The sequence below is a fragment of the Streptomyces sp. CA-111067 genome (assembly GCF_050956065.1).
GTDB lineage: Bacteria > Actinomycetota > Actinomycetes > Streptomycetales > Streptomycetaceae > Actinacidiphila.
The window spans coordinates 5,381,236-5,436,998 of sequence record NZ_CP192103.1; the positions used below are offsets into that span (position 1 = coordinate 5,381,236).

Genomic DNA, 55,763 nt, shown 5'->3' on the forward strand with positions numbered 1-55,763 from the left:
CTCGCGCCAGTGATCACTGCGGTGCGGGTGCTCATGTGGTGCTGCCTTCCGTGACCGTCGGACGGTTCGTGTCGCTGGTTCGTGCTTCTGCTTCGGGCTTCTGCTTCGCGCCGGCGTCTTTTTGGCGCTTCTGCCGTGCAGCAGCAGCATAGGCGGCGCGGCCGGGGCCGGTTCAGGCGGCGGCCAGCGCCCGCAGCATCACCCGCTGGTCGAAGGCCAGCAGGCCGACGGTGGCGCCGCACATCACGACGGCGAACGCGAGGTGCGCGGGCGCCGAGGTGGCCTGCGCGCCGACCGCGCCGAGCGCGAGGTGCACGCCGAGCCGCAGCGCGATCAGGCCGACCGCGATCTTCCTGGTCCTGCGGCCCTTGAGGAGCGCCTTGGCCATCTTCAGCCGGCCGCGCAGCACCGTCCTGGCCAGCACGATGTTCACCACGACCGCGGCGGCGAGGAACATCCAGGCGTCCGGGGAGGACTTGACGACGTCGTAGCTCGCGCCGATCAGCCCCTCGAAGGCGAAGAACCAGACGGGGACGGCCTTGTACTCGCCGGTGTTCTTCGTCGTGACGGTGTCGGTGCCGCTCGTCCTGGAGGCGCTGCTCGTCCTGGCGGTGCCGCTCGTCCTGGCGGTGGCGGTGCGGGTCGCGGTGACTGCCTCGGGTGCCTCGGTGATTGCCATGGCATGAGCATCGCGGCCGGCGGGGGTGCGGCGGCAGAGCCGTCCGTCCGGAGAGCGGCATGACAGATGTCATGGGCACGGGCGGGCGGGTGTCACGAGGGGGTCGGCGCCCCCTCGTGACGCGTTCACCCGTCACCCGTTGCCGAACGGGTGGCCGGCGGTGCGCGCCGCGGCCCGTACGGTGTGGCTCAGCAGCAGCGCCGTGGTGATCGGGCCGACCCCGCCCGGCACCGGGGACAGCGCCGACGCGCGGCCGGCCGCCGAGGGCGCGTCCACGTCCCCGGTCAGCGTGCCGTCCGGCAGCACGTTGGTGCCGACGTCCACCACGACCGCGCCGGGCTTCAGGTGCTCGGCGGTGATCAGGCCCGCGCGGCCGACGGCGGCCACCACGATGTCCGCGCCGCGGGTCACCGCCGCGAGGTCCGCGGTGCGCGAATGGCAGACGGTGACGGTCGCGTCCCGGTCGAGCAGCAGGTGCGCCAGCGGCTTGCCGACCACCGTGGACCGGCCGACCACCGCGGCGGTGCGCCCGGCGAGGTCGATCTTGTGCGCGTCCAGCAGGCTGACGACGGCCTCGGCGGTCGCCGGCGCGAAGGCCGGCAGGCCCGCGGCGAGGCGCCCCAGGCTCAACGGGTTCGCGCCGTCCACGTCCTTGCCGGGCGCGATGTCCGCGGCCAGTTCTGCGGCGACGGCGCCGGGCGGCAGCGGCGTCTGCAGGATGATCCCGTGCACCCCGTCGTCGGCGCTCAGCTGCGCCAACTTCGCCCGGATCAGGCCGGGTTCGGCGTCCGGTGGCAGCGTGACGAGGTCGCACGCGATACCGGCCCGGTCCGCGGCGCGCGCGATGGACCGTACGTACCAGCCCGTCGACTCGTCCTCCGTGGCCACCACGACCGCCAGCCGCACCGCACTGCCCGCCGCGGCCAACTCACCGGCGACCAGGGCGGCTTCCCCCCGCAATTGCTTGGCCCGCTCCGCGCCGGTCAGGCTGACGACGGCATCGCCCGGCACCTGCGGCGCGGAGCCGCCCGGTGTCACCGGCTGAGCAAGTCCCCTTGTGGGGTCGGGCGTTGCGCCCGGCGATCCGTCCGTGGCCGTGCTGCGAGTGCCGGCCGTTGCTGTGCGGGGCGTTTCGGGCCGCGCCCCGTCCGGTGCCGGGCCGGCCGTGGCGGCCGTCTGCGTGCCGGGCATGGCGGCCGGCGTCCCGCCCGTTGCCGCTTCCGGCGTCCCGCCCGTCCCGCCGCTCATCGGGAGATCACCTCGCGGACCGCGTCCGTGACCGCCGACGCTCGGGCGGCGATCGTGTCCACCGCCTCCGTTGCCGCGGTCAGTTCCGCGCGGGCTGCCGCGTCCGCGGGTAGGCCGGTCAGGTTGATCTCGACGTTCACGCGGGCCGTCGTGGCCGCGGCCCGGGCCGCCTCCGCCGCCGCTGCCACGTCCGTGACCACGTTGGGGTTGCCGACCGGGAGCAGTTCCTCGGCGAGCGTGACGATCCGGTCGGCGACCGTGATCACCGCCGCCGGCGGGGCGGCCGCGCCGGCGAGGGCCGTCGCGATGGCGGCCGAGCGGGCCGCCTTCTGGTCCGCGTCGGCCTTCGGCAGCCGGTAGGCGTCGGTCACGGCGGTGAAGGCCGCGGCGTCGGCCGCCGCCAGTTCCAGTGCCCTGAACCGGAGTTCGTCGCTCTCGATGGTGATCCGCGTCACCTGATCCGCGTGCGCCGCGTACTTCTCGCCGCTGGTGTACCGGGCCACCATGCCCAGCAGGGCCGCGCCCTGCGCCGCGTGCAGCGCCGCCGCCGCCCCGCCGCCGGGGGCGGGTTCGCGGGCGGCGAGCCGCTCCAGATAGCCGCCGATCGTCTGGTCCTGCACCTGGGCCGCCTTCCGCGTCATGCCGAGCTCCGCGTCACCAGCCGACCCTATCGGCGCGACCTGTGGAGCCGGCGCACAGCTCGCCGCGGCCGGCCCTCGCGGGGAGGGCGCGCGAGGCCCGCAGGGCGGGCGCGCGAGGCGCGCGGGCTGAACTCCGGGGCGCCGCTCGGTTGCAAAGCACCCGGCCCGGCGTGACATCCTGGTGAACCGATGGGCTATGCACCTGCCGGTCTGGATCCCGTCACACCTTTACCTTAGGCTGACGCTTTCTTGAGCGCGTCCGGATCGCGGGGCCGAGCGACCGCGCTCCACACGGATGAGGACGGCACATGAGGCATGCGGGGGGCTCTGCGGCTGACGACTGGCCGCAGAACCACGTCAGTCCCGGCGGCAACGGATCCCTCCGGGTCCCCGAGAGGCTGGCGATCGGCGCCACCACCGCGCCGCCGCAGGCGCAGCCGGGAGCCCAGGCCACCACCACCGTGCCTCCGGTGCAGCCGCAGCCGACGACCCCGGGCCCGATCCCGCCGGTGACCCCGGCCCCCGCGCCGGTCCCGGTCGCCCGCCGCCGCCCGCGGCTGTACATCATCGACGCCACCCGGCTGTTCGCCGCCATCTTCGTCGCCCTGCACCACTACGCGGGCACCCTGCGGGTCAACGAGGCGCACAACCCGATCTGGGGCCGGCCGGTCTCGCACATCATGCCGAGCATCTTCCGGGTCTCGGCATACGGCTGGATCGGCGTGGAGATCTTCTTCGTCATCAGCGGCTTCGTGATCTGCATGTCCTGCTGGGACCGCCGCCCGCGGGACTTCTTCGTCTCCCGGGTGATCCGGCTCTACCCGGCGTACTGGTTCGGTGTGCTCTTCACCACCGGTGTGCTCACCCTCTGGCCCAAGGTGTGGAAGCCGCTGCCGGCCCGGGACGTGATCTACAACCTGTCGATGCTCCAGGAGGGCACCCACCACGCCGACGTGGACGGCGTCTACTGGACGCTGTACTCGGAGCTGCGCTTCTACCTGCTCTTCCTGATCGTCGTCGCGACCGGCCTGACCTACCGCAAGGTGGTCATCTTCTGCTGCGTGTGGGCGGTGGTGGCGGCCTTCGCGCCGGCCGCCAACCTGCCGGTGGTGACGCTGATCGCGAACTCCAACGGCGTCTGGTACTTCATCGCCGGCCTGACGCTCTACCTGATGCACCGGTTCGGGCCTGATCTGCTGCTCTGGGGCATGCTGGGCTTCACCTGGGTGATGTCACAGGACGAGATCTCCTCGCGGATCACGCACGTGGAGCACGTCTCCAGCTGGCGCGGGGCGCTGACGATCTACACGGTCTTCCTGCTGTTCATGGTCGCGGTCGCGCTCGGCAAGACCGACCGGCTCCAGTGGAAGTGGCTGGCCACCGCGGGCTCGCTGACGTACCCGTTCTACCTGCTGCACTACGCGGCCGGTACGACGGCGATCTACTACCTGCGCGACCGGATGGACGCCCGGGTGCTGGTGGCCGGTCTGATCGCGGTCTTCCTGCTCGCCAGCTACGGGGTGCACCGGCTGGTGGAGCGCCCGCTGTCGAAGATCATCAAGCGCGGTCTGAACAACGCCTTCGACAACCTGGGCAAGCACTCCCACAGTTGACGCGGCGGTCGGCGCGGCGGCGGGGGGCGCGGTGGTCGGCGGCCGGGTCCGCCGGCCCTCCGGGGCCGCGGCTGATTCCCGGCGGGATGGCCGAAAACGGGTCACTGGCGTGTACCGGCCGTTGCGATGATCCGCCAGAATCCGGGGGACCGGAAGCCCGGGAAATCCGGCCGAAATTACGCTGGATTCCGTGGGTTCCGGAAAATCAGGGCCACACCAGGCAATACAGCTGATGTCCCGACTCTTCGCAGCGGCGGGCGAAATCCTGCCACTCGTGCAGCATTTGATAGATCACGAACGCGTCCCGCGGGCCGCGCCGGTCGGGAACCGTGGACCAGATGAAGGCGGCGGCGCCGAGCGAGGCCTCGTCGGCGGTGCGCAGCGGCTCGACCACCGAGGCCGGCAGCCGGACCACCGCGTAGTCCGGGTGCAGCACCACCAGTTCGAGCGGCGGCACCTTCGCCGGGGGTATGCCCTCGATGCCGGTGAGCACCATCGCGGCCATCGTCTCCGGCTTGACCTTGGTGTACATGCCGTGGCCGAGTTCGTCGCCGCCCAGTTCCTCGGGGCGCATGGAGATCGGGACACGGGCCGCGGTGGCACCGTCGGGCGCGCCGAAGTACTTGTACGTCACCCCCACTCGGCCACCCCTGCTCCTGCCTTCCGCGGTCGATCGTTGCTCCGGCTGTCCTGCTGGACGGTCGTCGCGCCGTTCTGGTTGCCCCGAGGCGCGATCGGCGGGACGGCGTCGCCTACCGGTGGGGCGGACATGCTCAGGCTCGTGCTCGCCCGGTTCTTCACCCGCTTCGCCACCGCGCTGCTGCATTCCACTACCCGACCATTCGCTGACCCAACCATGCAACCCGATCATCGTGTCAGATGCAGGGTTGAGACGTTGTCGCGCAACGCCCGGCGTTTGAGAGCATGTGCGTGTGAGCTATCCGTTCGAAGCACCAGTGTCCCAGGAACTCTTCGACCGCGCGGCGGCCGTGACGCCCGGCGGCGTGAACTCCCCGGTGCGGGCCTTCCGCGCCGTGGGCGGTACGCCCCGGTTCATGGTGTCCGGCAGCGGTCCGTACCTCACCGACGCCGACGGCCGGGAGTACGTCGACCTCGTCTGCTCGTGGGGTCCGATGATCCTCGGCCACGCGCACCCCGAGGTGATCGCGGCCGTCCAGGCGGCGGCCGCCCACGGCACGTCGTTCGGCACGCCCAGCGAGGGCGAGGTCGCGCTGGCCGAGGAGATGGTGGCCAGGATCGAACCGCTGGACCAGGTGCGGCTGGTGTCGTCCGGCACCGAGGCCACCATGTCGGCGATCCGGCTGGCCCGCGGCTTCACCGGGCGCAGCAAGGTCGTCAAGTTCGCCGGCTGCTACCACGGGCATGTGGACGCCCTCCTGGTGGCCGCCGGATCCGGGGTCGCCACGTTCGGGTTGCCCGACACCCCGGGGGTGACGGGCGCGCAGGCCGGCGACACCCTCGTGCTGCCCTACAACGACATCGAGGCGGTCCGGGCGGCCTTCGCCGCGCACCCCGGCGAGATCGCCTGCGTCATCACCGAGGCGTCCCCGGGCAACATGGGCGTCGTCCCGCCGCGGGACGGCTTCAACGCCGCGCTCAAGCAGCTGTGCGCCGACGACGGCGCGCTCTACGTCTCCGACGAGGTGATGACCGGCTTCCGGGTCAGCCGCTCCGGCTGGTACGGGCTCGACGGCGTCGCCCCCGACCTGATGACCTTCGGCAAGGTGATGGGCGGCGGCTTCCCCGCGGCGGCCTTCGGCGGCCGGCGCGACGTGATGGCCCACCTCGCCCCCTCGGGCCCGGTCTACCAGGCCGGCACGCTGTCCGGTAACCCGGTGGCCACCGCGGCGGGCCTGGCGCAGCTGCGGCTGCTCGACGACGCGGCCTACGCGGCGGTGGACGCCGCCTCCGCCGAGATCCAGCAGCTGGTGACCGCGGCGCTCACCAAGGAGGGGGTCGCGCACCGGCTCCAGACCGCCGGCAGCATGTTCTCGGTCTTCTTCACCGAGGAAGAGGTCCACGACTTCGAAGCCGCCAGGCGCCAGGAGGCGTTCCGGTTCACCGGCTTCTTCCACTCGATGCTGGCGCAGGGCGTGTACCTGCCGCCGTCGGCCTTCGAGTCCTGGTTCGTATCCACCACGCACGACGAACGGGCCGTGGAGCGGATCGCCGCGGCGCTGCCCGCGGCGGCGCGAGCGGCAGCGGAGGCGCAGGCATGAGCGAGAATCCCGTTTCCGAGGCCGGCGGGGCCGCCGGCCCGCAGGACGACGAACTCACCGTCGTACACGTGATGCGGCACGGCGAGGTGCACAACCCGGACGGCATCCTCTACGGCCGGGCGCCCGGCTTCCACCTGTCCGAACTCGGCCGCAAGATGGCCGACCGGGTCGCCGAGCACCTCGCCGACCGCGACATCACCCACGTCGTGGCGTCCCCGCTGGAACGCGCCCAGGAGACGGCCGCGCCGATCGCCGCGGCGCACGGCCTGGAGATCGCGACGGACGCGCGGCTGATCGAGGCGGCGAACGTCTTCGCGGGGAAGACGTTCGGGGTCGGCGACGGGGCGCTGCGCAAGCCGGCGAACTGGAAGTACCTCACCAACCCGTTCCGCCCCAGCTGGGGCGAGCCCTACGTGGAGCAGGCGGTGCGGATGATGGCCGCGCTCGGCGCGGCCCGGGAGGCCGCGCACGGCCACGAGGCGGTCTGCGTCAGCCACCAGTTGCCGATCTGGGTGGCCCGGAGCTTCGCGGAGGGCCGCAGGTTGTGGCACGACCCGCGCCGCCGCCAGTGCACCCTCGCGAGCGTGACGAGCTTCACGTATCGGGGCGACCGGATCGTCTCGGTCGGCTACAGCGAGCCGGCGCTCGATCTCGTCCCCGAGCGCCTGCGCGCCGGAGCGAAGGGCCGCGGCCTGAAGTAGCCCCGACCCGGGGGCACGCGGGGGAGGCGGCGGCCCGGACGGGCCGCCGCCCGCCGCGGCGCGCTCACCGTAATACACGGGCTGGGCCCAACCTGCTAGTAAAACATGGTATTTCGCTCTTTCTGGGTAATGGAGGTCCTTGCTCGCGTATGGCGTGAGCCGGGCGGACATGCATCAGCACGTGGGGGCGGCCCGGTCGAGGGAGCCCGGCTGAGCGAGAGGTGACGAAGTCATGCGTGCAGAGGCCACCCAGCGGGTCGCGCTGGTCTTTTCGCTGCTCGACGCGAACGGGAACGGCGTCTTGGAGGCTGTGGACTTCAGCCTGATGAGCGACCGGGTGATCGCCGCGGCGCCGCTGTCCGGCCACGCGGCCCAGGACGCGATGCGGGCGGCCTTCGACCGGTACTGGACCACCCTGCTCACCGAGCTGGACGCGAACGGCGACGGGGAGATCAGCTTCGAGGAGTACACCGCCTGCGTGCTGTCGCCGGAGCGCTTCGAGGCGACGATCGCCACGTTCGCCGAGGCCCTCGCCGCGCTGGGCGACCCTGACGGTGACGGATTCGTCGAACGGCCGCTCTTCGTGGACCTGATGACCGCGATCGGCTTCGCGCGGCCCAACATCGACGCGCTCTTCGACGCCTTCCGCCCCACCGCGGACGACCGCGTCCCGGTGCGGACCTGGGTCGAGGGGATCAAGGACTACTACGCCCCCGACAAGAGCGGCATCCCCGGAGACCACCTGGTCAGCGGAGCCGGAGCCGGGTCCGTCGCCTGACCCGGGGCCGGGACGCACGAGAGGAAAGGGGGGTCGCCATGGGCACAGCGGACGCGGGACACGTCGTCGGCCTGGCAGTCGGGAGGGGTACGGGGGCGGAGGTCGCGGCCGTCTTCGAGCGGGTCCTGAACCGGTTCGCCCGGTTGTACGGCAGGACCGTCACGGTGGAGCGCGGGCCGCGGACGTACCACTCGTACGTCTCCTTGAAGAACGAGGCCGGCATCGGCGCGGGCGGTATCAGCGGGGCCGGCATCGGCGGGGGCCGCGCCGGCCAGGGGGGCGACGACGGCGCCGTCGAGGAGATCCGCCGGCTGACGCGGCTGGACGCCGACCACTACGAGCGGTTCGTCCGGGCCCGGGCCGCCGCGGGCACCCGGGTGATCTTCCGGACGGCGATCAACGCCCAGACCCTGTATCTGGTCCGGCAGCGGCTGCAAGCGGTGAAGGTGGACACCCTCGATGCCGCGGGCGCCCGGCTGCTGCTCGTCCGGGACCAGGCGCAGGGCTTCTACACCGGGGACAACGAGCACCTGCCCGGCCGGGTCCGCCGGGTCACCGAGTTCAGCCGGGAGATCACCGAGAAGGTGCTGCGGCACGCGCTGGACCGGGCCTGGCAGGAGTGGCCGGACGAGGGGCCAGCCCGGATCGTCATGGCGTACAAGTTCCACCTGCTGGACGGCGCTCTCGACGCATGGGTCGCCGCGTTCGCCCGGCGGCACGGCCTGGACGTCCAGGTCTTCCAGCCGGACACGGTCAACCGGAACCTGATCACGCACGGCCCGGCCGACCGTACGGTCCTGGTCGCGGGCAACGAGTGGGCGGACATCATGCACGTCGTCCTGCTCGACCGCTTCGGCGCCGGACGCCAGGAGGAGCACTGCACGCGCAACGTCCATCTGCACGGGGACGTCGCCGGCCTCGTCGAGTACCAGACGGTGCACGGCTCCGCCGACGACCTGGAGGGGCGTGACCTGGTCAATCCGGTGGCCACCGTACGGGCCTCCGCGGCGGTCGCCGAGCAGTACGCCGGCTGCGACGGCGCGGTGGCCGCGGCGGAGCGGGCGCTCGACCGGGTCCGCGAGGCGGGCGTCCGCACGCCGGACCTCGGCGGCCGGCACTCCACCACGGCGGTGGTGGACGCGGTCCTCGCGGCGCTGGAACCGGCCGCCGGGAAACTGCCGCCGGCCCGGGCTGAGCCTGAACCTGAGCCTGAGCCGTCCACCGTCATCGCACCGGCCGCCGGGCCATGACGGCGTCCCGGTCCCGCGCGGGCACGGCCCTGGTCGTCGTCGACCTGCAGAACGACTTCTGCGCCGGGCCGCTCGCGGCCGCGCGCTACCCCGGCGATCCGGCGGCGCTCGACACCGTCGTGGCGAACACCGCCCGCGCGGTCACCGCGGCCCGCGCCCGCGGCACCCCCGTGGTGCACGTGCGCTTCGTCGGAGACCCGGTCCACCAGGGAGCGGGCTGGCGGCGCCGGGACGCGGCAAGGGGCCGGCCGCCCAAGTGCCTGGAGGGCACCTGGGGCGCCGAGTTCGCGGCCGCGCTGGGTGAACCGGGCCCCGGCGAGCGGGTGTTCACCAAACGGGCCTGCTTCGACGCCTTCCTCTCCGACGGGTTCGAGCAGCACCTCGACCGGCTGGGCGCCGGGCACCTCGCCTTCGCCGGGCTCTTCACCGACGTCTGTGTGGACAGCACCGCCCGCACCGCGTTCCAGAAGGGCTTCCACATCACCGTCCTCAGCGACTGCACGGTCGCCCTGCACACACCCGACGAGCAGATCCTGCGGTTCATGCGCCGCCTCTACGGGGCCCGCGTCACCACCCACGACCACCCCGCCCTGTGGGCACGGCACCCGGAAGAGGAGGAGGCATGCCCGGCACCGCCCCGCAGGCCGCCGGCGCGCACGGAGGCGTCGGGCTGACCGCCCTCATGGTCGCCGCCGCCCGCGCCATCGAGACCCACCGCCCTGACCCGCTGGCCCGGGACGAATACGCCGAGCACTTCGTCCGCGCGACCGGGCCCTGCGCGGACTGGCCGGTGCACCCCGACGACGTGCCGGACGGCGACGCCGACCCCCTCTGGGGCAGGCTGGGCCGCTACTTCGGGCTGCGCACCCGGGTCTTCGACGACCACCTGCTGCGGCAGGCCGCGGCCGGCGCCCGCCAGGTGGTCCTGCTCGGCGCCGGCCTCGACAGCCGTGCGTACCGGTTGCCCTGGCCGGCCGGCCGCACGGTCTTCGAGATCGACCACGAGGACGTGCTCGCCTTCAAGCAGCACACCCTGGACGGGCTCGGCGCCCGGCCACGGGCCTCACGGATCACCGTCGCCGCGGACCTCCGGCTGGACTGGACCCCCGCGCTGCGCGCGGCCGGCTTCGACCCGGCGGCGCCGACCGCGTGGCTCGCCGAGGGCCTGCTGCTCTACCTGGCCTCGGCGGCGGAGCGCCGCCTCACGGCGGCCATCGACGGGCACAGCGCGCCCGGCAGCTCGCTCGCCTTCGAGACGAAGCCCGGTGCGGAGTCCGCGGCGGTCCGGGCGTCCCCCATCTACACGGCCGCGCGCGAGCGGATCGGCGTCGACCTGCTCACCCTCTTCGACGCGGACCCGCGCCCCGATTCCGCCGCCGATCTCACGGCCCGCGGCTGGCAGGCGACCGTCCGCACGCCCTTCGACTTCACCCCCCGTTTCGCCCGGGGCCCGCGACCGGAGCCGGGGGACGCGCTGGCGACCAACCGCTGGACGTTCGCTTTCCGCCGCCGGCGGGATCACCGCCAAGCCGAGAGCGGTCGTCCCCCGGATGGGCCCGAGGTCACGGCGAACCGGTGATACGGATCAGCCGTTAGGGGGGCGTCCGGGCCGAAACGCCGTCTGGGGCGTAACCCGGAGGAACGAATCCCGTCAGGGTGGGTGACCACTTGTCTGCCCCTGCCCTTCTCAGCCGTACGGCCGGGACGCCGAGAGACGGGATCGCACATGACCGCCATGAGCCGCAGGAAACTACTGGGCACCACCGCTGGAGCCGCCGCCGCCCTGACCGTCGGGGGGTGCGCCGCGGGGGGCGGGGAGAAGTCGGGTGCGCCGGGTGCCGCCCAGGCGGGCGCCGCGCCTGCCGGGGCCGGGGCCGGGAAGAAGGCGCCGGCCAGGGCCGTCACGCTGATCGGCGACGGCTCCACCGCGCGGACCGGCCTCCAGCCGAACCAGCCGAAGATCGACCGGCTGGAGCCGGGCCAGACCCCGCCGCAGTTCGTGATCTTCTCCTGGGACGGCGCCGGCGAGGTCGGCAACGGCCTCTTCCCCCGTTTCCGCAAGCTCGCGGCGGACCACGGCGCCACGATGACGTTCTTCCTCTCCGGCCTGTACCTGCTGCCGGAGGCGAAGAAGATGCAGTACGCGCCGCCGAACAGCCCGCAGGGCGCGTCCGACATCGGGTACCTCAAGGACGAGCACCTGCGGATGACGCTGGACAACGTCCGGCAGGCCTGGATGGCCGGCCATGAGATCGGCACCCACTTCAACGGCCACTTCTGCGCCGGCAGCGGCAGCGTGGGCCGCTGGACCCCGGCGGACTGGAAGAGCGAGATCGACCAGGCGAAGCGATTCGTCACCACCTGGAAGACACAGACCGGCTGGCACGAGGAGGAGCCGCTGCCGTTCGACTACGAGCACGAGCTGACCGGCGGCCGCACCCCGTGCCTGCTCGGCCAGGACAACCTGCTGCCGACGGCGAAGGCACTCGGATGGCGGTACGACGCGAGCTCGCCGGGCGGCAACCAGGTGTGGCCGTCCAAGCGCGACGGCATCTGGGACCTGCCGCTGCAGCTGATCCCGTTCCCCGGGCACTCCTTCGAGGTGCTGTCCATGGACTACAACATGCTGGCCAACCAGTCGCACGCGGCCACCAAGTCCGACCCGGCCAACTACCCGGGCTGGCGCAAGCAGGCCACCGCCTCGTACATCGCGGGCTTCCAGCGGGCCTACGAGACCAACCGGGCGCCGTTCTACATCGGCAACCACTTCGAGCAGTGGAACGGCGGCATCTACATGGACGCCGTCGAGGAGGCGCTCAAGCACATCGCCTCCACCGGTCAGGACGACGTGCGGATGGTGTCGTTCCGGCAGTTCGTGGACTGGCTGGACGCGCAGGACCCGGCGGTGCTCGACAAGCTGCGCGAGCTGGAGGTCGGCCAGCGGCCGGCCGAGGGCTGGAAGCAGTTCCTGGCGCCGCCCGCCCCGCCGGCCCCGGTCACCCCGACCGCGCCGAGCAGCGTCCCCGGCAGCGCGCCCGGAGATGTCCCCGGCAACGTCCCGAGTAACGTCCCCGCCGGGTCCGCCACCACCTGACCTGCGCCGACCGATCCACCGACACCTTCCGCTTACTTGGGGCAATTGCCGCTTTTGGTGTTGGCGTCGGGGGGGTCGAAGGCCGCCGAAAGCCTCATGCGAAACTTTTCACATGAGTCCTACGCGTGTCCCCCGGCGCAGCACGCTCCGCGGTGCCGCCGCCCTGGCCGCGGCGGCCGCGGCGGCGCTGGTGCTCGCCGCCTGTACGTCGAGTTCGTCCTCCGGTGGCGGCGGCAACTCGAACTACGTCAGCGGCACCGGCGAGGTCAACGTCGTCAAGGCCGCCGACCGCCACAAGGCCCCCGACCTGTCGGGCAAGACGGTGACCGGCGGCAAGGACAGCCTGGCCGCGTACAAGGGCAAGGTCGTGGTGATCAACATCTGGGGCTCCTGGTGCGCGCCGTGCCGGGCGGAGGCCCCGGGCCTGGCGAAGGTGGCCAAGGAGGAGGCGCCCAAGGGCGTACAGTTCCTCGGCATCAACACCCGCGATCTGGACGCCTCCAACGCCGCACGCTTCGACAAGACGTACGACATCACGTACCCGAGTCTGTTCGACCCGTACGGCAAGCTGATCCTGCGCTTCCCCAGGGGCAGCCTCAACCCGCAGAGCCTGCCGGCCACCCTGATCATCGACCGGCAGGGCCGGGTCGCCGCCCGGGCGCTGAAGGCGCTCAACGAGGACGACCTGCACAAGATCATCGATCCCGTCGCCGCGGAGAAGTGACGTGGCCGGCACCGTCACGCTGACCGCGCTCGCGGCCGCGCCCAAGGTCACCGCGCTCGCGGCCGACCAGAGCCAGACCGTGCTCACGGGGGCGCTGCTCGCCGCCATCCCGATCGCCGTCTTCGCCGGCCTCGTCTCGTTCTTCTCGCCCTGCGTCCTGCCGCTGGTGCCCGGCTACCTGTCGTACGTCACCGGCGTCACCGGCACCGACCTCGCCGAGGCCCGGCGCGGCCGGATGGTGGCCGCGGCCTCGCTGTTCGTGCTCGGCTTCAGCGCCGTGTTCGTCTCCTCCGGCGCGCTGTTCGGGAACTTCGGCGCGACGCTGCTGGAGCACCGGCAGACCCTCGACAAGATCTTCGGCGCCGTCACCATCGTGCTCGGCCTGGCCTTCATGGGCATGATCGGCGGCATCACCCAGCGCGAGGTGCGCTTCCACTACAAGCCGGCGATGGGCCTGGCCGGCGCGCCGCTGCTCGGCGTGCTGTTCAGCCTGGGCTGGGCGCCCTGCGTCGGACCGACGCTCGGCGCGCTCAACGCGCTGGCCTTCGACAACGCCAGCGCGGGGCGCGGCGCGCTGCTGATGGCGTTCTACTGCTTCGGCCTGGGCCTGCCGTTCATCGTGGCCGCGGTCGCCTTCCGCCGTACGCTCGGTGCCTTCACGTGGGTCAAGCGGCACTACGCGTGGGTGGTGCGGATCGGCGGCGGCATGCTCGTGGCGATCGGCGTGCTGCTCGTCACCGGCATCTGGGACCACGTCACCTACCAGATGCAGATCTGGTCATCCGGCTTCACCACAGGGGTCTGACCATGAGCGTCACGCAAGACGGCAGCGTCACGCAGGACGACGTCGTCGCACAGGACGGCCGCACGGAGCCCGCCGCCGACGGCGAGTCCCTCGGCGTCGCCGGCGCGCAGCTCAGCACCGCCCCCAACGACACCTGGGCCAGCGGCCCGGCGCTCGGCGTGGTCGGCTGGCTGCGCTGGATGTGGCGGCAGCTCACCTCGATGCGGATCGCGCTGATCCTGCTCTTCCTGCTGTCGCTGGCGGCGATCCCCGGCTCGCTGATCCCGCAGCACTCCGACCAGCTGAAGGTCGACGCGTTCAAGAAGTCGCACCCCGACATCAGCCCGCTGTACGAGAAGCTGGGGATGTTCCACGTCTTCAGCTCGCCGTGGTTCTCGGCGATCTACATCCTGCTGTTCGTCTCGCTGCTCGGCTGCATCGTGCCGCGCACCTGGCAGTTCGTCGGCCAGCTGCGCTCCCGGCCGCCGGCCGCGCCGCGGCACCTGACCCGGCTGCCCGCGTACAGCACCTGGACCACCGACGCGAGCCCGGAGGAGGTCACCGAGGCGGCCCGCGGCGTGCTGCGCGGGCGCCGGTTCCGTACCAGCGTCACCGGTACGTCGGTGGCCGGCGAGAAGGGCTACCTGCGTGAGACCGGCAACCTGCTGTTCCACATCGCGCTGTTCGGCCTGCTGACCGGCTTCGCGCTGACCTCGCTGGAGAGCGCGCAGGGCGGCAAGCTGATCGTCGAGGGCGACGGCTTCACCAACAACCTCACCCAGTACGACGACTTCTCCGGCGGCACCCTCTACGGGGCGGACGACCTCAAGCCGTTCGGCTTCACGCTGGACAGCTTCACCTCGAAGTACGCCACCTCCGGGTCCGACAAGGGCTCGGCGCTGATGTTCAAGGCGAACATCCACTACTGGAACGGCGCCGACGGCAAGCCGACCAAGGGCTCCATCGCGATCAACCACCCGCTGAACATCGGCGGCGAGAAGGTCTACCTGATCTCGCACGGCTACGCGCCGGTCGTCACCGTCAAGGACTCCACCGGCGCCGTGGCCTACTCCGGCCCCGTGCCGTTCCTGCCGCAGGACAGCAGCCTGACGTCCACCGGTGTGGTCAAGGTCCCGGACGCGGTCGGCAAGGACGCCAAGCCAGCCACGAAGACCAGCCCCGAGGTCCTTGACCAGCTCGGCTTCCAGGGCACGTTCAGCCCGACCTTCACGCTGGACAGCATGGGCCCGCACTCGGTCTTCCCCGAACTCGCCAACCCGGTACTGGCCGTCAACGCGTACCACGGCGACCTCGGCATGCGCGACGGAGTGGGGCAGAACGTCTACCAGCTGGACGCCGACCACCTCACGCAGTTCAAGGACGCCAAGGGCGACATCCTCAAGGACCTGCTCAAGCCCGGCTCCACCATGACACTGCCGAACGGGCAGGGCTCGATCACCTTCGACGGCGTCAAGACCTGGGCGAGCTTCAACGTCGCCCACCAGTCGGGCAACATGCTGGCGCTGGTCAGCGGCGTCTGCGCGATCCTCGGCCTGATGGGGTCGCTGTTCATCCAGCGCCGCCGGATCTGGGTGCGGGCCGTGCGCGGTGCCGACGGCGCCACCCTGGTGGAGCTGGGCGGCCTGGGCCGCAGCGAGTCGGCGCGGATCGCCGACGAACTCGGCGACGTCGCCGTACAGATCCTCCCGGACGCGCCCCCGAAGCCGGACGACCCGAAGCCGGACGCGACCACGGAACCGGACGCGACCACGGAACCGGACGCAGCCGCGAAGCCGGACGACCCCGACACATCCACGCACCAGACAGACGACGAAGGAGCCCGCGCGTGAACCTCGCTGCCGCGGTCAACGAGAACTTCGCGAACTACAGCAACTACCTCATCCGTTCGGCGATGTTCGTCTACGCGCTCGCCTTCCTGGCGCACCTGGCCGAGTGGGTCTTCGGGAGCCGCAGCAAGGTCGCGGTGCAGTCGGCCGCCCTGATCGCCGAGACCGCGGCGGCGGAGGAGGCGGCGGCGGAGAAGCCGGTCACCGTCACCGTCGCCCGGCGCGACGGCGGCACCACGACCATCGAACGTCCCAAGGTCGTCACCCGCGCCTCGGTCAGCGACCGCGGCGCGCAGGACGGGCCCGGCGCGGCCGGCGGCACCGAGAAGGGCGACCTCTACGGCCGGATCGCGGTGTCCTTCACCGTGCTGGCCTGGCTGCTGCACGCCGGCGGCGTCGGCTTCCGGGCCGCCTCCGTACAGCGCGCCCCGTGGGCCAACATGTACGAGTTCTCCACCACCTTCGGCGCGGTCGCCGTCGGCGCGTACCTGCTGCTGCTCGCGCTGAAGAAGGACGTCCGCTGGATCGGGCTGTTCCTCACCACGTCGGTGCTGCTGGACCTCGGCCTGGCCCTGTCGGTGCTCTACACCTCCAGCGACCAGCTGGTGCCGGCCCTGCACTCGTACTGGCTGTGGATCCACGTCTCCTGCGCGATCATCTGCGGTGCGATCTTCTACCTGGCGGCGCTGGGCACCCTGCTCTACCTGTTCCGCGACCACTACGAGGTGGCGATGGCCGCCGGGCGCGCGCAGGGCGGGCGCTGGGGCGACATCATGCGCCGGATGCCGGCCGCCGCGACCCTGGACAAGTTCGCCTACCGGATGAACGCCCTGGTCTTCCCGCTGTGGACGTTCACCATCATCGCGGGCGCGATCTGGGCGCAGGCCGCCTGGGGCCACTACTGGGAGTGGGACCCCAAGGAGACCTGGTCGTTCATCACCTGGGTCATCTACGCCTGCTACCTGCACGCCCGGGCGACGGCCGGCTGGAAGGGCCGCAAGGCCGCCTACCTGGCGCTGGTCGCCTTCGCCTGCTTCCTGTTCAACTACTACGGCGTGAACATCTTCGTCACCGGAAAGCACTCGTACGCGGGGGTCTGAGGCGCCGCCGCACGGCGGACCCGGCCGGGATGGAAGACTGCGCCCATGGCTTACGACGATCTCCGCTCGTTCCTGCGGGCCCTGGAGAAGGACGGCGACCTCCGGCGGATCAGGGCGGAGGTCGATCCGCACCTGGAGGTCGGCGAGATCACCGACCGGGTGAACAAGGCCGGCGGGCCCGCGCTGCTCTTCGAGAACGTGCGCGGCTCGTCGGCGCCGCTGGCGATGAACGTCTACGGCACCGACCGCCGGCTGCTCAAGGCGCTCGGCCTGGCCTCGTACGCCGACATCAGCGACAAGATCGGCGGGCTGCTCAAGCCGGAGCTGCCGCACGGCTTCGTCGGGGTGCGGGAGGCGTTCGGCAAGCTGGCCGGGATGACCCACGTGCCGCCGAAGAAGGTCAAGGACGGCCCCGTGCAGGAGGTCGTGCTGAACGGCGACGAGGTGGACCTGAACGCGCTGCCCGCGCTGTTCACCTGGCCGCAGGACGGCGGGTCGTTCTTCAACCTCGGGCTGACCCACACCAAGGACCCCGACACCGGCGTCCGCAACCTGGGCCTGTACCGGTTGCAGCGGCACGACCGCAACACCATCGGCATGCACTGGCAGATCCACAAGGACAGCCGCAACCACTACCAGGTGGCGCAGCGGCGCGGCGAACGCCTCCCGGTCGCCATCGCCTTCGGCTGCCCGCCGGCCGTCACCTACGCCTCCACCGCGCCGCTGCCCGGCGACATCGACGAGTACCTGTTCGCCGGGTTCGTGCAGGGCAAGCGGGTGGAGATGGTCGACTGCAAGACGGTGCCGCTACAGGTGCCCGCCCGCGCCGAAGTGGTGCTCGAAGGCTGGCTGGAGCCCGGGAAGACGCTTCCCGAGGGGCCGTTCGGCGACCACACCGGCTTCTACACCCCGCAGGAACCGTTCCCCGCACTGACCATCGACTGCGTGACGATGCGCAAGCGGCCGCTGTTCCAGTCGATCGTGGTGGGCCGGCCGCCGACCGAGGACGGGCCGCTGGGGCGGGCCACCGAGCGGTTCTTCCTGCCGCTGCTGAAGGTCATCGTGCCGGACATCGTGGACTACCACCTGCCCGAGGCGGGCGGCTTCCACAACTGCGCGATCGTCTCGATCGACAAGAAGTACCCCAAGCACGCACAGAAGACGATGCACGCGGTGTGGGGCGCCCACATGATGTCGCTCACCAAGCTGGTGATCGTGGTGGACGCCGACTGCGACGTGCACGACCTGCACGAAGTCGCCTGGCGGGCGCTGGGCAACACCGACTACTCCCGCGACCTCACGGTGGTCGAGGGACCGGTCGACCACCTGGACCACTCCTCCTACCAGCAGTTCTGGGGTGGCAAGGCGGGCATCGACGCGACCCGTAAGCTGCCCGAAGAGGGGTACACGCGAGACGGCGGGTGGCCCGAGATGGTGCTCTCGGATCCGGACACGGCGGACCTGGTGACCAAGCGGTGGAGGGAGTACGGCCTGTGAGTGCGACGACGCCGGACCTTTTCGAGTCCGAGCCCCGGCCCGACAGCAAAGTTCGGGCCTTCCTGCGGCTGGTGATGATCGAGCACTCGGTCTTCGCGCTGCCCTTCGCCTACATCGCGGCGCTGACCGCGATGTTCCGCAAGGACGGCAGCGTGCACTGGGGCAAGCTGCTGCTCGTCACCGTCGCCATGGTGGGACTGCGGACCTTCGCGATGGCCTGCAACCGGATCATCGACCGGGAGATCGACGCCCGCAACCCGCGCACCGCCAAACGCGAACTGGTCACCGGCGCGCTGTCGGTGCGCTCGGCGTGGACCGGCGCTCTGGTCGCCGTGGTGGTCTTCCTGGGCGCCGCCGCGCTGCTCAACCCGCTGTGCCTGGCGCTCGCGCCGGTCGCGGTGGTGCCGATGGTGGTCTACCCGTACGGGAAGCGGTTCACCGACTTCCCGCACGCGATCCTGGGGCTCGCGCAGGCGATGGGGCCGATCGGCGCGTGGATCGCGGTGACCGGCTCCTGGGCCTGGCAGCCGGTGATCCTCGGCCTCGCGGTGGGGGTGTGGATCGGCGGCTTCGACCTGATCTTCGGCAGCCAGGACGTGGCCGCCGACCGGGCGCACGGCGTGAAGTCGGTGCCGGCCCGCTTCGGGGTGCCGGCCGCGCTCTACGGGGCCAGGGCCTGCCACCTGGTCACCACGGCGCTGCTCGCCTGGTACGGGGCCGCCACCCACGCCGGGGCCTTCTGGTGGGTGGGCCTGGCGATCGTGGGCTGCGCTTTCCTCTACGAGCACTCGATCGTCAAGCCGCACGACCTGAGCCGGCTGAACCGGGCGTTCTTCACGGTGAACGGCGTGATCGGCATCACGCTGTTCTTCTTCGCGCTGTTCGACCTGATGGCGCGCGGCCTCGGCGTCTGAGGCCGGGCCGCGCGCGGCGGTCAGCCGGTCAGCTGCCGACGACGTTCGTGTCGCCGCTGATCGCGTTGGCCGCGTCGTCCGACGAGCTGAACAGCGAGCCCAGGTCAGGCATCGAGGTGCCGGAGCCGCTGCTGGTGTCGCTGCCGGAGTCGTTGAACATGCCCGACATCGCCAGGCCGACCAGGTCCTGCGGGTTGAGCTGCTTGGCGCCGGACGGGGCCGACACCGGGTCGGCGTCGCTGTCGAAGGACAGCACCAGCGGCACCTTGACCCCCTTGGAGCCGGTGTCGAGCTGCGAGACGTCGAAGCTGATCGCCGACAGCTTGCCGCCCTTGAGCGCCAGGTCGATCGAGACGTTGCGGTTGGGGATGTCCTGGTACGTCTTGGGGTCGGTCAGGCTCTTCACCTTGTCGCCCCCGCCGCCGGGCAGGTCCTTGACCAGCGGGGTGATGCTGCCGAGTACGTCCTTGGTCAGCTGGCGGGCCGGCGCGGTGACGGTGAGGTGGTCGGCGCCGCCGTGGTTGCCGGTGTCGGTCACCTTGGCGTCGCGCTGCAGCGCCTTCTCCAGCGCGGTGATCACCTGGCGCTGGGTCGCCGGGTCGATCGCCTTGGGGTCGGTCAGGTCGGGGATCGAGTCCGTGCCCGTACCGGTGCCGCCCGCCTTGTCCAGGTTCTTCAGCATGCTGCTGGCGAAGTCGCCGAACGCCTTGGGGTCGATGCTCACCCACTGGCCCTTGAGCGCGGCCTTCACCGAGGCGAGCGAGGACGGCAGCTGGTCGACCTTGGCGAGGAGCTGGTTGAGGTCGGCGACGTCGGAGCTGTGGGAGTCACCGGTGTCGAACGACGTGGTCAGCGCCTTGAGGTCGGCGCGCACGTAGAGCTTCTGGTCCACCGAGCGGACCTCGATCAGGTCCTGCTTGCCGTCGCTCCCGCCGTCGATCCGCAGGCCGACCGACGTGCCCTTGTCGTCACCCTTGATGTTCGCGAACGCCTTGTCGGAGCTGGCCGACAGGGACACCTTCAGCGACGCGAGCAGCTTGGCGTCGGCCAGGGTGAAGTCGTCGTCGCCGCCCCCCGACGCCGTGTAGATCTGCTGCCCGGTGGCGTCGATGTGCAGGCCGAGGGTGAGCGACTTCTGGTCGCTGAGCTTGTCGAAGGCGCTCTTGACCTTGCCCTCGGGGGTCGTCGGCGTGTTCGTTCCGCAGGCGGCGGAACCGGCGGCTATCACGGCCACCACTCCGGCGGCGGCGAGGCCCTTGCGCATGGTGTTGATGACGAACTCCTTGGACGCGGGACGCTTGGTCGCTGCGAAGAGAAAGAGAAGGTGACCGGCTCAGAGAAGCCGCCGCTAACAGGGACAGGGATCCAGGGTAGTTGGTTGCTGTGACAGACCTGTGGGCCCGATCACGTCCGGGCACGGGCACCGCCGGTCGGCAGCGCTAGCCGGCGGCGACCGAGCGCTCGCGGAACAGGAACGCCGCCGCGACCCCGCCGATCAGCCCGAACAGGTGGCCCTGCCAGGACACCCCGGTCGCGTTCGGCAGCACGCCCCACAGGATCGAGCCGTACAGCGCGCCGACCACCAGGCCGATGACGACGTCCAGCGCCCGCCGGTCCACGAAGCCGCGCACCAGCAGATAGCCGAACAGCCCGAAGATCAGCCCGGAGGCGCCCGCGGTGTTGGTGTGCGCGGGGGCGACCAGCCACACCCCGAGGCCGCCGATCACGATGATGGTGAACGCCACGGCCAGGTAGCGGCCTATCCCGCGCAGCGCGGCTATGAAGCCGAGCACGAGCAGCGGCAGCGTGTTGGAGGCCACGTGCCCGAACCCGAAGTGGGTGAACGCGGACGGCACGATGTCGAGCAGCTCGGCGGGCTTGCGCGGGACGATGCCGAACGTGTCGAGCGCGTGGCCGGACAGCGAGTCCACCGCTTCGAGCAGCCACAGCAGCGCCACCCAGCCGATCATCAGCACGGCCGCGGCGATCACCCGGCTGCCCCCGCGCAGCGGCGCCAGCGCCCGGTCGACCACGCCCGCGCGCGGGCGCCCGGTGCGGCCCTGCGGCCGTCCCGTCCTCGTCCCGTCAGTCATCGGTCCGTACGTCATCGAAGCCCCCTAGCCCCCGGCCTCCACCGCATCCCTCCTGCAGTGTCCTCCGACCAGCACAACGCCCGCCAGACCCCGCCCGGTTCCCGGCCGCCGCCGACCACCTCGAATGGAGCAACGGCCGCCGGTTAGGCTCGACGGCATGGAGGACAGCAGGCGGGTGCCGTGGGTCGTGGGCGTGTCCGGGGCGTCCGGCACACCGTTCGCGGCGGCGGTCCTGCGCGCCCTGCTGGACGCCGGCGAGGCCGTGGACCTGGTGGTCAGCCGGGCCGCCCGGCTCACCCTGCTGGACGAGACCGGCGCGCCTTTCCGTGACGCGCACTGGCGGGACGACCTGGCCCGCTGGCTGGCCCGCGGCGCCGACGGCAAACCGGACACGTTCAGCGCCGAGGCCCACCCCTCCGCCGCCCACCCCCCTGCCGCCCAGCCCTCCGCCGCCCGAGCCGGGGCCGCCGGCCTGTCCGCCGTCCGGTACTGGCCGGCCGGCGACCTGGCCGCCGGGCCGTCCTCGGGCTCGTACCCGGTCAAGGGCATGCTGATCGTGCCCGCGAGCACCGCGTGCGTGGCCGGCGTGGCGCTCGGCCTGTCCAAGGACCTGCTGCAACGCGCCGCGAGCGTCACCCTCAAGGAGCGCCGCCCGCTGGTGGTCGCCGTCCGGGAGACCCCGCTCAGTGGTCAGACGCTGCGGCACCTGGTGACCCTCGACGACGCCGGCGCCGTCGTCCTGCCCGCGTCGCCCGCCTTCTACGCGGGCGCCACGCACATCCAGGACCTGGTGGACTTCGTGGCCGGCCGGGTCCTGGACGCCGCCGGCGTCCCGCACGGCCTGTACCACCGCTGGTCGGGGCGGCTCGGCGCGCTCGCGGACGGCGTTCCGGCGGCCGAAGAGCAGCCCGAAGTCCAGTCCGAAGTCCAGCCCGAAGCGCACCCGGAAGACTAGATGCGCAGGGCACGGCCCGGTCAATGCCTTAGATTCTTGTCCTGACAGCGCAGTCGCGGCACGAACGGGAGGGTCCATTCTGATGGACGCGGTGGACAGGCAGCTCATCCAGGCATTGCGCGAGAACGGCCGGGCGTCCTATGCGGAGCTTGGCCGGCTGGTCGGCCTGTCAGGACCGAGCGTCACCGACCGCATCAACCGCCTCGAACAGGCCGGCGTGATCACCGGCTACCGCGCCACCGTCGCGCCCGCTGCCCTCGGCCTCGGCGTCACCGCACTGGTCGGCCTCCAGTTGTCGGACGCCGCCGACCACGAGGAGGTGGCCAGGCGGCTGCGCGACCTGGAGGAGATCGAGGACTGCTGGTTCATCGCCGGCGACGACTCGTACATGCTCAAGGTCAGGGTCGAGAACGTGGACGGCCTCGAACACACCATCCGCCGGCTGTCCGGCACCAAGGGCGTGGCCCGCACCCGTACCACGATCGTGCTGTCGACCAAGTGGGAGAACCGGGTCGGCGTCCTGCCCGAGGAGTGACGGCGTACTGTCGAACCGATCGACCTGTCATGAGGAGGACGCATGGACGCTGGGCTCAAGCGCGAGCTGGAGGAGAAGGTCTACGCCGGTGAGCGGCTGACCCGTGAGGACGGCGTCGCCCTCTACGAGTCGGACGACCTGGCCTGGCTGGGCGGCCTCGCCCACCACGTGCGGACCCGGATGAACGGCGACGTCGTCCACTTCAACGTCAACCGGCACCTCAACATGACGAACGTGTGCACCGCGTCGTGCGCCTACTGCTCGTTCCAGCGCAAGCCGGGCGAGAAGGACGCGTACACGATGCGGATCGAGGAGGCCGTGCGGCTGGCCAAGGCGATGGAGGCCGACAGCCTCACCGAGCTGCACATCGTCAACGGCCTGCACCCGACGCTGCCGTGGCGCTACTACCCGCGCTCGCTGAAGGCGCTCAAGGAAGCGCTGCCGGAGGTCTCGCTGAAGGCGTTCACCGCCACCGAGATCCACCACTTCGAGACCATCTCCGGCCTGTCGGCGTCGGAGATCCTGGACGAGCTGATCGACGCGGGCCTGGAGTCGCTGACCGGCGGCGGCGCGGAGATCTTCGACTGGGAGGTCAGGCAGCACATCGTGGACCACCGCACGCACTGGGAGGACTGGTCCAGGATCCACCGGCTGGCGCACGAGAAGGGCCTCAAGACGCCCTGCACGATGCTCTACGGCCACATCGAGGAGCCCCGGCACCGGGTGGACCACGTCCTGCGGCTGCGCGAGCTCCAGGACGAGACCGGCGGCTTCCAGGTCTTCATCCCGCTGCGCTACCAGCACGACTTCGTGGACATGAAGGACGGCAAGATCCGCAACACCCTCCAGGCGCGGACGACGATGGCGTCCGGCGCGGAGGCGCTGAAGACCTTCGCGGTGTCCCGGCTGTTGTTCGACAACGTGCCGCACGTCAAGGTGTTCTGGGTGATGCACGGCCTGTCCACCGCGCAGCTGGCGCTCAACCACGGCGCCGACGACATGGACGGCTCGGTGGTCGAGTACAAGATCACCCACGACGCGGACGACTACGGCACGCCCAACAAGCTGACCAGGGACGACATCCTGGATCTGATCCGCGACGCGGGCTTCCGCCCGGTGGAGCGGAACACGCGGTACGAGATCATCCGGGAGTACCCGGGGCCGGACGGTGAGCGGCGGGAGTCGCCGCAGCCGATGCGGATCTGAGTTCTTCTCGTCCCGGCCGCCGCCGGTGTGAGGACGGACACTGCGGGCTCGTCATCGTAATGGCTAGTCTTGGCCTATGGCTCTTACCTGTCAGCTGGACCCGGCGATCGACGAAGCGCTCACGGAAGGCATCCTCGCGCTCTGGACGGACGTCTCCAACGCGGGCGGGGCCGTCGGCTTCGTGCCGCCGGTCGGCCCGGCCGACGTCCGGCCCGACCTGGACCACGCGCTCAGCGAGCTCGCCGCCGGACGGCGGCGGTTGCTGGTCGGCTACGACGAGGACGGGCGGGTCGCCGCCACCGCCTTCCTGGCGTACAACAGCCACCGGCTGATGACCCACTGGGTCTGGCTGTACACGCTCATGGTGCACCCGGACCACCAGGGCAAGGGGTACGGCCGCTCCCTGATGGCCGCCGTCGAGCAGGCCGCCCGCGGCTTCCACGGCGTCGAGGCGATCCGGCTGACCTGCCGGGGCGGCACCGGCGTCGACGTCTTCTACGGTGCCTGCGGGTACAAGGAGGTCGGGCGGGTGCCGGACGCGATCCGGGTGGCGCCCGGTGACGACCGGGACGACATCATGATGCTGCTCACGCTCTGAGCGCGGCCCCAGGCCGGTGGCCCGGGTTCGCCGGGGGCGCCCTGATGATCCAGATCTGGGCGTGCTTCACTGGATCCATGTTCCGTTACACCGCAATGCGCTTCGGCCTCATCGTCGTGAGCTTCGGCGTGATCTGGGGCCTGGTCGAGCTGCACATCCTGCCGGCCGGGCTGGGCCGGTCGAACTACCTGTGGGTCGGGCTGCTCGCGCTGATCGTGTCCGCCCCGCTGAGCTGGGTGCTGCTGCGCGGCGTCCGCGAGAAGGCCGCGCTCACCGTGTCCGAGCGGGTGGAGCGGACCCGCCGCAACATGGTCGCCGCGGCGGGCAACGAGGACGAGGCGGACGACGCGGCGCGCGCCGTGGCCGCGCGCGAGGCCTCCACCCGGGACGCGTCCACGCGTGAGGGCGAGCCGCACACCGCCTGAGCGAACGGGCCCCCGGCCCGTACCCTTACCTACGGGTAACGCGTCCGCGCGCTGCCCGCGAGTGGTTCGAGGGGACGGGGTGAGGTCGATGGGGGTCCAGGGCAAGCGGGTGCCGCGCGCGGTACGGGAGCAGCAGATGCTGGACGCGGCAGTGGCGATCTTCGCGCGGCGCGGCTACCGGGCCGCCTCGATGGACGAGATCGCGGTGGCCGCGGGCGTCAGCAAACCCCTCGTGTACCTCTACCTCAACTCCAAGGACGACCTGTTCACCGCGTGCATCCGGCGCGAGGCGGATGCGCTCAAGGCGGCGGTGCGGGCGTCGGTCGAGCGGGGCGCGCCCGCGGACCGGCAGCTGTGGAGCGGGCTGCTCGGCTTCTTCGAGCACACCGCGGCCCACCCCGACGGCTGGACGGTCCTGTACAGCCAGGCCCGTACGGTCGGCGAGCCGTTCGCCGACGAGGTGGCGGCGATGCGCGCGGAGATCGTCGCCTTCGTCACCGAACTGATCGGCGCGGCGGCGCTTGCCGCCCGGGCGGACTGCCCGGCCGAGCTGGCCGAGCGCGAAGTGGCCGCGCTGGCGCACGCGTTGGTGGGCGCGGCGGAGTCGCTGGCGGGGTGGGGGTCGCGCGGCGCGGCCGACGGCCGGCAGTCGGGCAAGGAACTCGCGGCGACACTGATGAACTTCGCCTGGGCGGGCCTGGACAACCTGATGAACGGCCGCCGGTGGGAGCGGCATCCGGCGTGACGCCGTGAGGCGTGGGTGCGACGCGGTGAGGTGTCGGTGCGACGCGCGGGGCCCCCGATCGACGGTGCCGGGCCCGTCCGCGCGAGGATGGGCCGGGTGACCACACACGTGACGACATCGGACGACACCGCGAGGGCCGCCACCCACCACGCCCTGTCCACCGCGCTGGCCCTGTACAGCGACCGCGACCTGCGCGCGATGATCGACGCCGCGCCCGCGTTCGCGCCGAGCATCGGCGGCAAGACGGCGGTGCTCGACATCGACGGGTCGCCGGTCTTCGTCAAGACGGTCCCGCTCAGCGATCCGGAACGGGAGCCCGCCAACTCCCGTTCCACGGCGAACGTGTTCGGGCTGCCGACCTACTGCCAGTACGGCCTGGCGCCGAGCCCCGGCGCCGTGGCCTGGCGGGAGCTGGCCGTGCACACCATGACGACGGACTGGGTGCTCGCGGGGGCCTACGGCGGGTTCCCGCTGACCCACCACTGGCGGGTGCTGCCCGAGACCGACCTCGTGGTGCCCGACGAACTCGCCGACGTGGACAAGGTCGTCGCCTTCTGGGGCGGCGACACGCACGGCCCGCAGGTGCGGCGGCGGATCGAGGCGCGGGCGACGGCCACCGCCGGGATCACGCTGTTCCTCGAGTACCTGCCGCAGAACCTGCACCAGTGGCTGAGCGCCCAGTTGGCGCTCGGCGAGGAGGCCGCCGAGGCGGCCCTGACCATGGTGGAACGGGAGTTGGCGGCCGGGATCGCGTTCATGAACGGCCACGGGCTGCTGCACTTCGACGCGCACCTGCAGAACATCATGACCGACGGCCACCGGCTGTTCTTCGCCGACTACGGCCTCGCGATCTCCGACCGCTTCGAACTGGCCCCGGACGAGGTCGAGTTCTTCCGCAGGCACGAGAGCTACGACCGGATGTACACGGCCTGGTTCCTGGTGATCTGGCTGGTCACCGAGCTGTACGGGCACACCGGCGCGGACCGCACGGCGTTCATCCGGGCCGTCGCCGAGGGCGAGCGCCCCACCGGGATCCCGCCGACGGCCGCGGCGATCCTGACCAGGAACGCGGGGTACGCGGTGGTGATGGGGGAGTTCGCCGACGCCATCCACTCGGGCGCGGTCCGCACCCCGTACCCGTTCTAACGCTGCTCGGGGATCCGGCCGCAGAGCAGGTTGCCGGGTTCTGCCGGGTTGTCGCTGATCCAGAACTGCCGCCACAGCAGGGTGAACTCGTCCCGGCTGAGGTGCCCGTCGCCGTTCAGGTCGAGCAGTTCGAAGACGCCCGCCATGTCCACGGGCTGCCCGTTCCAGGTCTCGACGAGCCTGCGGTGCTCCTCCCGGTCGATCCGGCCGTCCCCGTTGGAGTCCACGGCGTCGAAGATGGTGCCGGCGGTCGCGCTGACCTCGGCGACCATGGCGGGCAACTGGTCGACGAGCACGAGCAGTTCGTCCAGATCGACGGCCCCGTCCCCGTCCGCGTCCCCCGCGTCCAGGATGGCCGCCCACCACCCCATCATCAACGCCTCGACCCGCGCCCGCAGCTCCGTCCCGGCCTCGACCCCCGGCAGCCGCCCCCACCGCGCGACGGCCGCGGTGAAGTCCTCCTCCCGCAGATACCCGTCCCCGTCCCCGTCGAAGGCGTCGAACATCCCCTTGAGCTTCCCGACCTGAAACGCACTGGCCACAACCGCCCCCTCATCCCCGACCCGTACCACCCGCCGCCGCGACGTGACCGCGCTACGAAGCAGTAACCAGACACCAAGTAACTGTAGGCGCCCCCCACCTCCCTCCTCCACGAGCACACCTGCCCGAACCGTCACCCGTCCGGCGGGCGCCTTCACTCCTCCTGAGAGCCGAGTTCGGACGGGGGGAGGGTGGCCAGGGTGTGGAGGGCGGTGAGGAAGGCGGCGCGCTGGGGGGCCGGGAGGTGGCGGGTGAGGAGGTGGTTCTCGCGGGACTGGATCGCGGTCTGGGTGGCGTCGCGGGTGCGGCGGCCCTCGGGGGTCAGGGAGAGGAGGCGGACGCGGCGGTCGGCGGGGTCGGGGCGGCGGAGGAGGAGGCCGCGGGCTTCGAGGTCGTTCAGGACGTCGATGATCCGGGTCTTGTCCGCGCCGATCGACTCCGCGAGGGCGGCCTGCGAGCGGACCGGGTCCTCGTCGAGGCGCAGCAGGACGGCGTACGCCCACATGGTCAGGCCGTGCGCGCGCAGGATCGGCAGCTCCGCCGCCATCAGGGCGCGGCCGAGCGGGACGATCATCGCGGCCAGGTCGGGCCGGCGCTGTTCGGCTGCCATCGTCGGTGAACCTCCTTGGTACCTCCTTGACAGATGATAAGCGGAGGTAGATCGTAGGTATGTGCTTACTAATGTGGAACGCATCCGGACGTTGGACGCCAGAGCGGTCCGGCTCAGTATCGATGTGCTGCGGCAGGCGGAGCCGGCCGACCTCGGCAGGGACACGCCGTGTGCGGGGTGGGACCTGGCGGACCTGCTCGCGCACATGACCGTTCAGCACGAGGGGTTCGCGGCGGCGGCCCGGGGGGAGGGCGGTGACCTCGGGCGCTGGGCGGTGCGGCCGCTCGGCGCGGAGCCGTTCGCCGCGTACGAGGCGGCGGCCGGGGCGGTGGTCGCCGCGTTCGCCGCGGTGGAGGCGGAGGAACAGCCCTTCGTGCTGCCCGAGTTCACGACGGACCGGACGTTTCCCGCGGTCCAGGCGATCGGGTTCCACTTCCTCGACTACGTCGTCCACGCGTGGGACGTGGCCGCCACGCTCGGCGTGCCGTTCGCTCCCGACCAGGACCTTGTCGAGGCGGTCCTGCCGCTGGCGCTGTCCGTCCCCACCGGCCGCGCCCGCACCGTCCCCGGTGCGGCCTTCCGCCCGCCGCTCCCGCCGCCCCCCGGCGAGGACCCGCTTCCCGTGGTCCTGTCGGCGCTCGGGCGCGCCCCCCTGCACCACCCGCGGGGCCCGGCGCACTCTGCGGGGTGAACGTCGGCCGGACTGGCGGCACTTCGCCCGCCGGCCCGGGCGCAGCCGCTAATGTGGTCGGCGGAGCGCACCCTGTGACGAAGCGGAGGCACCCATGGCGGACCCGCCGGACGCCCAGGCCCAATGGGAGCGCCGCATCCAGGCACGCCTGGCCGATGGCGAAGCCGCGGCCCTGGGCGAGTTATACGACAGGTGCGCCCACCTGGTGCACTCGCTCGCCGTGCGGCTGCTCGTGGACGAGAAGGCGGCCCGGGAGCTCGTCACCGAGGTCTTCTCACACCTATGGCAGCACCCCGAGGCGTTCGACCCCGCGCGAGCCCCGCTCTCCGCCTGGCTCGCCGCCCAGACCCACGAGCGCGCCACCGCGCGGCTGAGCAGCGACGGCCACCGGGCCGGGGCCGACGTCGCACCGCCGCCACCCGAGAACCCCGAGAACCCCGAAAATCCCGCCGACCGCGCCGACCCCGACGACCGCGCCGAACCGTCCGCCTCCGCGCGGGCCGAGTCCGTCCTGAGCTCGATGCCGATCTCGCTGCGGGCCGCACTCCACCTCGCCTACGCCAGGAAGATGAACTACCGCCAGGTCGCAGCGGAGTTGGGCATCACCGACGACGAAGCCTGTCGCCGGCTGCGGCTGAGCCTCCAGCTGGTGGCCGCCGGAAGTGGTCTGCACAGGAGGGACGGACGATGAGTGACGACGACTACGGCCATTCCCGCCTGCAGTCGCTCCTCGGTGCCTGGGCACTGGGCAGTTGTTCCGACGCCGAGGCCCGGCGCCTCGACGAGCACGTCGCCGAGTGCGAGGCGTGCGCGAAGGAGGCGGACCAACTGCGCTCCGGCACCGACATGTTGACCCCACACCTGGTGATCGACCTGCCGCCCTCCCTCCGCGCCGAGGTGCTCGGCACCTGCCTCAGCGCCCGCGCGCCGCGGATCGCGGTGCCCGACTACGCCAAGCCCTACGACGCCGAGACGGCCCGACTCGACGTCCTGCTGCGCGACATGAACCGGAGCGAGTGGAACACCCCCGTCCAGCTGGAGTGGTTCGAGGGCGAGGAGTCCGCCAACCGGCAGACGTCGGTCGCCGGCGTCGTCGGCCATCTGCTCGCCGTGGACGGCATGGTGTCGGTCTCGCTCGGCCTGCCCGACCCGCTGAAGCGCGCCTCCGACGAGCCGATGGGTCCCGACGAGCGCACGGACGCGCTGTGGAGGCAGACCGGCCTCGAAGACGATCCGCGACCGGCCGCCGACGAGCGCCTCGCCGACGAACGACCGCCCGAGGACGGCCTGCACGGCACCTGGCGCGAGCAGGCGTACGAGCTGATCAGGACCTGCGCCTTCGGTGGCGGCGGGGTCGCCGACATCGGCGTGCCGTACGGCGAAGGCGTGGTGCTGCCGCTGCGACTCGCCCTCCTGGACCGGGCGTTCGAGACCTGGATCCACGCCACCGACATCGCCGACGCCGTCAACTACCCCTACCCGCCGCCCGTCCCCGAGCACCTGCGCACCCTGATCTCCGTCGCGATCCAGATGCTCCCCTCCATCCTGGCCGCCCGCCGCCAGGCCGGCCTGGCCTCACCGCCGCGCCCGATGACGGAACCGGGCGCGCCCGAGCGCAGCGTCCGCCTGGAGATCAAGGGCGAGAGCGGCGGCGACTGGTACCTGCCGGTCGACTCTCCGGACGGTCCGGCAGGGCCCGACAACTGCGTCAGCCATGTGGTGCTCCCCGAGGTCCAGTTCTGCCGGCTCGCCGCCGGCCACCTCCCGCCCCGCCAGGCGGCCGTCGGCCAGCAGGGCGATATGACGGCGATCGTGGAACTCCTGCACGCCATGGCGTCCATGAGCCGCCTCTAGGCCGGGTCCCCGCGCGGGCGGGGGCCCGTCACGTCAGGGTGCCGTGCAGGTGGACGGCACCCTGCTCCGAGCGCAGCTCGAACGTGGAGCCGTCCGACGCGTACGACACGTGGGACGGCAACCGCACCGGGCGGCGGAATTCCGCCGAGATCGCGCGCGTCGCACCGCCCTCCGCCGCGCACCGCGCCACCAGCCACATCCCGTGGGCGATCGGGCGCCGGTAGCCGAACAGCCGCGCTGTCAACGGGTAGAGGTGGATCGGGTTGTAGTCGCCCGACACCCGCGCGTGCCGCCGCCCCAGATCACCGGGCAGCCGCCACGACGCGACAACGGGCAACGGCTCCCCGGTCTCCGCATCCCCGGCCCGCGCATCCCCGGCCCGCGCGTCCCCGGTCTGTGTTTCCCCGGCCCGCGCGTCCCGAGTCGGCGCGCCCGGCGCTGGGTTCGCCCCGTGCCGGGCCAGATACGTGGAGCGGTCCGTCCACACCACCTCCCCGTCCAGCCGCGCCCGCGTCACGACCACCACCTCCGTGCCGCGCCGATGCGCCCGCAACTCCTCCGCGTGGACGGCGAGTTCGGGCCGGTCTGCGGCCGACAGCGACGTCGACGCCCGGATGTCGATCCCGGTGTGGATCAGCCCGGCCAGCGGCAGCGGAAAGTCCCGGGCCGCCATCAGCCGCGCGGCCAGCGGGAATCCGAGGATGTGCGGATACGTCAGCGGCACGTCGGGAGGCCCGCTCCCGACGGCCCCGGCCCCGCTCCCGACGGCCCCGGTCCCGCTCCCGACGGCCCCGGCCCCGGTCCCGCCGCCCCCGTAACCGCACACCTCCGCGTACGCCGCCATCCGCCGCGGATCGATCCGGACGTCCGCGGCGACCAGCCGCCGGTCGGGCAACCGCGCCCCGGCGGACGGCCGCTTGCCGATCCCGGTCAGCACGCCGTGGCCGAGCGTCAGCGCGAGCGCCACCTCAGGCCCCCAGCAGCGACTGGCCGCAGACCCGTACGACCTGCCCCGTCAGCCCGCCGGAGCCGGCCGCCGCCAGCCAGGCGACGGTCTCGGCGACGTCGGCGGGCTGGCCGCCCTGGCCGAGGGAGTTCATCCGGCGGCCCGCCTCGCGGATCAGGAACGGCACCGCGGCCGTCATCTTCGTCTCGATGAAACCGGGCGCGACCGCGTTGACGGTGATGCCGCGGTCCCGGGTGCGGGGCGCCGCGGCCAGGGCGCGGACGAAGCCGATCACGCCGGCTTTGGAGGCGGCGTAGTTGGTCTGGCCGGCGTTGCCCGCGATGCCGGCGATGGACGCGGTGGCGACGATCCGCGCGTGGTCGTTGAGGGTGCCGGACTTCAGCAGGTGGTCGGTGGTGCGCAGCACGCTCGCGAGGTTGACGTCGAGGACGGTTTCCCAGCGGTCGGCGGCCATGTTGGCGAGCCGGCGGTCGCGGGTGATGCCCGCGTTGTGGACGAGGACGTCGAGGCCGCGGGGGAGTGCGGCGGTGAGGCGTTCGCCGGCGTCCGGGGCGGTGATGTCCAGCGGGAGCGCGGTGCCGCCGAGCCGGGCGGCGACCGCGGCCAGCGCGTCGGCGGACTGCGGCACGTCGAGGCAGACGACGTGGGCCCCGTCCCTGGCGAGCGTCGCCGCCACCGCCTCGCCGATGCCGCGGGCCGCGCCGGTGACCAGCGCGGTGCGCGAACTCGCGGGCGGGGCGGGCTCGTTGGGGGCCACCTCGATCACCTGGCCGCTCACGTAAGCCGACTTGGGCGAGAGCAGGAAGGCGAGGACGGACTCGGGGTCCGCGCCCGGTGCCACCCGTACGAGCTGGACGGTGACGCCCCGGCCGGCCTCCTTGGCGAGCGAGCGGACGAAGCCCTCCAACGCCTGCTGGGCAGCGGCCTGTTGGGGGCCGTCGAGGTCAAGTGGCCTGCTGAGGACGACGATGCGGCCGCAGGTGGCCAGCGAGCGCATCAGCGGGTGCAGCGTGCGGTGCACTCCGGCCAGACCGGGGACGTCCGCGACGCCGGTCGCGTCGAGCACCACTGCGCCGTACGGGCTCCCGCCGGCCGGCGGCGGCTCGGCGCCCGCGGTCAGCCGCAGCACCGGCCCCTCCAGGTCGGGGCGGCCGGCCGACCAGCGCCGCAGCGGGGTGGGCTGCGGCAGGCCGATCCGCCGGGTGAGGAAGCGGCCCGGGGCCGTGCCGGTCAGACGGAGATAGCGATCGGCCATTGGCCTTCTCCTTACTCTGGAGTAAGTTTACCGGCGGTAAGGCTACTGGGCGGTCACCACTCCGGCCAAGAGACCGCCGGTGGGAGTGGTGACCGGTGCGCCCGGTGCGCCCGGTGCGCGCGGCGCGCCCGGTGCGCGCGGCGCGCCGGGGCCGCCGGGTGACGCCGGCCGCGCCACCGGCGAGAACGCCGACCGAACAGCCGACGGATCAGCCAACCGATCAGTCAATGGATCAGCCAACGGATCGAGGGAGTTCGCATGCAGAGCGTCCGCCGCGTCGCCGTCGTCGCGGGCAACCGCATCCCCTTCGCCCGCTCCGACAGCCGCTACGCCACCGCGTCCAACCAGCAGATGCTCACCGCCGCGCTCGACGGGCTCGCCGAACGCACCGGGCTCGGCGGCGAACAAGGCGGCGGGGTGGGGGAGTTCGTGGCCGGGGCGGTGCTCAAGCACAGCCGCGACTTCAACCTCGCGCGGGAGACCGTGCTCGGCAGCGTGCTGCCGTCCGACACCCCCGCGTACGACATCCAGCAGGCGTGCGGGACCGGGCTTCAGGCCGTCTTCGCCGTCGCGAGCAAGATCGCCCTCGGCGTGATCGACAGCGGCATCGCGGGCGGCGCCGACACCACCAGCGACGCGCCGCTCGCCGTCAACGACGAGCTGCGCCGGATCCTGCTGCGCACCCGGCGCGCCAAGTCCGCCGCGGCGCGGGCCCGTTCACTGGCCGCGGTACGTCCACGGCACCTCGTCCCCGACATCCCGCGCAACGCGGAACCGCGCACCGGCCTGTCGATGGGCGAGCACGCCGCGCTCACCGCCGCGCGCTGGGGCATCACCCGCCAGGCGCAGGACGAACTCGCCGCCGCCAGCCACCAGCGGCTCGCCGCGGCCTACGACCGGGGGTTCTTCGAGCCGCTGGTCACCCCGTACCGGGGCCTCGACCGCGACGAGAACCTGCGGCCCGGCTCGACGGTGGAGAAGCTGGCGCGGCTGCGGCCCGTTTACGGCGGGCCCGACGGCACGATGACGGCCGGCAACTCCACGCCTCTGACGGACGGCGCGGCGGTGGTGCTTCTCGCGAGCGAGGAGTGGGCGGAGCGGCGCGGGCTCGAACCCCTGGCGTTCCTCACCGCGTACGAGACGGCGGCGGTCGACTTCGCCGGCGGGGAGGAGGGGTTGCTGATGGCACCGGCGTACGCGGTGCCGCGGATGCTGCGGCGGGCGGAGCTGGGGTTGGGGGATTTCGACTTCTACGAGATTCATGAGGCGTTCGCGTCGCAGGTGCTGGCGACGCTTGCCGCTTGGGAGGACAAGGGGTATTGCACGGAGCGGCTCGGTTTGAGCGGGCCGTTCGGGGGCGTGGACCGGTCCCGGCTCAACGTGGCGGGTTCGTCGCTGGCGACGGGCCACCCGTTCGCCGCGACGGGAGCGCGGATCGTCGCCACGCTGGCGACGCTCCTCGCCGAGCGGGACGCTCCCGGACGCGGCCTGATCTCCGTCTGCGCGGCGGGCGGCCAGGGCGTCACCGCGATCCTGGAACGTCCGTAACGGTGGCCCCTACGGCGTCCCGCCGCCCCCGCGGCGGAGACCCGCAAACCCCGGCCGCAACCGCGGCGGAGACCCGCGACACCCCGGCCGCGGCCGGGGGAACGGAAACGGAACGAAACTCCCAGGAGGCGTTGATGGCGCAGGTTCAAGCACCGGGCCCCGCGGGCACCGGGGCGAGTGGTGGGCCGGAGATCAGGCGGGATGCTGACGGGCGGGTGGTCGAAGCGGGGAGTGCCGCGCTCGTCGAACCCCCTGCGGGAGGCAGCCTCGCCGACATACCGTTCGCCAACGGCGCCGAAGCCCCGCACGACGTCGTCCTCAGCCGGAAGGACGAGCAGACCGGGCGCTGGCAGGACGTCACCGCCGCCGCGTTCCAGCAGGAGATCCTCGCCGTCGCCAAGGGGCTGATCGCGGCCGGGCTGAAGCCGGGGGACCGGTTGGCGATCATGGCCAGGACGTCGTACGCCTGGACGCTGATGGACTTCGCGGGGTGGGCCGCCGGGCTGATCACCGTGCCGATCTACCCGACCTCGTCCGCCTCGCAGGCCCGCTGGATCCTGGCGGACTCCGGGGCGGCCGGCTGCGTCGTGGAGAACGTCGGGCAGGCCCGGATGATCAGCGGCGAGCGGCGGGACCTGCCGGAGCTGCGCGAGTTGTGGCAGCTCGACGCGGGCGCGATCGGGCAGCTCGGCCTGGAGGGCCGCACCCTGCCGGACGCGCTGGTCGTCGGGCGGCGGGCCGCGCTCGGCCCGGACAGCGTCGCCACCGTGATCTACACCTCAGGTACCACCGGCCGCCCCAAGGGCTGCGTGCTGACGCACGGCAACTTCTTCGCCGAGGTGGACAACGCCACCGAGCTGCTGCACCCGGTGTTCAAGTCCGTCAGCACCGAGCCCGCCTCGACCCTCCTCTTCCTGCCCCTCTCCCACGTCTTCGGCCGGATGGTCGCCGTCGGCTGCCTGCGGGCCCGGGTGCGGCTCGGCCACGCGCCGAGCATCGCCACCGACGACCTGCTCGCCGACCTGGCCGGCTTCCAGCCGACGTTCCTGCTGGCCATCCCCTACGTCCTGGAGAAGGTCTACAACACCGGCCGCGCGACGGCGGAGAAGATCGGCCGGGCCTCGTCCTTCGACCGCGCCGCCGCCATCGCCCGCCGGTACGGTGACGCGCTGGTCGCCCGCCAGTCGGGTACCGGCCCGGGTCCGTCGCTCGGACTACGACTGGCGCACGCGCTGTACGACCCGCTGGTCTACCGGCGGATCAGGGCCGCGCTCGGCGGCAAGGTGCGGTACGCGATCTGCGGCGGCTCACCGCTCGGGCGGCGGATGGCCGCGTTCTACGCCGGCGCCGGGGTGATGGTCTTCGAGGGCTACGGCCTGACGGAGACGACGGCCGCCGCCACCGTCACCCCGCCGCTGCGCCCGAAGCTCGGCACCGTCGGACGGCCGCTGCCCGGCACGGCGGTACGGATCGCGGCCGACGGCGAGGTGCTGCTGCGCGGCGGCCAGGTCTTCGCCGGGTACTGGAACGACCCGGGGAGCCTGCCCCCGCCCGACGGCTGGTTCCGCACCGGCGACATCGGCGAGCTGGACGCCGACGGCTATCTGACGATCACCGGCCGCAAGAAGGAGATCCTGATCACCGCGGGCGGCAAGAACGTCGCCCCGGCGCCGCTGGAGGACCGGCTGCGGGCGCACCCGCTGGTCGGCCAGTGCATGGTGCTCGGCGACAACCGGTCGTACGTCGCCGCGCTGATCACCCTGGAGGCTGACGGCATCGAGCACTGGCGGCGCATGCACCACAAGGAGGGGCTGCGGACGGCGGAGCTGGTGGACGATCCGGAGCTGCTGGCCGAGTTGCAGAAGGCGGTGGACGAGGCCAACTCGTCCGTCTCGCAGCCGGAGTCGATCCGCAGGTTCCGGGTGCTGCCGGTGGAGTTCACCGAGGAGGGCGGGCACCTCACGCCGTCGATGAAGCTGCGCAGGGCCGCGGTCGCGGCGGACTTCGCGGCGGAGATCGAGGAGCTGTACCGCAGGCACCGCTGAGCGGCCGGCTGGCCGGCCGGTGCGCGACGACAGGCGGCAGACAAGAGGCAGGGGCCCCACACACCTGGTGCGGGGCCCCTTGATACTGCAGGTTCCAGGCCGCGAGGGCCTGCCTACCCGGACTAGTGGTTACTAGCTCGGGGTGACGTTCTCGGCCTGCGGGCCCTTCGGACCCTGAGTGACGTCGAAGGTCACCGGCTGGTTCTCCTCGAGGGAGCGGAAGCCGGAGGCGTTGATCGCGGAGTAGTGAACGAAGACATCCGGGCCGCCGCCGTCCTGGGCGATGAAGCCGAAGCCCTTTTCAGCGTTGAACCACTTCACGGTTCCGGTAGCCATAAAGCCCTCCTTGGGCCCAAAGGGTTGCCCTGCTCCAGAACCTGCAAGAAGTCTGAAAACTACAAAAGCCTGCGGGTTACATGCTCCGCAGGCTCTGTACTGCAAGGGAAACCAAACTGCAACTTGCGGCTGAGCCTAGCATGGGGGGTCTGGAGGGCGGAAGAGCCTCAAGATCAGTTTTTCCGGCCGCCTCGGGAGCCCCCGGCGAGCCCTCGCGACGGCCCCCGTGAGGCCGCCGCGCGACACGTCTGCGGGGTCCCGCCGCGGCGCCGCCGTACACCAGGAGTAGCGTCCGGTATATGGACACATCCGCACCTGCCGACACCCGTGACCACACCGGGGGCGCGATCCGCCCGCGGGTCGGCCACATCCAGTTCCTCAACTGCGTGCCTCTGTACTGGGGCCTGGCCAGAACCGGTGCGCTGCTCGACCTGGAGCTGACCAAGGACACCCCGGAGAAGCTCAGCGAGCAGCTCGTCGACGGTCAACTCGACATCGGCCCCGTCACCCTCATGGAGTACCTCAAGCACGCGGACGAGCTCGTCGCGCTGCCCGACATCGCCGTCGGCTGCGACGGCCCGGTGATGTCCTGCGTGATCGTCAGCCAGCTGCCGCTGGACCGGCTGGACGGCGAGCGGGTCGCGCTCGGCTCCACCAGCCGGACGTCGGTGCGGCTGGCCGAGCTGCTGCTCAGCGAGCGGTACGGGGTCAGCCCGGACTACTACCGCTGCCCGCCGGACCTGTCGCTGATGATGCAGGAGGCGTCCGCCGCGGTGCTGATCGGCGACGCCGCACTGCGCGCCAACCTGCACGACGGCCCGCGCCTCGGCCTTGAGGTGCACGACCTCGGCCAGATGTGGAAGGACTGGACGGGCCTCCCGTTCGTCTTCGCGATCTGGGCCGCCCGCCGCGACTACCTGGCGTCCAGCCCGGAAGCCGTACACGCGGTGCACCAGGCGTTCCTCGCGTCCCGCGACCTGTCCCTCGAAGAGGTGCACAAGGTCGCGGAACAGGCCGCGCGCTGGGAGTCCTTCGACGCGGACGTGCTGCGCCGCTACTTCACGACGCTCGATTTCTCCCTGGGCGCCGACCAGCTCTCCGGCATCGCCGAGTTCTCCCGCCGCGTCGGCTTCCCCCCGGACAAGCGGGTCGAGCTCCTCCCGGCCCGCTGAACGAACGCCGTTCTCGGCCCGCGAGGGCCGGGTTCCAGCCAGATCCTGCGAAGGGGCCCTGCTGAGCCGGCGTCACCGTACGATGACGCGCTCGGCATGGTCACACGGACGACGGTGACACCGGGGCCACGAAGACGTCGTGGCCGACAAGACCAACGATCGGCGCGGTCGCTCACTCACCTGAGCGTCACGTCACTGTCTGTCGGGTACTGACCCGTCCTCCCCTGGCGGGTGTGCGGTGCGTCTCGCCGTGCCGCACGCCTGCCACCGTCGCTTGGATCAGCATGCCCGTGCAATTCTCCGCCTGTACCTTCGGCTACCGGCGCCGTCAACGCGTCATCGAGCGGCTGGACTTCGACGTGCCCGCCGGGCGGACTGTGCTTCTGGGGCCGAACGGCGCCGGGAAGAGCACGCTGCTCGGGCTGGCCGCCTCGGCGCTGGCACCCCGGGACGGGGACGTCGTCTACGCAGGGATGTCCACCGCGGACCGTGGGGCGGTGGGCGACTACCGGCGGCGGGTGGCCTGGATGCCGCAGCAGCTCGCCTGGGTGCGCGGCCTCACCGTCCGGGACCAGGTGGCCTACGTGGGCTGGCTGAAGGGCATGAGCCGGTCCGACGCCTGGGAGCGGGCCCTCGAAGCCCTGCGCCAGGTGGAGTTGGCCGACCGCGCGGACGAACGGATCGGCCGGCTGTCCGGCGGCCAGCAGCGCCGGGTCGGCGTCGCCCAGTCGCTGGTGCACGGCGCGGAACTGCTACTCCTCGACGAGCCGACGGCGGGCATGGACCCCCGGCAGCGGCGGGTCTTCCACGACGTGCTCGGCAACCTCGGGCGGTCGGTGCACGTCGTCCTCTCGACCCACGACACCGCGGACCTGGACACCACCTACGACAACGTCGTCGTCCTGGTGAGCGGGAAGGTCGTCTACAGCGGCGAGGTGCGGGACTTCCTGGCGCACGCCGCGGCCGGCACAGCTCCGGGGCGGACGGCGGACGCCGCCTACCACGCGCTCACCGAGACGGGGACCGCGTGGGCTTTCTGACCGCCCTGCGCCGCTCGCCGGTGATCTGGCTGGCGGCCCCCGTGCTCGTGGTCGCCTTCCTCTTCGCCGGCGGCGCCGCCGACTACCAGGGCAGCCACTTTGGCGGATACACCGTCTTCTGGACCTGCCGGGCCGCGCTCGGCGTCACCGGCGGCCTGGCCGCCCTGGCGGCCTGGGAGGCCGGCCGGCTGCGTGCCGGTGCGGTGTGGCGGCTGGCTCCCGGCCGCGGCCGCTACCGGATCGGGGCCGACGCGCTGCGGCCGGTGCTGGCGCTGGCTCTCGCCGCCGACGCGGCGGCACTGGCCAACGCCGCGCGCCTGGTGGGCGCGGGCCCCCGGACCGAGGACGCCGCCGCCGCGGCGGTCGTGCTGGTCGTGCAGGGCGGCCTCATCGTCGCCGGCTTCGGCCTGGGCACCGTGCTGCCGCGCGCCGTCGCACCACCCGCGGCACTCATCGGGGTCACGCTCTGGCTCGCCGTGCCGGCGACGCTGGGCACGCCCTGGGTGCGCTACCTGAACGGGATGGTCAACGACGCCCCGACCGTCACCGACGACCTGGCCCCGCGCGTACTGGTGGCGCCGGTGCTGGTGGCCGGCGGAGTGATCGCCGCCGTGCTGCTGGCGTCCCTGCCGCTGCGCGGCCGGCTGCTGCGAGCGGGTGTCGCGGTCGCCTGCCTGGCCGCCGGGGCGGTCCCCGCGCAGGCGCTCGTGGCGGACTCCGGCTACGCCACGCCCATGGTTCCCCGCACCGGCGCCCAGCGGTGCCTGGGCGACGCGCCGCCGGTCTGCGTGCCCGAGGAACTGTCCGACACCCTGCCGCGGCTGCGCGGCGCGGCGGACCGGGCGCTGCCCAGGCTCGCGTCCGCCGGGGTGCCGAGGCCGGAACGCATCGCCTACGTCTCTCGCAACACGGACCTGGGCGCGAACAGTTGGCGGATCTACGTCCAGAGCCCGCTGTCGGCGGAGCAGGCGCTGGTGTCGGTCGCCACGGCCGTCGTGCCGGCGCCGCCGCGCTGCCCGGCGCTCCCGGACGACTACCCGCGGCCGGACCCGCGGCCGTTGACCGGCTGGCTGCTGCTCGTCGCCGGTGTGGACGCCCATGAGACCGCCGGACTGACCGGCGCGGCGGCGGCCCGCGACGCCTCACGAGTGCGGGCGCAGCCGGTGAGCGCGCAGCGCGGCTGGTTCCGCGCGGAGATGCGCGAACTGGGCAGCTGCGACCCCCGGGTGATGGGGACTTCGCCTCGATGACACCGCCCAGCGTGCTGATGAGCGCACTGCGCCCGTGGGCAGCGGTCCGACGTCCCTGGACCGTCCTGCTGGCGCTGGCCGCCTACGCCGGCCTGATGCTGGTGGTCAGGGAGGACGTGGCGAACGTGCCGTCCATCACGATGCAGGGCAGCGCCGGCGTCAAGGTGATGAACTTCCTGCCGCTGATCGTCTGCCTGGCCGTGCTGCACTGCCTGGACCGGCGGCTGGACGCAGCCGAGCGGACCGGGGTCCGGCCGGTCCTCGCGGCCGACCGGTGCCTGGTACTTGCCACCGCGGCGGTGGCGCTGGCGATCGGTGCGGCGATGTCCGCGCTGCTTGACATGGCAACGGCGCCGGCCGCGGGCCGCAATGTGGTGTTCCTCACCGGCCTCGCGCTGGCGGTCCGCGCCGCGGGCAGCACGTCCGTGGCCGGCTCGGTCACCGCCGGCTGGCTGTTCCTCACCGCGACCACCGGGCTGCGCGCCCCCGACCGCCCCTACCCCTGGGCGGTGCTGCTCCAGCCCGCGGCCGAACCCGTCGCCCTGGCGGCCACCGCCGGCGTGCTGGCGCTGGGCCTGGCGATGATGTCCCGCGGCCCGCACCGCGCGTGAGGCCGCGGCCCTCGCGTGCGGGCCACGCGCGGTCACCTCCGGCGGAGCCGGGGGGCTGGCGTAGGGTGATCAGGGCCGGGGCCGGCGTGGTCCGGGTGTGGGTATGACTGCTCCAGAAGGGACCGCCACGGTGACCTCTCCGAACTCCTCAGGAGCCCCGGCGACCGACATCGCAGCGGTGCTCGACCGCGCCGCCGCGGGCGGTCGGATCAGCCCGGAGGAAGCGCTCGTCCTGTACCGCGACGCGCCGCTGCACGCGCTGGGCAGCGCGGCCGACGCCGTACGCCGCCGGAGGTACGCGGGCACCGAGCACATCGCCACGTACATCATCGAGCGCAACATCAACTACACGAACGTGTGTGTCACCGCGTGCAAGTTCTGCGCGTTCTACGCGGCCCCCAAGGACACCGCCAAGGGCTGGAGCCGGGACCTCGACGACATCCTGCGGCGGTGCGCCGAGACCGTCGAACTGGGCGGCACCCAGATCATGTTCCAGGGCGGCCACCACCCGGACTACGGCGTCGAGTACTACGAGGAGCACTTCGCCGCGATCAAGGCGGCGTTCCCGCAGCTGGTGATCCACTCGCTCGGCGCGTCCGAGATCGAGCACATGTCGCGGATCTCCGGCGTCACCGCCGAGGAGGCGATCCGCCGGATCCACGCGGCCGGCCTCGACTCGTTCGCCGGCGCCGGCGCCGAACTGCTCCCGGAGCGGCCCCGCAAGGCCATCGCCCCGCTGAAGGAGTCCGGCGAGCGCTGGCTGGAGATCATGGAGACCGCGCACGGCCTGGGCGTGGAGTCCACGTCCACGATGCTGATGGGCACCGGCGAGACCAACGCGGAGCGGATCGAGCACCTGCGGATGATCCGCGACGTGCAGGACCGCACCGGCGGCTTCCGGGCCTTCATCCCGTACACGTACCAGCCGGAGAACAACCACCTCAAGGGCCAGACGCAGGCGACCCTGTTCGAGTACCTGCGGATGATCGCGATCGCCCGGCTGTTCCTCGACAACGTCGCGCACATCCAGGGCTCCTGGCTGACCACCGGCAAGGAGGTCGGCCAGCTGTCGCTGCACTACGGGGCGGACGACCTCGGCTCGGTGATGCTGGAGGAGAACGTGGTGTCGTCGGCCGGCGCCAAGCACCGCTCCAACCGGATGGAGCTGATCCACCTGATCCGTTCCGCCGGACGGGTGCCGGCGCAGCGCGCCACCACGTACGAGCACCTGATCGTGCACGACGATCCGGCGAACGACCCGGTCAACGACCATGTGGTCTCGCACCTGTCGTCCACCGCGATCGAGGGCGGCACCGCCCACCCGGAACTGAAGCTCCTCGAAGCCCGCTGACCGACGCCGCTACGACGATGCTCACGATGCACATCGCCCCGCTGCTCGCGCTGACCGCCGACGGCGAGGCGGTCCACGACGGCGCGGTGGTGGTGGACGGCGGCCGGGTGGTCGCACTCGGCCCGATGGACGAGCTGGCCGCCGCGCACCCCGAGGCGCGGGTACGGCGCTGGCGCGGCACGATCAGGCCCGGCGTGGTGGCCACCGGGGTCAGGGAACTGCTCCAGGACACCTACCACGGCGACCCGCGCGACCCGCAGCGCCCGCCGGACCAGGCGGAGTCGGTACGGCGCGGCATCCACGGGCTGCTCCAGCGCGGGGTGACCGGCGTGGTCGACGACCTCACCGACGCGGACGCGCGGGCCGCGATCGACCGCAGCGGGCTCGTACGGTACTGGCCCGGTGCCCCGACGCCCGGGCTCGCCGTCGGCGGGCGCGCCGACCTCGCGGTGTTCGACGGGCAGGGCGACTGCGTAGCGACGGTGCTCGCGGGCAAGCTGGTGCACCGGCGGTCGTAGTACCCGGCTCCTACTACGCTGGGGGCGTGACCCGAGCCTCGCTGGACAAGCAGCCGCACGAAGTCGCCTCGATGTTCGACGACGTGGCGGCGAAGTACGACCTCACCAATGACGTGCTGTCGCTGGGCCAGACCCGGCTGTGGCGCAAGGCCGTCGCGACGGCGCTCGACGTGCAGGCGGGCGAGCGGGTGCTTGACCTCGGGGCCGGTACGGGGACGTCGTCGCTGCCGTTCGCGGCGGCCGGGGCGACGGTCGTCCCGTGCGACTTCTCGCTCGGCATGCTGCGCGAGGGCAAGAAGCGGCACCCCGAACTCCCGCTCACGGCCGGCGACGCGACCCGGCTGCCGTTCGCCGACGGCGTGTTCGACGCAGTCACGATCTCCTTCGCGCTGCGCAACGTCCACGAGACGGATGCGGCGCTGCGGGAGATGCGGCGGGTGGTGCGGCCCGGGGGGCGGCTGGTGATCTGTGAGTTCAGCCAGCCGACGTACCGGCCGTTCCGGACCGTCTACACGGAGTACCTGATGCGGGCGCTGCCGCCGGTGGCGACGCGGGTGAGCAGCAATCCCGACGCGTACGTGTACCTGGCGGAGTCGATCAGGGCGTGGCCCGACCAGAAGGAACTGGCCGCCCGCCTCCAGTCCGCGGGCTGGACCTCCGTCGCCTGGCGCAACCTGACGGGCGGCGTGGTCGCTCTCCACCGCGCCACCCGGTCTGCGGCCCGCGCCTGAGGATGCCCCGCGAGCGGACCGCTTCTGCGCGAGCAGACCGCTTTTCAGGGGCGCGGGGAACTGCGCGACAAGCCAGCGACGGTGGCGCGCCTTACCACCGTCCCCAGAGGGGCAGTTGCTGTAGTTCCCCGCCCACCGGCCGGTGGGGGCTGAGCGCGCAGTTCCCCGCGCCCCTTGAAAAGCGGTCCGCTCACCGGTGCCCCGACGCGCACCTTCGGGGCGCGTCCGGCCGTGGGCGGCAAACCGGTACGCCCGGGTGCACGCAGGGGGAGACGGGTGCAGGCGCAGCCGCCTACGCTGCGGTGTTCGCGTGCAGCAACCGCACCCCACGTCCCGGAGTGAGCCATGCCCATGTGCCCCGCGTGCGGCACCCCGTCCGCCGACGAAGCCGCGCGCGTTTGCTCGCGTTGCGGCAGCCCGTATCCCGGGGGGCCCGGGGGGTTCGCCCGGCGGGTGCTGCTCGGGGACTGGGCGGGCGGGGCCCGGGTCGTCGGCGTGCCCGCGGCCGTCGTGCTCGTGGTCGCCGGGATGCTCGGGGCCGCGGCCGGGGGGAGCGCGCTGGATCCCGGGGGGACGGGGTGGTGGGCGCGGAGCCGGGCCGCGCTCGCGCTGCTGGTGCTCGGGTTCGGCGGGCACCTGCGGATCGTCCAGCCGATGAGCGAGAACAGCGGCTTCGCGTCCGACGGCGGCCCCCTGCTCCTGACGGGGAACAGCACGTCCGGTCTCGCCCTCGTCCCGCTGACCGTCACCCTGTTCGGTATCGGCGCGCTGGTGCTCGGGCTCCGCGCGATGCGCCGCCGCCATCAGACGGGTCCCGAGGCGGCCGTCCGGGTCGCCGTCCTCGCGACCGCCGCGGCCACCGCCCTCGCGCTGCTCGGGCAGGTGAGCGTCCACGACGACCACGCCCACACCTCCGCCGGCCGGGTCGCCCTGTGGACGTTCCTGGTCTCCCTGGTCACGGCCCTCGCCGTGCTGCGCGGCCCGGGCCGCGCAGCGTGGCTCGCGGCCCGGCCGCAACTCGTCACCGCCTGGCGGGTGCTGCGCACCGCGCTGCTCGCGCTGGTGGCCACCGTGCTGTTCGCCGGCGTCGTCGTGTTCTTCGTCGCGCTCGACCACTACGACGAGTTGGGCGGCTGGGGCGTGATCGCGGCGCTCTTCGTCCTGCCCAATCTGGGCGTGAGCGGCCTGGCGCTCGGCTGGGGCGCGCCGGTGGACAGCAGCAGCGGGGGGTACGGCGGCCCGACGTACCACGACTCGTACGGCCTGACCGACCTCGGCGGCGTTGCCGACGGCTGGGCGGCGATCGGCGCGGTGGCCGGCGGCCTGCTGTGCGCGCTGCTGATCGGCGTGATCGCGGTGCGGCACTGCCGCGACCGGGCCGAGCAGTTCGGGGTCGCGGCGGCGTTCAGCGTGCTGCTCGTCGGGCTCACCGCGATCGGCGGGCTGGCCATGAACAGCAAGTACCCGTTCGCCGCGCTGAGCGGCACGCACACCTCGGTCGGGTCGGACGTGGCGATGACGCTGCTGGTGAGCCTGCTGTGGTCGGTCGGCGGGGTGGCCGCCGGGCCGTACGTGGCGCGGGCGCTGTACAGGAGCGGGCTGTTCGGGGCCCAGGCCCCGTACGCCGCCCAGGGCCCGTACGCGGCGCCGGGTACGTACCCGGGCCCGAATCCGCCGCAGGGCGCGAACACCGCCCAAACCGCCACCGCCCAAGGCCCGTACACCGCCCAAACCCCCACCCCCCAGGGCCCGTACCCGCCGCGATCCCCGTTCGCCCCGCCACCGCTGCCGGGCAGCGGCGGTGCCGCCCCCGTACCGCCCCAGCCCTCGGCCCCGCCGGCCGTGCCGGCCGCCCCCGCCGAGCCCCCCGTCCACGACCTCGGCATCGTCCAGCCCGACCGGCTCCGCGAGCAGCCGCCGAAGCACCACTGACCGCCGGACCCGGTCCGACGCGGCCGCGTCACCCGGTGATCGCCCGGCCCCCCGAGAGCCGCCGCCCCGCGCCCCGCGCGCGCCTCTTAGACTCAGGGGCGACACCCCTCGCCGAAACGGGAGAGCCCACCGTGACCGACACCGCCCCTTCCGAGCGCAGCGCCGATGTGATCGTCGTCGGCGCCGGTCCCGCCGGTTCGACGACCGCGTACTACCTCGCCAAGTCGGGACTCGACGTCCTGCTCCTGGAGAAGACCGCCTTCCCGCGCGAGAAGGTCTGCGGTGACGGGCTGACGCCGCGCGCCACCAAGCAGTTGGTGGCGATGGGCATCGACATCTCCGAAGAGGCCGGCTGGCTGCGCAACAAGGGCCTGCGGATCATCAGCGGCGGCCTGCGGCTGGAGATGGACTGGCCGGAGCTGGCCGCGTACCCGGACTACGGACTGGTCCGCAAGCGGGACGACTTCGACGACCAGCTCGCCCAGCAGGCGGTCAAGGCCGGCGCGCGGCTCTACGAGCGGTGCAACGTCGGCGGGCCGGTGCTGGACGAGCGCACCGGGCGGATCACCGGCGTCGAGGCCAAGCTCGGCGAGGAGAAGACTCCGGTCACCTTCCACGCCCCGCTGGTGGTCGCCGCCGACGGCAACTCCACCCGGCTGTCGCTGGCGATGGGCCTGCACCGCCGCGAGGACCGGCCGATGGGCGTGGCGGTCCGTACGTACTTCACCTCGCCGCGGCACGAGGACGACTACCTGGAGTCCTGGCTCGAACTGTGGGACCGGCGCGGCGCGCAGCCCCGCCAACTCCCCGGCTACGGCTGGATCTTCGGCCTCGGTGACGGCACGTCGAACGTGGGCCTGGGCATCCTCAACTCCTCCGCCGCGTTCCGCGAGCTGGACTGGCGCGAGGTGCTCAAGGCGTGGGTCGGCTCGATGCCCGCCGACTGGGGCTACACCCCGGAGAACATGACGCAGCCGATCCGCGGCGCCGCGCTGCCGATGGCGTTCAACCGCCAACCGCACTACACCAAGGGCCTGTTGCTGGTCGGCGACGCGGGCGGCCTGGTCAACCCGTTCAACGGCGAGGGCATCGCCTATGCGATGGAATCCGGTCAGCTCGCCGCCGACGTGATCGCGCAGGCGCACGCCCGCGCGACCGGCGCCCAGCGCGAACTGGCCCTCCAGAACTACCCGCGGATCCTGAAGTCCACCTACGGCGGCTACTACAACCTGGGCCGCGTCTTCGTGAAGCTGATCGGCAACCCGAAGGTGCTGCAACTGGCCACCCAGCGCGGCCTGACGCACCCGATGCTGATGCGCTTCTGCCTGAAGCTGCTGGCCAACCTGACCGACCCGGCCGGCGGCGACGCGATGGACCGCGTCATCAACGGCCTCACCAAGATCACCCCCCGCGCCTAGGACAGGGCCTGCGACAGGGCCTGCGACGGGGCCTGGGACGGGCCCCGCGAACGCCGCAGCCGCCGCGACATCCCCATGAGGTCGCGGCGGCCTTCCGCCGGTGTGGGCTTTTACGGATGAACCGGGTCAGAGGACCCGAACCGCCCAGTCGGGCATGTAGTCGGCCATCTGGTGAATGGCCACCGGTGTCGAGGGGTTGGCCGCGTCCAGGTACTGGCCGTCGCCGATGTAGACGCCGACGTGGTACGCGCTGCCCTCCCCGCCCCAGAAGATGATGTCGCCGGGCTGCACGTCGCTGACCGAGACCGGGGTGCCGACCGTGGACTGCTCCTGGGAGGTCCGCGGCAGGCTGACGCCGACCGTCTGGTAGGCGACCTGGGTCAGGCCCGAGCAGTCGTACGAGTCCGGTCCCGCGGCGCCGTAGACGTACGGCTTGCCGAGCTGCGACTTCAGGAAGCTGATCAGCTTCGCCGCGCTGCCGGTCGCCGTCGAACCCGCGGTGGACGCCGCGCTCGACGTGTCAGAGGCGGATGAACCGGACGAACCGGACGAGGAGTTCGCCGCCGAGGAGTCGGAGCCGCCCACCGCCGTCAGCTGGGTGCGCTGCGCGGACCTGGAGGCGGCCTGTGCGGCCGCCGCGCGCTCCCTGGCGGCCTCGGCCGCCTTCGCCGCCTTCGCCTTCGCGGCGGCGACCGCCGCGGCCTTGGCGTCGGCCGCCTTCTTCGTCTTGGCCGCGGCCTTCATGGCGGCGGCGACCGAACTCTCCTTCTGCGCCTGGAGCGACAGGTCGAGAGCGGTCTGCTCGATCGCGGCGGCGGCACGCGCCCCGCTGGCGGCGGTGGACAGGACGGAGGTGTCAACGCTGGTGGTGGCGGCTGCCGGAGCGGCCTTCACCTGGGTGTCGTGCGAGCTGTTGGCCAGGGCCGGGGCGGCCGAGCCGGTGAGAGCGATAGCGCTGACCACACCGCCGACGAGTCCTGCCCTGCGGGCCCACTTCGGGCGCCCGGGGGCGGCGTGCCGCCGGCGGCTTGTATGCGAATCGGACGCGTGGGTCCGTTGCTTGTTCGGGGACATGCGGTCCTGGCTATCAGGAATAAATGGTTCCGTTCAACAAAGGTGGGATGCGCCACAGTTGACGTGTTCACGGCCTAAACGTCCGTTTCGTGATCTTGGTTCTTGGGTGCTTTTTGGCGTTTTAATGTGACCGGATACATATGCGCTCGTGCACGCGTTCACGCGCTTGTTTCCGGGCTCCCGGGCCGCCTCCGCCGGGCCCGGACCGCGCTATCACGGGCCTCCGTCCAGCACCAATTTGCCTCGTCCGGCCGTCGCTTGATAATGCGCGGACCGCTCTGACCAGCGGGAATACGGCCTGTTGTGAGGAGCGGTGACCCTTTGTGGCCGAACTGCCCCATGATCGCCGCTGATCCGACTTCATGATCGTCCGCCGGGTGGTGGAGATCACAAAGGTCCAGCCCCACCCCGTGTCGCAGATCACAGACCGGGAGGCATAGGATGCAGGCGACCTGGGCTTGTGAACTGCCTCACATAGACGCGATCTTCGTGGTTTCGGTGACGCGGGACACGCCCCCGGGCGGTCCGAAACATCGCAGTCATAGACGACTGGAAGGAGCGGGGGACGTGAACGCCTACGCGCCCATCCTCGTGCTGGGAGGCATCGCGGCCGGTTTCGCGATCTTCTCGGTGACCATGGCCTCGATCACCGGGCCGAAACGGTACAACCGGGCCAAACTGGAAGCGTATGAGTGCGGTATCGAACCCACTCCGCAGCCGGCCGGTGGTGGCCGCTTCCCGATCAAGTACTACCTGACGGCGATGCTCTTCATCGTCTTCGACATCGAGATCGTCTTCCTCTACCCCTGGGCCGTGACGTTCGACGCCCTGGGGATGTTCGGGCTCGTCGAGATGCTGCTCTTCGTGCTCACCGTCTTCGTCGCCTATGCGTACGTGTGGCGGCGCGGCGGCCTGGAGTGGGACTAGCGGACCGAGGGGACCAGGAGTCAACGCATGGGTATCGAAGAGAAACTGCCGAGCGGATTCCTGCTCACGACGGTGGAGACCGCGGCGGGCTGGGTACGTAAGGCGTCGGTCTTCCCGGCGACCTTCGGCCTGGCCTGCTGCGCGATCGAGATGATGACCACCGGCGCCGGCCGCTACGACATGGCCAGGTTCGGCATGGAGGTCTTCCGCGGCTCGCCCCGGCAGGCCGACCTGATGATCGTGGCCGGCCGGGTCAGCCAGAAGATGGCCCCGGTGCTGCGGCAGGTCTACGACCAGATGCCGAACCCCAAGTGGGTCATCTCGATGGGGGTGTGCGCCTCCAGCGGCGGGATGTTCAACAACTACGCGATCGTGCAGGGCGTCGACCACGTGGTGCCGGTGGACATCTACCTGCCCGGCTGCCCGCCCCGCCCCGAGATGCTGCTCGACGCGATCCTCAAGCTGCACGAGAAGATCGCCGCCGGCAAGCTCGGCGTGAACCAGAAGGAAGCGGCCCGTGAGGCGGAGGAGGCGGCCCGCAAGGCGCTGCCCACGATCGAGATGAAGGGGCTGCTCCGGTGAGCAACGTTTCCCCCGAGCCCGGCGGTTCCCCCGGGGCCCCGGACCACCTGCCGGAGCAGCGGGACGCCTCAGGCGAGGTGATCGGCGTCCGCAAGGGCATGTTCGGCGCCAACAACGGCGGCGACACCACCGGTTACGGCGGCCTGGTCCGTACCGTCCGGCTGCCCGGCGCCAGCTCCCGCCCGTACGGCGGCCCGAACGGCGAGTCCGGTGCCGGCGTCTTCGACGAGATCGCCGACGAACTCGAAGGCGCGCTGGAGGAGCAGGGCCTGCCGCCCGGCGACGCCATCGACCAGACCGTGGTCGACCGCGGCGAGCTGACCTTCCACATCGCCCGCGAGCACCTGCTGCGGGTGGCCAAGACGCTGCGTGACGACCCGGCGCTGCGCTTCGAGCTGTGCACCGGAGTCAGCGGCGTGCACTACCCGGGCGACAAGGGCCGCGAGCTGCACGCGGTGTACCACCTGCGGTCGCTCACCCACGGCCGGCTGATCAGGATCGAGGTCAGCGCGCCCGACGCCGACCCGCACGTCCCCTCGCTGGTCTCGGTCTACCCGACCAACGACTGGCACGAGCGCGAGACGTTCGACTTCTTCGGCATCGTCTTCGACGGCCACCCGGCGCTCACCCGGATCATGATGCCGGACGACTGGCCCGGCTACCCGCAGCGCAAGGACTACCCGCTCGGTGGCATCCCCGTCGAGTACAAGGGCGCCCAGATCCCGGCTCCCGACCAGCGGAGGTCGTACTCATGAGCACACCGCACGCACCCGCACAGGCCGAGGAGCGGGAGACCACAGAGGGCAGGGTCTTCACCGTCACCGGCGGCGACTGGGACGAGCTGGCCGAGTCCGTCGCCAAGGCCGACGACGAGCGGATCATCGTCAACATGGGCCCGCAGCACCCGTCCACGCACGGCGTGCTCCGGCTGATCCTGGAGATCGACGGCGAGACGGTCACCGAGGCCAGGTCCGGCATCGGCTACCTGCACACCGGCATCGAGAAGAACATGGAGTACCGGACCTGGGTCCAGGGCTCCACCTTCGTCACGCGGATGGACTACCTGACGCCGCTGTTCAACGAGACGGCGTACTGCCTGGGCGTGGAGAAGCTGCTCGGCATCACCGAGCAGGTGCCGGAGCGGGCCACCGTCATCCGGGTGCTGATGATGGAGCTCAACCGGATCGCCTCGCACCTGGTCGCCATCGCCACCGGCGGCATGGAGCTGGGCGCCACCACGATCATGATCTACGGGTTCCGCGACCGCGAGATGATCCTGGACATCTTCGAGCTGGTCACCGGCCTGCGGATGAACCACGCGTACGTCCGGGCCGGCGGCCTCGCCCAGGACCTGCCGCCCGGCGCGGTGGACCAGGTGCGGGAGTTCGTGAAGAAGTTCCGCAAGAACCTGCCGGAGTACGACAAGCTCGCCACCGGCAACCCGATCTTCAAGGGCCGGATGCAGGACGTCGGCTACCTGGACCTGGCCGGCTGCATGGCGCTCGGCGCCACCGGGCCGATCCTGCGGGCCGCGGGCCTGCCGCACGACCTGCGCAAGTCCGACCCGTACTGCGGCTACGAGAACTACGACTTCGAGATCCCCACCCAGGACACCTGCGACTCCTACGGGCGGTTCCTGGTCAGGCTCGACGAGATGCGGGAGAGCCTGAAGATCGTCGAGCAGTGCCTGGACCGGCTCGCGCCGGGCCCGGTGATGGTCGAGGACAAGAAGATCGCCTGGCCGGCCCAACTGGCCCTCGGCCCCGACGGCCTCGGCAACTCGCTGGACCACATCAAGAAGATCATGGGCACCTCCATGGAGGCCCTGATCCACCACTTCAAGCTGGTCACCGAGGGCTTCCGGGTCCCGGCCGGCCAGGCGTACACGGCGATCGAGTCCGCCAAGGGCGAGTTGGGCGTGCACGTCGTCAGCGACGGCGGCACCCGCCCGTACCGGGTGCACTTCCGCGACCCGTCGTTCAGCAACCTGCAGTCCATGGCGGCGATGTGCGAGGGCGGCCAGGTCGCCGACGTCATCGTCGCGGTGGCGTCCATCGACCCCGTGATGGGAGGTGTCGACCGATGACCGAGGTCGCCCTGGGCATCCCCGCGCTGCCCGCCCCCGACTTCCCGGCCGACGTCCGTGCCCGGTTGGAGACCGACGCCCGGGAGGTGATCGCCCGCTACCCCGGCGCCCGCAGCGCGCTGCTGCCGCTGCTGCACCTGGTGCAGTCCGAGGAGGGGTACGTCACCAGGACCGGGATCAGGTTCTGCGCCGAGATGCTCGACCTCACCACCGCCGAGGTCACCGCGGTCGTCACCTTCTACACCATGTACCGCCGCAAGCCGTCCGGCGACTACCAGGTCGGGGTCTGCACCAACACCCTGTGCGCGGTGATGGGCGGCGACGCGATCTTCGAGGACTTGCAGCAGCACCTGGGCGTCGGCAACGACGAGACCACCGCGGACGGCAAGGTCACGCTGGAGCACATCGAGTGCAACGCGGCCTGCGACTTCGCGCCGGTGGTGATGGTCAACTGGGAGTTCTTCGACAACCAGACCCCGCAGTCGGCCCGGCAGCTGGTGGACGACCTGATCGCCGGCCGCGAGGTGCGGCCGACCCGGGGCGCGCCGCTGTGTACGTACAAGGAGACGGCCCGGATCCTGGCCGGCTTCCCCGACGAGCGCGAAGGCGCGGTCGCGGCCGGCGGCGGCGCCGGCCCCGCCTCGCTCGCGGGCCTGCGGCTGCACCGCGGCGAGGCCCCGCAGGGCCGGGTGGTCGGCCAGCGCGCCGAGGCCCCCGAGACGGGTCCGCGCGGTGACGCCACGGTGCACGACTCGCCGACCTCGCCCTCGCCGGCCCAGCACCCCAGCTCGCACGACGCCCCGCAGCAGACCGCCGAGTCCGACCCGGCGAACGCCTCGGACCCGGTCGGCGAGAACTCCCGCGGCACCACCGGGAACCCCGACACCACCGAGGAGGAGGGCGAGTGATGACCGTGGACTCGGCGGAGAAGCTGCTCGCGCCCGTGCTGTCGGCCTTCTGGGACGAGCCGGAGTCGTGGACGCTGGCCACCTACCGCAGGCACGACGGCTACCAGGGGCTGACCAAGGCGCTGGCGATGGCGCCCGACGACCTGATCGCCTACGTGAAGGACTCCGGGCTGCGCGGCCGCGGCGGCGCCGGCTTCCCGACCGGGATGAAGTGGCAGTTCATCCCGCAGGGCGACGGCAAGCCGCACTACCTGGTGGTGAACGCGGACGAGTCGGAGCCCGGGACCTGCAAGGACATCCCGCTGCTCTTCGCCAACCCGCACTCCCTCATCGAGGGCATGATCATCGCCTGCTGGGCGATCCGCTCCAGCCACGCCTTCATCTACCTCCGCGGTGAGACCGTGCCGGTGCTGCGCAGGCTGCACGAGGCCGTGCGCGAGGCCTACGAGGCCGGCTACCTCGGCAAGGACATCCAGGGCAGCGGCTTCGACCTGGACATCACGGTGCACGCCGGCGCCGGCGCGTACATCTGCGGTGAGGAGACGGCGCTGCTCGACTCGTTGGAGGGCCGCCGCGGCCAGCCCCGGCTGCGCCCGCCCTTCCCCGCGGTCGAGGGCCTGTACGCCTGCCCCACTGTGGTGAACAACGTGGAGTCCATCGCGTCGGTTCCCGCGATCCTGCTGCGCGGCAAGGACTGGTTCAAGTCGATGGGCAGCGAGAAGTCCCCGGGCTTCACGCTCTACTCGCTGTCGGGACACGTCTCCAGGCCCGGCCAGTACGAGGCCCCGCTCGGCGTGACGCTGCGCCAGCTGCTCGACCTCAGCGGCGGCATGCGGCCCGGCCACCGGCTCAAGTTCTGGACCCCGGGCGGTTCGTCCACCCCGATGTTCACCGACGAGCACCTGGACGTCCCCCTGGACTACGAGGGCGTCGGCGCCGCCGGCTCGATGCTCGGTACCAAGGCGCTCCAGTGCTTCGACGAGACCACCTGCGTGGTGCGGGCGGTCACCCGCTGGACGGAGTTCTACGCCCACGAGTCCTGCGGCAAGTGCACGCCGTGCCGCGAAGGCACCTACTGGCTGGTGCAGTTGCTGCGCGACATCGAGGCCGGCAAGGGCCGGATGGAAGACCTCGACAAGCTGAACGACATCGCCGACACCATCAACGGCAAGTCCTTCTGCGCGCTCGGCGACGGCGCCGCCGCCCCGATCTTCTCCTCGCTGAAGTTCTTCCGCGCGGAGTACGAGGAGCACATCGAGCGCAGGGGCTGCCCCTTCGACCCGGCGCGGTCCACCGCCTGGGCCGACAAGTCCCGTACGGAGGCCCACGCGTGACCGTCACTACAAGCAACGCAGCCTCCGGCGGGGGAGCGGCGGTGCCGCCGGAGGACCTGGTGTCCGTCACCATCGACGGCATCGCGATCTCCGTCCCCAAGGGCACCCTGGTGATCAGGGCGGCGGAGCTGCTCGGCATCGAGGTGCCGCGGTTCTGCGACCACCCGCTGCTGGACCCGGTCGGCGCCTGCCGGCAGTGCATCGTGGAGATCGAGGGGCAGCGCAAGCCCGTCGCGTCCTGCACGATCACCTGCACCGACGGGATGGTGATCAGCACCCAGCTGTCCTCGCCGGTCGCGCAGAAGGCGCAGCACGGCGTGATGGAGCTGCTGCTGATCAACCACCCGCTGGACTGCCCGGTCTGTGACAAGGGCGGCGAGTGCCCGCTGCAGAACCAGGCGATGCAGGTGGGCGCGCCCGACAGCCGGTTCGAGGGCCGCAAGCGGACCTACGAGAAGCCGGTGCCGATCTCCACGCAGGTGCTGCTCGACCGCGAGCGGTGCGTGCTGTGCGCGCGCTGCACCCGGTTCTCCCAGCAGATCGCCGGCGACCCGATGATCGAGCTGCTGGAGCGCGGCGCGCTGGAACAGGTCGGCACCGGTGAGGGCGACCCGTTCGCCTCGTACTTCTCCGGCAACACCATCCAGATCTGCCCGGTCGGCGCGCTCACCTCGGCCGCCTACCGGTTCCGCTCCCGCCCGTTCGACCTGGTCTCGTCGCCCTCGGTGTGCGAGCACTGCGCCGGCGGCTGCGCGACCCGCACCGATCACCGGCGCGGCAAGGTGATGCGCCGGATGGCCGCCGAGGACCCCGAGGTCAACGAGGAATGGCTGTGCGACAAGGGCCGGTTCGGCTTCCGCTACGCGCAGCGCCCCGACCGGCTCTCGCACCCGCTGGTGCGGGGCGCCGACGGTGAACTGGCCACCGCCAGCTGGCCGGAGGCGCTGGCCGCCGCCGCCGCGGGCCTGACCGCCGCGCTCGGCCGGGCCGCGGTGCTGCCCGGCGGCCGGCTGACCTTCGAGGACGCCTACGGCTACGCGAAGTTCGCCCGGGTCGCGCTCGGCACCAACGACGTGGACTTCAGGGCCCGCCCGCACTCCGCCGAGGAGGCCGACTTCCTGGCCTCCACGGTGGCAGGCCGCGGCCTGGACCTCGACGGAACCGGAGTGACCAACCGGCTGCTGGAGAAGGCACCGGCCGTCCTGCTGGCCGGACTTGAGGCCGAGGAGGAGGCCCCCGGGGTCTTCCTGCGGCTGCGCAAGGCGCACCGCAAGTTCAAGCAGCAGACCTACGCGCTCGCCACCCACGCCAGCCGCGGCCTGGACAAGGCCGGCGGCATCCTGCTGCCGGCCGCGCCCGGCACCGAGGCGGAGTGGCTGGACGCGCTGGCCGGCGGGGTCGGGCTCGACGAGGCCGGCCGGCTGGCCGCCGAGGCGCTGCGCAAGCCCGCCGCGGTGATCCTGGTCGGCGAGCGGCTCGCCGCCGTGCACGGCGGCCTGACCGCCGCGGTCCGGCTGGCCACCGCCACCGGCGCCGCGCTGGCGTGGATCCCGCGCAGGGCCGGCGAGCGCGGCGCGGTCGAGGCCGGCGCGCTGCCCGGGCTGCTGCCCGGCGGGCGCCCGGTCACCGACCCGCGGGCCCGTGACGAGGTCGCCCGGGTGTGGGGCCTGCCGGCGCTGCCGAACCGGTTCGGCCGGGACACCGGCCAGATCATCGAGGCGGCGGCGGCCGGCGAGCTGGCCGCCCTCGTCGTCGGCGGCGTCGAGGTCGCCGACCTGCCCGACCCGGCCCGCGCCCGCGCGGCGCTGGACGCGGTCGGCTTCCTGGTCAGCCTGGAGCAGCGCCCCAGCGAGGTCACCGACCGCGCCGACGTGGTGCTGCCGGTCGCGGCGGTCGCGGAGAAGACCGGCACCTTCCTCAACTGGGAGGGCAGGGCCCGGATGTTCGACGCGGCGATCAAGCCCGACCAGGCCGTCACCCGGCACCAGCTCCCGGACGCCCGGGTGCTGACGATGCTGGCCGACGCACTGGACGTGCGCCTCGGCCTCGCCGACGTCCGCGCGGTGCGCGCCGAACTCGACCGCCTCGCCGGGTGGACGGGCGGCTACGGCAGCGCCCCGCTGGAGTCGTCCGTACCGCTGCCGCGCCCGGAGTCCGGGCAGGCCGTACT

At 72.2% G+C, this 55,763-nt stretch carries 55 protein-coding genes (2 of these 55 only partly in view); 42 read left to right on the forward strand and 13 right to left on the reverse strand.

What is annotated here, in order from left to right; all coding sequences use genetic code 11:
- The 4 genes from ACQPW6_RS23595 to ACQPW6_RS23610 form a co-directional block, all read right to left on the reverse strand.
- A protein-coding gene (locus tag ACQPW6_RS23595; protein WP_433891666.1) for an SDR family NAD(P)-dependent oxidoreductase crosses the window boundary here: on the reverse strand, positions 1-35 show its beginning. 721 nt of this gene lie to the left of the window's left edge; the window shows 35 of its 756 coding nt (coding positions 1-35); the start codon lies at positions 33-35; the stop codon falls past the left edge of the window.
- Positions 36-172: 137 nt separating this feature from the next.
- A complete protein-coding gene (locus ACQPW6_RS23600) occupies positions 173-679 on the reverse strand; it encodes a hypothetical protein (RefSeq protein WP_433891667.1) in 507 nt (168 codons plus the stop codon).
- 132 nt (positions 680-811) lie between these two features.
- On the reverse strand, positions 812-1,717 hold the full coding sequence (locus ACQPW6_RS23605) for a bifunctional 5,10-methylenetetrahydrofolate dehydrogenase/5,10-methenyltetrahydrofolate cyclohydrolase (RefSeq protein ID WP_433891668.1): 906 nt from the start codon (positions 1,715-1,717) through the stop codon (positions 812-814).
- Positions 1,718-1,923: 206 nt separating this feature from the next.
- A complete protein-coding gene (locus ACQPW6_RS23610; protein ID WP_433891669.1) occupies positions 1,924-2,568 on the reverse strand; it encodes a cyclodeaminase/cyclohydrolase family protein in 645 nt (214 codons plus the stop codon).
- Between the two features lie 308 nt (positions 2,569-2,876).
- Here ACQPW6_RS23610 and ACQPW6_RS23615 point away from each other — a divergent pair, with 308 nt between their 5' ends.
- A complete protein-coding gene (locus ACQPW6_RS23615) occupies positions 2,877-4,181 on the forward strand; it encodes an acyltransferase family protein (protein WP_433891670.1) in 1,305 nt (434 codons plus the stop codon).
- Positions 4,182-4,386: 205 nt separating this feature from the next.
- On the opposite strand, the gene ACQPW6_RS23620 is transcribed toward ACQPW6_RS23615, so the two are convergent.
- Positions 4,387-5,007: a hypothetical protein gene (locus ACQPW6_RS23620; protein ID WP_433891671.1), complete on the reverse strand. Its 621-nt coding sequence runs from the start codon at positions 5,005-5,007 to the stop codon at positions 4,387-4,389.
- Positions 5,008-5,113: 106 nt separating this feature from the next.
- On the opposite strand from ACQPW6_RS23620, the gene hemL reads away from it, so the two are divergent.
- From hemL to mqnP, 13 genes are all read left to right on the forward strand, one after another.
- The gene (hemL, locus tag ACQPW6_RS23625) at positions 5,114-6,421 is read left to right on the forward strand and encodes a glutamate-1-semialdehyde 2,1-aminomutase (protein WP_433891672.1); all 1,308 of its coding nucleotides are present in this window, start codon (positions 5,114-5,116) and stop codon (positions 6,419-6,421) included.
- Positions 6,418-7,122 (forward strand): histidine phosphatase family protein, encoded by a 705-nt coding sequence (locus ACQPW6_RS23630; RefSeq protein WP_433891673.1) that lies wholly within the window; start codon positions 6,418-6,420, stop codon positions 7,120-7,122. Before hemL ends, ACQPW6_RS23630 begins: the two co-directional genes overlap by 4 nt.
- A gap of 232 nt (positions 7,123-7,354) precedes the next feature.
- The gene (locus ACQPW6_RS23635) at positions 7,355-7,900 is read left to right on the forward strand and encodes an EF-hand domain-containing protein (RefSeq protein ID WP_433891674.1); all 546 of its coding nucleotides are present in this window, start codon (positions 7,355-7,357) and stop codon (positions 7,898-7,900) included.
- 38 nt (positions 7,901-7,938) lie between these two features.
- Complete coding sequence (locus ACQPW6_RS23640) at positions 7,939-9,150, forward strand: isocitrate/isopropylmalate family dehydrogenase (RefSeq protein ID WP_433891675.1); 1,212 nt, start codon at positions 7,939-7,941, stop codon at positions 9,148-9,150.
- A complete protein-coding gene (locus ACQPW6_RS23645) occupies positions 9,147-9,824 on the forward strand; it encodes a cysteine hydrolase family protein (protein ID WP_433891676.1) in 678 nt (225 codons plus the stop codon). Before ACQPW6_RS23640 ends, ACQPW6_RS23645 begins: the two co-directional genes overlap by 4 nt.
- On the forward strand, positions 9,773-10,729 hold the full coding sequence (locus tag ACQPW6_RS23650; protein ID WP_433891677.1) for a class I SAM-dependent methyltransferase: 957 nt from the start codon (positions 9,773-9,775) through the stop codon (positions 10,727-10,729). Before ACQPW6_RS23645 ends, ACQPW6_RS23650 begins: the two co-directional genes overlap by 52 nt.
- Positions 10,730-10,876: 147 nt before the next feature.
- Entirely contained in the window at positions 10,877-12,244 is a 1,368-nt protein-coding gene (locus tag ACQPW6_RS23655) for a hypothetical protein (protein ID WP_433891678.1), read from the forward strand.
- Between the two features lie 112 nt (positions 12,245-12,356).
- Positions 12,357-12,968 (forward strand): TlpA family protein disulfide reductase, encoded by a 612-nt coding sequence (locus tag ACQPW6_RS23660; RefSeq protein WP_433891679.1) that lies wholly within the window; start codon positions 12,357-12,359, stop codon positions 12,966-12,968.
- Position 12,969: 1 nt separating this feature from the next.
- Positions 12,970-13,773 (forward strand): cytochrome c biogenesis CcdA family protein, encoded by an 804-nt coding sequence (locus ACQPW6_RS23665; protein WP_433891680.1) that lies wholly within the window; start codon positions 12,970-12,972, stop codon positions 13,771-13,773.
- Between the two features lie 2 nt (positions 13,774-13,775).
- Positions 13,776-15,602, forward strand: a complete 1,827-nt coding sequence (gene resB, locus ACQPW6_RS23670) for a cytochrome c biogenesis protein ResB (protein ID WP_433891681.1) — start codon at positions 13,776-13,778, stop codon at positions 15,600-15,602.
- Positions 15,599-16,699 carry a c-type cytochrome biogenesis protein CcsB gene (ccsB, locus tag ACQPW6_RS23675; protein WP_433891682.1) on the forward strand — a complete coding sequence of 367 codons (1,101 nt, stop codon included), beginning with the start codon at positions 15,599-15,601 and terminating at the stop codon, positions 16,697-16,699. The genes resB and ccsB overlap by 4 nt, the downstream gene beginning before the upstream one ends.
- A gap of 45 nt (positions 16,700-16,744) precedes the next feature.
- Positions 16,745-18,196 carry a menaquinone biosynthesis decarboxylase gene (locus ACQPW6_RS23680; RefSeq protein ID WP_433891683.1) on the forward strand — a complete coding sequence of 484 codons (1,452 nt, stop codon included), beginning with the start codon at positions 16,745-16,747 and terminating at the stop codon, positions 18,194-18,196.
- The gene (gene mqnP, locus ACQPW6_RS23685) at positions 18,193-19,110 is read left to right on the forward strand and encodes a menaquinone biosynthesis prenyltransferase MqnP (RefSeq protein ID WP_433891684.1); all 918 of its coding nucleotides are present in this window, start codon (positions 18,193-18,195) and stop codon (positions 19,108-19,110) included. The genes ACQPW6_RS23680 and mqnP overlap by 4 nt, the downstream gene beginning before the upstream one ends.
- A 28-nt stretch (positions 19,111-19,138) precedes the next feature.
- Here mqnP and ACQPW6_RS23690 read toward each other — a convergent pair whose 3' ends face one another.
- Together ACQPW6_RS23690 and ACQPW6_RS23695 are read right to left on the reverse strand one after the other, a co-directional pair.
- Positions 19,139-20,374: a hypothetical protein gene (locus ACQPW6_RS23690; protein WP_433891685.1), complete on the reverse strand. Its 1,236-nt coding sequence runs from the start codon at positions 20,372-20,374 to the stop codon at positions 19,139-19,141.
- Between the two features lie 175 nt (positions 20,375-20,549).
- The gene (locus ACQPW6_RS23695) at positions 20,550-21,080 is read right to left on the reverse strand and encodes a rhomboid family intramembrane serine protease (RefSeq protein WP_433894636.1); all 531 of its coding nucleotides are present in this window, start codon (positions 21,078-21,080) and stop codon (positions 20,550-20,552) included.
- 280 nt (positions 21,081-21,360) lie between these two features.
- On the opposite strand from ACQPW6_RS23695, the gene ACQPW6_RS23700 reads away from it, so the two are divergent.
- From ACQPW6_RS23700 to ACQPW6_RS23730, 7 genes are all read left to right on the forward strand, one after another.
- Positions 21,361-22,158, forward strand: a complete 798-nt coding sequence (locus ACQPW6_RS23700; protein ID WP_433891686.1) for a UbiX family flavin prenyltransferase — start codon at positions 21,361-21,363, stop codon at positions 22,156-22,158.
- A gap of 82 nt (positions 22,159-22,240) precedes the next feature.
- Entirely contained in the window at positions 22,241-22,693 is a 453-nt protein-coding gene (locus tag ACQPW6_RS23705; protein ID WP_433891687.1) for an Lrp/AsnC family transcriptional regulator, read from the forward strand.
- 42 nt (positions 22,694-22,735) lie between these two features.
- Positions 22,736-23,899: an aminofutalosine synthase MqnE gene (gene mqnE, locus ACQPW6_RS23710; RefSeq protein ID WP_433891688.1), complete on the forward strand. Its 1,164-nt coding sequence runs from the start codon at positions 22,736-22,738 to the stop codon at positions 23,897-23,899.
- A gap of 76 nt (positions 23,900-23,975) precedes the next feature.
- Complete coding sequence (locus ACQPW6_RS23715; protein ID WP_433891689.1) at positions 23,976-24,497, forward strand: N-acetyltransferase family protein; 522 nt, start codon at positions 23,976-23,978, stop codon at positions 24,495-24,497.
- Between the two features lie 77 nt (positions 24,498-24,574).
- Positions 24,575-24,922, forward strand: coding sequence for a DUF4229 domain-containing protein (locus tag ACQPW6_RS23720; protein WP_433891690.1), 348 nt, complete (start codon positions 24,575-24,577; stop codon positions 24,920-24,922).
- Between the two features lie 88 nt (positions 24,923-25,010).
- Entirely contained in the window at positions 25,011-25,667 is a 657-nt protein-coding gene (locus tag ACQPW6_RS23725; RefSeq protein ID WP_433894637.1) for a TetR/AcrR family transcriptional regulator, read from the forward strand.
- A gap of 96 nt (positions 25,668-25,763) precedes the next feature.
- Positions 25,764-26,813, forward strand: coding sequence for a protein kinase family protein (locus ACQPW6_RS23730; RefSeq protein ID WP_433891691.1), 1,050 nt, complete (start codon positions 25,764-25,766; stop codon positions 26,811-26,813).
- On the opposite strand, the gene ACQPW6_RS23735 is transcribed toward ACQPW6_RS23730, so the two are convergent.
- Together ACQPW6_RS23735 and ACQPW6_RS23740 are read right to left on the reverse strand one after the other, a co-directional pair.
- Positions 26,810-27,355, reverse strand: coding sequence for an EF-hand domain-containing protein (locus ACQPW6_RS23735; RefSeq protein ID WP_433891692.1), 546 nt, complete (start codon positions 27,353-27,355; stop codon positions 26,810-26,812). The two genes, ACQPW6_RS23730 and ACQPW6_RS23735, sit on opposite strands and share 4 nt — an antisense overlap.
- A gap of 152 nt (positions 27,356-27,507) precedes the next feature.
- The gene (locus tag ACQPW6_RS23740; protein WP_433891693.1) at positions 27,508-27,963 is read right to left on the reverse strand and encodes a MarR family winged helix-turn-helix transcriptional regulator; all 456 of its coding nucleotides are present in this window, start codon (positions 27,961-27,963) and stop codon (positions 27,508-27,510) included.
- Positions 27,964-28,036: 73 nt separating this feature from the next.
- Between ACQPW6_RS23740 and ACQPW6_RS23745 the strand changes: the two genes are divergently transcribed.
- From ACQPW6_RS23745 to ACQPW6_RS23755, 3 genes are all read left to right on the forward strand, one after another.
- Positions 28,037-28,654 carry a TIGR03086 family metal-binding protein gene (locus ACQPW6_RS23745; RefSeq protein WP_433891694.1) on the forward strand — a complete coding sequence of 206 codons (618 nt, stop codon included), beginning with the start codon at positions 28,037-28,039 and terminating at the stop codon, positions 28,652-28,654.
- Positions 28,655-28,748: 94 nt separating this feature from the next.
- Complete coding sequence (locus ACQPW6_RS23750; RefSeq protein ID WP_433891695.1) at positions 28,749-29,345, forward strand: sigma-70 family RNA polymerase sigma factor; 597 nt, start codon at positions 28,749-28,751, stop codon at positions 29,343-29,345.
- Complete coding sequence (locus ACQPW6_RS23755; protein WP_433891696.1) at positions 29,342-30,508, forward strand: anti-sigma factor family protein; 1,167 nt, start codon at positions 29,342-29,344, stop codon at positions 30,506-30,508. The genes ACQPW6_RS23750 and ACQPW6_RS23755 overlap by 4 nt, the downstream gene beginning before the upstream one ends.
- A gap of 28 nt (positions 30,509-30,536) precedes the next feature.
- On the opposite strand, the gene ACQPW6_RS23760 is transcribed toward ACQPW6_RS23755, so the two are convergent.
- On the reverse strand, positions 30,537-31,475 hold the full coding sequence (locus tag ACQPW6_RS23760) for a MaoC/PaaZ C-terminal domain-containing protein (RefSeq protein ID WP_433891697.1): 939 nt from the start codon (positions 31,473-31,475) through the stop codon (positions 30,537-30,539).
- A 1-nt stretch (position 31,476) separates the two neighbouring features.
- A complete protein-coding gene (locus ACQPW6_RS23765; protein WP_433891698.1) occupies positions 31,477-32,730 on the reverse strand; it encodes a 3-oxoacyl-ACP reductase in 1,254 nt (417 codons plus the stop codon).
- Between the two features lie 258 nt (positions 32,731-32,988).
- Here ACQPW6_RS23765 and ACQPW6_RS23770 point away from each other — a divergent pair, with 258 nt between their 5' ends.
- Together ACQPW6_RS23770 and ACQPW6_RS23775 are read left to right on the forward strand one after the other, a co-directional pair.
- On the forward strand, positions 32,989-34,278 hold the full coding sequence (locus ACQPW6_RS23770) for an acetyl-CoA C-acetyltransferase (RefSeq protein ID WP_433891699.1): 1,290 nt from the start codon (positions 32,989-32,991) through the stop codon (positions 34,276-34,278).
- Positions 34,279-34,412: 134 nt separating this feature from the next.
- Positions 34,413-36,323: an AMP-dependent synthetase/ligase gene (locus ACQPW6_RS23775; protein WP_433891700.1), complete on the forward strand. Its 1,911-nt coding sequence runs from the start codon at positions 34,413-34,415 to the stop codon at positions 36,321-36,323.
- Positions 36,324-36,455: 132 nt separating this feature from the next.
- Here the strand turns inward: ACQPW6_RS23775 and ACQPW6_RS23780 are convergent, their stop codons facing one another.
- Positions 36,456-36,659: a cold-shock protein gene (locus tag ACQPW6_RS23780; protein ID WP_330793863.1), complete on the reverse strand. Its 204-nt coding sequence runs from the start codon at positions 36,657-36,659 to the stop codon at positions 36,456-36,458.
- Between the two features lie 299 nt (positions 36,660-36,958).
- Here ACQPW6_RS23780 and ACQPW6_RS23785 point away from each other — a divergent pair, with 299 nt between their 5' ends.
- The 9 genes from ACQPW6_RS23785 (at position 36,959) to ACQPW6_RS23825 (ending at position 46,682) form a co-directional block, all read left to right on the forward strand.
- On the forward strand, positions 36,959-37,831 hold the full coding sequence (locus ACQPW6_RS23785) for a menaquinone biosynthetic enzyme MqnA/MqnD family protein (protein WP_433891701.1): 873 nt from the start codon (positions 36,959-36,961) through the stop codon (positions 37,829-37,831).
- 284 nt (positions 37,832-38,115) lie between these two features.
- A complete protein-coding gene (locus ACQPW6_RS23790; protein ID WP_433891702.1) occupies positions 38,116-38,871 on the forward strand; it encodes an ATP-binding cassette domain-containing protein in 756 nt (251 codons plus the stop codon).
- On the forward strand, positions 38,859-40,121 hold the full coding sequence (locus ACQPW6_RS23795; protein ID WP_433891703.1) for a DUF7224 domain-containing protein: 1,263 nt from the start codon (positions 38,859-38,861) through the stop codon (positions 40,119-40,121). Before ACQPW6_RS23790 ends, ACQPW6_RS23795 begins: the two co-directional genes overlap by 13 nt.
- A complete protein-coding gene (locus tag ACQPW6_RS23800) occupies positions 40,118-40,732 on the forward strand; it encodes a hypothetical protein (RefSeq protein ID WP_433891704.1) in 615 nt (204 codons plus the stop codon). The genes ACQPW6_RS23795 and ACQPW6_RS23800 overlap by 4 nt, the downstream gene beginning before the upstream one ends.
- A 130-nt stretch (positions 40,733-40,862) precedes the next feature.
- Positions 40,863-42,083: a cyclic dehypoxanthinyl futalosine synthase gene (mqnC, locus tag ACQPW6_RS23805; RefSeq protein ID WP_433891705.1), complete on the forward strand. Its 1,221-nt coding sequence runs from the start codon at positions 40,863-40,865 to the stop codon at positions 42,081-42,083.
- A gap of 17 nt (positions 42,084-42,100) precedes the next feature.
- Complete coding sequence (locus tag ACQPW6_RS23810; RefSeq protein ID WP_433891706.1) at positions 42,101-42,601, forward strand: imidazolonepropionase-like domain-containing protein; 501 nt, start codon at positions 42,101-42,103, stop codon at positions 42,599-42,601.
- A gap of 26 nt (positions 42,602-42,627) precedes the next feature.
- The gene (locus ACQPW6_RS23815) at positions 42,628-43,332 is read left to right on the forward strand and encodes a demethylmenaquinone methyltransferase (RefSeq protein WP_433891707.1); all 705 of its coding nucleotides are present in this window, start codon (positions 42,628-42,630) and stop codon (positions 43,330-43,332) included.
- A gap of 453 nt (positions 43,333-43,785) precedes the next feature.
- Entirely contained in the window at positions 43,786-45,264 is a 1,479-nt protein-coding gene (locus ACQPW6_RS23820; protein ID WP_433891708.1) for a hypothetical protein, read from the forward strand.
- A gap of 131 nt (positions 45,265-45,395) precedes the next feature.
- Positions 45,396-46,682, forward strand: coding sequence for a geranylgeranyl reductase family protein (locus tag ACQPW6_RS23825; protein WP_433891709.1), 1,287 nt, complete (start codon positions 45,396-45,398; stop codon positions 46,680-46,682).
- 126 nt (positions 46,683-46,808) lie between these two features.
- Here ACQPW6_RS23825 and ACQPW6_RS23830 read toward each other — a convergent pair whose 3' ends face one another.
- Entirely contained in the window at positions 46,809-47,645 is an 837-nt protein-coding gene (locus ACQPW6_RS23830) for a C40 family peptidase (RefSeq protein WP_433891710.1), read from the reverse strand.
- A gap of 678 nt (positions 47,646-48,323) precedes the next feature.
- Between ACQPW6_RS23830 and ACQPW6_RS23835 the strand changes: the two genes are divergently transcribed.
- The 7 genes in view from ACQPW6_RS23835 to ACQPW6_RS23865 are tightly spaced (at most 47 nt apart) and all read left to right on the forward strand, a layout consistent with a single transcriptional unit that may run on beyond the window.
- Positions 48,324-48,683: an NADH-quinone oxidoreductase subunit A gene (locus tag ACQPW6_RS23835; RefSeq protein WP_433891711.1), complete on the forward strand. Its 360-nt coding sequence runs from the start codon at positions 48,324-48,326 to the stop codon at positions 48,681-48,683.
- A gap of 27 nt (positions 48,684-48,710) precedes the next feature.
- The gene (locus ACQPW6_RS23840; protein WP_433891712.1) at positions 48,711-49,265 is read left to right on the forward strand and encodes a NuoB/complex I 20 kDa subunit family protein; all 555 of its coding nucleotides are present in this window, start codon (positions 48,711-48,713) and stop codon (positions 49,263-49,265) included.
- Between the two features lie 47 nt (positions 49,266-49,312).
- Positions 49,313-50,020 (forward strand): NADH-quinone oxidoreductase subunit C, encoded by a 708-nt coding sequence (locus tag ACQPW6_RS23845; RefSeq protein ID WP_433894638.1) that lies wholly within the window; start codon positions 49,313-49,315, stop codon positions 50,018-50,020.
- Positions 50,017-51,351 carry an NADH-quinone oxidoreductase subunit D gene (locus ACQPW6_RS23850; protein ID WP_433891713.1) on the forward strand — a complete coding sequence of 445 codons (1,335 nt, stop codon included), beginning with the start codon at positions 50,017-50,019 and terminating at the stop codon, positions 51,349-51,351. Before ACQPW6_RS23845 ends, ACQPW6_RS23850 begins: the two co-directional genes overlap by 4 nt.
- A complete protein-coding gene (gene nuoE / locus ACQPW6_RS23855) occupies positions 51,348-52,259 on the forward strand; it encodes an NADH-quinone oxidoreductase subunit NuoE (RefSeq protein WP_433891714.1) in 912 nt (303 codons plus the stop codon). The genes ACQPW6_RS23850 and nuoE overlap by 4 nt, the downstream gene beginning before the upstream one ends.
- On the forward strand, positions 52,259-53,593 hold the full coding sequence (nuoF, locus tag ACQPW6_RS23860; RefSeq protein WP_433891715.1) for an NADH-quinone oxidoreductase subunit NuoF: 1,335 nt from the start codon (positions 52,259-52,261) through the stop codon (positions 53,591-53,593). Before nuoE ends, nuoF begins: the two co-directional genes overlap by 1 nt.
- On the forward strand, positions 53,590-55,763 hold the 5' portion of the coding sequence (locus tag ACQPW6_RS23865; RefSeq protein ID WP_433891716.1) for an NADH-quinone oxidoreductase subunit G. Its footprint extends 328 nt past the window's final position; only the first 2,174 of its 2,502 coding nucleotides appear in the window; the start codon lies at positions 53,590-53,592; its stop codon lies off the right edge, out of view. Before nuoF ends, ACQPW6_RS23865 begins: the two co-directional genes overlap by 4 nt.

What these genes read in the sequence shown, in the direction of transcription:
- ACQPW6_RS23600 (WP_433891667.1), bottom strand. Translation starts at nt 679, where the DNA reads ATGGCAATCACCGAGGCACCCGAGGCAGTCACCGCGACCCGCACCGCC.
- ACQPW6_RS23610 (WP_433891669.1), bottom strand. Translation starts at nt 2,568, where the DNA reads ATGACGCGGAAGGCGGCCCAGGTGCAGGACCAGACGATCGGCGGCTAT.
- ACQPW6_RS23615 (WP_433891670.1), top strand. Translation starts at nt 2,877, where the DNA reads ATGAGGCATGCGGGGGGCTCTGCGGCTGACGACTGGCCGCAGAACCAC.
- ACQPW6_RS23620 (WP_433891671.1), bottom strand. Translation starts at nt 5,007, where the DNA reads ATGCAGCAGCGCGGTGGCGAAGCGGGTGAAGAACCGGGCGAGCACGAG.
- ACQPW6_RS23630 (WP_433891673.1), top strand. Translation starts at nt 6,418, where the DNA reads ATGAGCGAGAATCCCGTTTCCGAGGCCGGCGGGGCCGCCGGCCCGCAG.
- ACQPW6_RS23635 (WP_433891674.1), top strand. Translation starts at nt 7,355, where the DNA reads ATGCGTGCAGAGGCCACCCAGCGGGTCGCGCTGGTCTTTTCGCTGCTC.
- ACQPW6_RS23640 (WP_433891675.1), top strand. Translation starts at nt 7,939, where the DNA reads ATGGGCACAGCGGACGCGGGACACGTCGTCGGCCTGGCAGTCGGGAGG.
- ACQPW6_RS23645 (WP_433891676.1), top strand. Translation starts at nt 9,147, where the DNA reads ATGACGGCGTCCCGGTCCCGCGCGGGCACGGCCCTGGTCGTCGTCGAC.
- ACQPW6_RS23650 (WP_433891677.1), top strand. Translation starts at nt 9,773, where the DNA reads ATGCCCGGCACCGCCCCGCAGGCCGCCGGCGCGCACGGAGGCGTCGGG.
- ACQPW6_RS23655 (WP_433891678.1), top strand. Translation starts at nt 10,877, where the DNA reads ATGACCGCCATGAGCCGCAGGAAACTACTGGGCACCACCGCTGGAGCC.
- ACQPW6_RS23660 (WP_433891679.1), top strand. Translation starts at nt 12,357, where the DNA reads ATGAGTCCTACGCGTGTCCCCCGGCGCAGCACGCTCCGCGGTGCCGCC.
- resB (WP_433891681.1), top strand. Translation starts at nt 13,776, where the DNA reads ATGAGCGTCACGCAAGACGGCAGCGTCACGCAGGACGACGTCGTCGCA.
- ACQPW6_RS23680 (WP_433891683.1), top strand. Translation starts at nt 16,745, where the DNA reads ATGGCTTACGACGATCTCCGCTCGTTCCTGCGGGCCCTGGAGAAGGAC.
- ACQPW6_RS23690 (WP_433891685.1), bottom strand. Translation starts at nt 20,374, where the DNA reads ATGCGCAAGGGCCTCGCCGCCGCCGGAGTGGTGGCCGTGATAGCCGCC.
- ACQPW6_RS23695 (WP_433894636.1), bottom strand. Translation starts at nt 21,080, where the DNA reads ATGATCGGCTGGGTGGCGCTGCTGTGGCTGCTCGAAGCGGTGGACTCG.
- ACQPW6_RS23700 (WP_433891686.1), top strand. Translation starts at nt 21,361, where the DNA reads ATGGAGGACAGCAGGCGGGTGCCGTGGGTCGTGGGCGTGTCCGGGGCG.
- ACQPW6_RS23705 (WP_433891687.1), top strand. Translation starts at nt 22,241, where the DNA reads ATGGACGCGGTGGACAGGCAGCTCATCCAGGCATTGCGCGAGAACGGC.
- mqnE (WP_433891688.1), top strand. Translation starts at nt 22,736, where the DNA reads ATGGACGCTGGGCTCAAGCGCGAGCTGGAGGAGAAGGTCTACGCCGGT.
- ACQPW6_RS23715 (WP_433891689.1), top strand. Translation starts at nt 23,976, where the DNA reads ATGGCTCTTACCTGTCAGCTGGACCCGGCGATCGACGAAGCGCTCACG.
- ACQPW6_RS23720 (WP_433891690.1), top strand. Translation starts at nt 24,575, where the DNA reads ATGTTCCGTTACACCGCAATGCGCTTCGGCCTCATCGTCGTGAGCTTC.
- ACQPW6_RS23725 (WP_433894637.1), top strand. Translation starts at nt 25,011, where the DNA reads ATGGGGGTCCAGGGCAAGCGGGTGCCGCGCGCGGTACGGGAGCAGCAG.
- ACQPW6_RS23740 (WP_433891693.1), bottom strand. Translation starts at nt 27,963, where the DNA reads ATGGCAGCCGAACAGCGCCGGCCCGACCTGGCCGCGATGATCGTCCCG.
- ACQPW6_RS23750 (WP_433891695.1), top strand. Translation starts at nt 28,749, where the DNA reads ATGGCGGACCCGCCGGACGCCCAGGCCCAATGGGAGCGCCGCATCCAG.
- ACQPW6_RS23755 (WP_433891696.1), top strand. Translation starts at nt 29,342, where the DNA reads ATGAGTGACGACGACTACGGCCATTCCCGCCTGCAGTCGCTCCTCGGT.
- ACQPW6_RS23765 (WP_433891698.1), bottom strand. Translation starts at nt 32,730, where the DNA reads ATGGCCGATCGCTATCTCCGTCTGACCGGCACGGCCCCGGGCCGCTTC.
- ACQPW6_RS23770 (WP_433891699.1), top strand. Translation starts at nt 32,989, where the DNA reads ATGCAGAGCGTCCGCCGCGTCGCCGTCGTCGCGGGCAACCGCATCCCC.
- ACQPW6_RS23775 (WP_433891700.1), top strand. Translation starts at nt 34,413, where the DNA reads ATGGCGCAGGTTCAAGCACCGGGCCCCGCGGGCACCGGGGCGAGTGGT.
- ACQPW6_RS23780 (WP_330793863.1), bottom strand. Translation starts at nt 36,659, where the DNA reads ATGGCTACCGGAACCGTGAAGTGGTTCAACGCTGAAAAGGGCTTCGGC.
- ACQPW6_RS23785 (WP_433891701.1), top strand. Translation starts at nt 36,959, where the DNA reads ATGGACACATCCGCACCTGCCGACACCCGTGACCACACCGGGGGCGCG.
- ACQPW6_RS23790 (WP_433891702.1), top strand. Translation starts at nt 38,116, where the DNA reads ATGCCCGTGCAATTCTCCGCCTGTACCTTCGGCTACCGGCGCCGTCAA.
- ACQPW6_RS23800 (WP_433891704.1), top strand. Translation starts at nt 40,118, where the DNA reads ATGACACCGCCCAGCGTGCTGATGAGCGCACTGCGCCCGTGGGCAGCG.
- ACQPW6_RS23810 (WP_433891706.1), top strand. Translation starts at nt 42,101, where the DNA reads ATGCTCACGATGCACATCGCCCCGCTGCTCGCGCTGACCGCCGACGGC.
- ACQPW6_RS23840 (WP_433891712.1), top strand. Translation starts at nt 48,711, where the DNA reads ATGGGTATCGAAGAGAAACTGCCGAGCGGATTCCTGCTCACGACGGTG.
- ACQPW6_RS23850 (WP_433891713.1), top strand. Translation starts at nt 50,017, where the DNA reads ATGAGCACACCGCACGCACCCGCACAGGCCGAGGAGCGGGAGACCACA.
- nuoE (WP_433891714.1), top strand. Translation starts at nt 51,348, where the DNA reads ATGACCGAGGTCGCCCTGGGCATCCCCGCGCTGCCCGCCCCCGACTTC.
- nuoF (WP_433891715.1), top strand. Translation starts at nt 52,259, where the DNA reads ATGACCGTGGACTCGGCGGAGAAGCTGCTCGCGCCCGTGCTGTCGGCC.